Source organism: Streptomyces tyrfis (assembly GCF_037034285.1).
Lineage (GTDB): Bacteria > Actinomycetota > Actinomycetes > Streptomycetales > Streptomycetaceae > Streptomyces.
Map to the genome: position 1 here is coordinate 114,474 of NZ_JBAGJZ010000009.1, position 56,759 is coordinate 171,232.

Below are 56,759 nucleotides of genomic sequence, written 5' to 3' on the forward strand. Positions count from 1 at the left end.
CGTGCCCAGGCGACGAGCGCTCCGGCGAACGCCCCGGCCACACCACCGGGGGCCAGCACCGCGAGCAGCGCTTCCGCCTCCAGTCCCCTGGCGTCGGGCGGCAGCGGTTTCGGGGTGTGGCCCCGGATACGTCCCCGGAGTTCGGGCTCCGCCGAAAGCCAGCGGCGAAGCTCGTGCATGCTCCCCGGATCGCCGCCCTCGACTGTGATGGCTATGCGCATGCGTTCCTCCATCAGATCCCCCACGCCCGACGGCGGGAGCCAACCCTACGATGTCCGTCCGCGCGGGCCTGAGACCCTTTCAGGTCCGGTTGCGCGGCGGGCTCGTGGGCGCGGGAGCCGGGCCGGGGTCCGGTTCGGGCCGGGTCGGAACGTGGGGGCCGAGGCAGGCCGGACCGGAACGCCGATGGTCCCGGGGAGCGCGGTGAGGAGGTTCTCACCGACGTTCAGGTAGCGCAGCAGGGTGAGGTCTCCCAGCTCGTCCGGGAGATGTGACAGGCGATTGTCGTGCAGGTAGAGGCAGCCGCTGAGCGCGGTCAGGCGGCCCAGCTCGCGGGGCACCGCGGTGAGGGCGTTGTGTCCCAGGTCCAGGGTGGTCAGCCGTTCCAGCCGCGCGATCTCCGCCGGGACGGACGTGAGCCCGTTGTCCGCGAGGATCAGCACTCGCAGCTCGGTGCGTTGCCAGACCGACTCGGGTACGTCACCGAGTCCGTGCCGCCAGAGATTCAGGGTGTGCCGCACGGCCGCGTCCTCTCATCGATGCTGTCGCCGGTTGCCGGTGCTGCGGTTGCCGTCGGTGCCATGGGTGCCTTCGGTGCTGCCCGGTCCCACCGGCGCTGTCAGCGCTGCCGGTGTCGATTCTCACGCGCGGTTCCGGCCCACGAGGTCGCCTCGCAGGACGCAGGGTCGGGATGCAGGGCGCGGCGCGCGGAGCTCGGGGCTCGGGGGTCAGGTTCGGGTCGCGGGGCCGCTCCGCGGCTCGGGGGCGGGACCGGCGGCCGAGGGGGTCGCGACCGGCGGCGGGCGCCGTGTCGGCTTCGTCACCATCTGTCACCTCTCCTGATGACCTTCCCGGAGCCGTCGCGCGCTGCCAGACTGGATCCGAGGCCCCGTCATCTCCCTCGGCGGGGCCGTCCCGGAGGTCATGCATGACGTGCGGAAACTGCGGCGCGGCGGCCACTCAGGGGCCGGACGGGTCGTGGACCTGTTCCAACCAGTGCGGCTGGTCCTCGACCACGCCGGCCGTCGTGATAACCCCTGAGATCACCACCACCCGTTGCCGTGGCTGCGACGCGCAGGTCTACGGGCTCGACGGAAGATACGCGTGCGGCCTGTGCTCCTGGTCCAACCACTGGGACGAGGGGCATCGTCCGCTCCCCGCGTCCGACCGGACCGCCGGGGACGTCGACGTCCTGGAGTGAGAACGGGGGCCGCCGGCGGCGTCCGTGACTCCGGTCGCCGTCGGCGGATCCGCCGGGTGGGCCGCCGCGCCCGGCGGCGGCCCGGCGGGGTCACGCACCGGACAGCAGCGCCTCCAGGGCGATCGCCGTGTCCGGGTGACGCCCGGCCAGGACCGCGCCCGACGGGCCGGGTTCCGGCGTCTCCCACGTCCCGTCGCAGCCCAGCAGCCCGGCCACCGCGTCGCAGGTCGCGGGATGGGCGGCGAGCAGCGCGACGCCCCGGGCGGCGTCGTTCGCACCGCGTACCGGATGCACGGCTTCCGGCTCCGGGCGGGCCCGCCACGGCGGCACCCACTCGTCCAGGGCCGCGAGCCGGCCGGGGAACATCCGTCCGGCCTCGCGGATCAGCAGCGGGGCCAGTTCCGTACCGCTCGCCCGCAACGTGCTGATCAGGGTCGGCAGCCAGGGCAGCAGCACCGGGTCCGGCAGCCGTCCGAACGCGTTCGACACCGCCTCCACGACGAAGTCGACGAGACTGGGAACGGGCTCGAGGGCGTGCACGAAGCCGCTGAGGTAGCGCGGGTAGGCGGGCACCACCAGGGGGTTGGCGAGCAGTTCGTCGCACCGCTTCCGCAGGTCCGCGCGGGAGAGCAGGCCGAGGTGGGTGCGGGCCGCCCACAGCAGGGCCGTCTTCGACGGGTCCTCCGGGTGGGACTGGGCGAGCGCCAGTTCCAGCTGGGCCCGGTCGCAGCCCAGGGACAGCGCCAGGCTCTCCATGCTGAACAGGAAGCCCAGCATCGCCGCGACCTGGCGAACGGTGGCGTCCTCGTCGGTGAACGCCATCGGCAGGAGGGTGCAGTAGTGCGCGTAACCGGTCTTGACGAAGGACTCGATCCACGCCGGGAGCACCGGTTCGCTGGTGCGGTAGTACGCCAGCAGCCGGCGTATCCGGCGCAGCACCTCCGGTGCGTCGTCGACGCTGCGTTCGGCGGAGAGCACCTCCAGGGCGTGGGTGCCGAGTTCGTCGGCGAGGCGGCGGCTGCGCAGATACCGGGTCGCGTCCTCGACGGTCTCCAGGACGGTCGCGGCCGTGGCCTGCGGGCCGTACGCCGTGCGGCGCAGGCGCTGTTCCAGGACCTGTTCGACGCTGACGCCCTCGTAGCCGAGCTCGATGAGGGCCCGCTGGTGGGTGCCGAGCGCCAGGTCCCACGATTCCTGGATCGACCGCTCGCCGAGTCTGCGTTCGCCCATGATCGGCCGTGCGGCGCCGCTCGGCATCAGCCGGCGCAGCATCCACAGCACGTCGGAGCACCGTTCCAGCTCGGGCTCGGCGGCGATGTTCAGCAGCGCCCGTTGCACGCCGCGCTGCTGGAGCTTCAGGTTGAGCGGCGCGAGCCGGTCGTGCACGTCGCGGGCCAGGGGCGGCAGCGCGTCGTAGCCGACCTGGCCGACGCGGTCGCCGCCCATCATGATCTCGACGAGGCGGCGGACGTCGCGCCGGCCCGGCACCGTGTCCTTCTCGATGCAGGTGACCGCCGCGTCCTGGAAGTCGTACGGCGTGGGCCTGGCCCGGTCGCGCATCCCGGCGAGCAGGATCGCCGTCTCGAACACCGCGATGGCGTCGGCGGTGGAGGCGAGGTAGCCGTTGCGGCGGGCGGCGCGCACGATCTCCACGGACCAGCCGAGGAGTTCCGCTTCGTCCAGGCGGTCCAGCACGGGTGGTCGCCGCAGGAAGCCGGTCAGCTTGTCGGCGGCCGGGACCGGTACGGAAGCCGTCGGCGCGGGCGCCGGGGCCGCCGCCAGCTTCTTGGACGCCGTCTTCCTGCCGCCGGCCTGTCCCGCCAGGCGGTACGGCTTCACGCCGCTGCGCCTGGTGTTCTTCGCCCAGACCGTCGCGGCGATCGACACCGAGCCTGCGGCGAGGCCGAACTGCGCCTCGATCGCCGCGTGGCTGGAAGGGATCAGCCCGTACTGCCAGGTGGTGGCGGTGCGCGGGCCGATCTCGAAGGTGTCGGCACCGTGGACGCCGAACTCCTCGACGCGGCTGACCGCGTGGAAGGCGCCGCAGACGTAGAGGCAGTCCGCGGGGTCGGCGCCGGTCGCGGCCAGGTGTTCGCGCATCCTGGTCCACATGTGGCGTTCACGGTCCTCGTCCACTTGCACCCGGTGGGGGTCGCCGGGGGCGAGGCGCCGGAAGAGGCTGCCGATCAGGAGCATGACCTGGCGGTAGGTGTCGTGGTCGCCGTCGCCGAGCGGGAGCTCGACGTACTGGTGCCACCACTCGGACCAGTGCCGCACCTTGCCGTGGCGCAGCAGGTGCTCCTCCAGCTCCGCGAAGCGCGGGCGCAGGTCGCCCAGCTCCACGCCGACCGCGTCGCCGTGGAGCGCCGCCTCCTCCTCGGCGGGCGAGGACGTGTCCGGGTCGGCGGAGGCGGCGGCCGAGTCGGACTCGGAATCGGCCGCGCCGCGCGGGTCCCACTGGAAGACGTGGTCCGACGAGCGGTCGACGAGGACCAGTTCGACGCCGGGGGTGTCCAGCGCGTAGGCGATGGCCTGGTACTCGGCCGATGCCTCGGTGATCGGCGCGACCACCGACAGCGGGGTCCATTCGGCGGGGAAGCCGTCGACCTCGGACGCGAACGCCTGGACCGCGACCGGGAGCCGGCAGTTGCGCAGCTCGGTCAGCAGCGGCGCCATGTCCTCGCACAGCTCCAGGTAGACGACCTTGGGCTGCTTCTGGCGCAGGCGGCGGGCCATCGCGGTGGCGGAGGCGGGCGAGTGGTGGCAGACGGGGAAGATCTCCAGCGGCTCGCGCACCGCGCGGTCGACGTCGTCGACGATGCCGAGCAGGATCTCCTCCAGGGCGTCGGGGCCTCCCGCGAACGTCGCGGCGGCTTCCTGGAGCTGCGCGCGCAGGGTCGTGAAGGTCCCCTCGTGGGCGGCGCTCATGACAGGGTCGCGATCGCGTCGCGGCCGCCCTCCAGGAACTCCGGCCAGGATCCGCCTTCCTCCTTGCTGCGGGGTTCGACGACGCCGTGCAGGTACTTGTTGAGGATGGCCAGGTCCTCGGGCTCGCGCCGGGCCAGCGACCCGACGAGCGAGGAGGCCAGGGTGCGGGCGGTCAGGGCGCGCTCGCCGAAGAAGTTGCTGTGCAGGATCGCGTCCTCGAGCACACCGATCTGCTCGGCGGTGGACAGCGCGGACTCCAGCTTCTCGTCGTCGCTGCCGGCCGCGGCCGAGGAGGCGCGCAGGTCGGCGAAGCTCTGCAGCAGCACGTCGAGGAGCGTCGGCGGCACGTCCAGCTCTATCCGGTGACGGCGCAGCAGTTCTTCGGTGCGGAAGCGGACGATCTCCGCCTCGCTCTTCTTGTTCGTCACCACGGGGATGCGTACGAAGTTGAAGCGGCGCTTGAGCGCCGAGGAGAGGTCGTTGACGCCCCGGTCGCGGCTGTTGGCGGTGGCGATGACGGAGAAGCCGGGCTTGGCGAAGACGATGCTGTCGCTGTCCAGTTCGGGGACCGAGATGTACTTCTCGGACAGGATCGAGATCAGGGCGTCCTGGACGTCGCTGGTGGAGCGGGTGAGCTCCTCGAAGCGGCCGATCGAGCCGGTCTCCATCGCGGTCATGATCGGTGAGGGGATCATCGACTCCCGGGACTGGCCCTTGGCGATGACCATGGACACGTTCCAGGAGTACTTGATGTGGTCCTCGGTGGTGCCGGCGGTGCCCTGCACGACCAGGGTGGAGTTGCGGCTGATCGCGGCGGAGAGCAGCTCGGCCAGCCAGCTCTTTCCGGTGCCGGGGTCCCCGATCAGGAGCAGGCCGCGGTCGGAGGCCAGGGTGACGATGGAACGCTCGACGAAGCTGCGGTCGCCGAACCACTTCGGGGCGATCTCCCGGTCCAGGCCGTCGGAACGCTCGGAGCCCAGGATGAACAGGCGGACCATCTTCGGGGACAGCCGCCAGGAGAACGGCTTGGGGTTGTCGTCGACGGACTCCAGCCAGTCCAGCTCCTCGGCGTACTTGATCTCGGCGGGGGCGCGCAGCAGCTCGGACATGTCGGGGCCTTTCTCGATGGGTTCAACAGGTTCGGTGGGTGCAACAGGTTCGGTGGATTCGGCCGGCTCGACGGGCACACACAGCCGGGCCGATGCGCACGGAAGCAGCGGGACAGCCCTTAGGTGAGGAACGTCTTCAGCTCGTGGACGAGCTTGCGTATGTGGCCGGATATCACCGGGGTGCCGAGGTCCTTGAAGCGCTCCCGGAACCACGGGTTGACGCTGGCGCGGCCGGAGCTGGTCACCGATCCGACCGGGATGAACTTGGCACCGGAGCGGTGGATGGCCGTCATGCTCTCGAACAGCGGCTCGGAACGCCATTCGTAGAAGTCCGAGATCCACACCACGACGGTGTTGCGGGGCTCGGCGATCTTCGGCTGGGCCAGCGCCATGGCGACCGTGCCGTCGGTGCCGCCGCCGAGGTTGGTGCGCAGCAGGGTCTCGAAGGGGTCGTGCACCCAGGGCGTGAGGTCGAGCGCCTGGGTGTCGTACGCGATCAGGTGGACGTCCACCTTCGGCAGCCCGGCGAAGATTGACGCCAGGATGGTGCAGTTCACCATGGAGTCGACCATCGAGCCCGACTGGTCCACGACGACGATGAGCCGTTGGGGCGTCGTCTTGCGGACGGTGTGCCGGTAGTAGAGGCGGTCGACGTAGAGCCGCTCCTCCTCCGGGCTCCAGTTGGTGAGGTTCTTCCAGATCGTGCGGTCGAGGTCGAGGTTGCGGAAGACGCGCTTGGGCGGGATGGAGCGGTCCAGGGCCCCCACCGTCGCCTTCTCCACCTGGGTGCGCAGCACCTCGGCGACCTCGTCGACGAAACGGCGGATCAGGGCCTTCGCATTGGCCAGGGCCACGCCGGAGAGGTTGTTCTTGTCCCTCAGTAGTTGCTCGATCAGCGACATGCTCGGGGTGAGCTGTGCGGCGAGCGCGGGGTCGGCCAGCACCTCGCGCAGGTGCATCCGACGGACGAGGTCGGCCTCGATGGCTCCGAGTTCCGGACCGATGGCCGGGATCAGCCGGCTGAGGTCGGGGTCGGTGGCACCGCCGCCGGTGCCGGTGGGGCTGACGCCGTGTCCGGCCGCGCCTCCGCCGGAACGGCCGCCGCCGCGTCCACCGCGCAGCTCGCCGGGCCTGCAGCCGAGCGCGCGCTCCAGCCAGCCCGCGTCGGATTGCCAGCGCGCGAGTTGTCCGGCGGTGACCGTGCCGGAGCCGGTGGCGAAGACGTTGAGCAGCACCTTCGACACCAGTGCCGCGCGCCGCACTTCGGCGGCCCGGTCGCGTACGCCCTCCGCGCCCCCGCCGGGGCCCTCGCCGTCTCCGGCGCGTGCGTCCTTGTCGGCGTCGTCGCCCGCGCCTTCCGGTGCGGGGCCGGGCGCGGGGGCGGGCGTCAGCAGGCCGTCGAACTCGGCGGCCAGACCGGGGTGGCGCTGCACCACCGAGTCGACGGACGCCTGCGGGTCCAGCAGTGCGGCGGGCAGGCCGATGTCCTCGACGACGGCCAGGCTCGCCGATTCCAGCGTGGGCTGCTCCTCGTGGTCGAAGAGACGGGCCAGCAGCCGCCAGTACAGGACCTGACGGCGGTTGTCCTCGGGAACGGCCACCGGAACCTCGGCCGTCCCGGAGGTCTCGTCGGTTCCCGTCTCGGGATTCAGTCCGCTCATTTCCGCAACAGCCTTCCGGCGCGCTCCCGCAGAACGGTGGTGGCGTCGGTGGCGGCCTTCTCCGCCTTGACGCCGGCCTTGTCGGCCGTGCCCCCGGCCCATCCCCCGGCGTGGACCACGACGGCCTTCTTCCGCACGGTCGTCTCGACGGCCAACGGCTGGACGCGGAACGCCCCGGCGTCCCAGCGGAGCAGCCCGATGCACGCGCCGGACGCCGCCACGGCCTCCGGGGTGAGCGGTCCGGCGGCCGGGATGCGGTCGGTGTCGACGGCGAGGGCGTGTCCGGCGACGGTGAACGTCAGCGCGTCGTCATCGTCCGTCTGGGCGGTGTAGCCCTCCAGGAAGACGGGAACGGCGATGCGCGCCGGATGCCGGTCCAGCGGAGCGGTCGCCGCGTCGGCGGCGGTGGGCAGGGCGACGCGCGCGGTGGCGAAGGCGTCGGCGGGCTCGCCCGGGCGGGCGTGCTCGTCGCTCCAGATCAGGTCGCCCTCGGCGGTGACCGGCATGTCGTCCAGGTCCATCGAACGGCCTTCACCGACGGCCGCCAGGAGCGACAGGTGCGGGCGGAGCAACTGCCAGACGCCGACTCCGACGACGGTGTCCGGTTTCGGCGCCGCGACACCGGCCCGCACCAGACGGGGCGCACCGCCGTCGGCCGGCTCGAACACCGCGTGGACCTGGGCCTGGGCGGCCGTCGGGTGTTCCTGAAGGTCGATGCCGAGCGGCAGAAGGCGGCCGGTGGCCGTGCCCGTCACGGGCGCCTGGGCCGCGCCGGGCACGGTCAGCAGCAGCGCGCGGGACCACAGATCGGCCCAGCGGCGTACCGGGATGTGCTCCAGGGTGGCGCCCGGGCAGGACGCGGCGAGTTCGGCGGCGAAGCCGTCGAGGAGCGTCGCCGGGCGGCGCAGGGCCGGGTCCGGGAGCATCGCGGAGACGACCTGGGCCGCGCCGGAGACCAGCTCGTGGTCGATGCCCTGCCACCCGGTGCGCGCCAGGTCGGACAGCCAGGAGCGGGCGGCGGCGAGCAGGTTCGCCGCGTGCTGTCCGTCGGCCGGGGGGACCGTCTCCTCCACGCGGGGCCGGCCGGTCGCCTCTTCGAGACGGGCCGTCAGCGCGTCGTGCACGGAGCCGAGCAGAGCCGTGCGGGCGGCGGCCAGGGCGATGAAGTGGTCCTCGCCCGCGGCTCCGGCCGCCGCCTTCTCGGCCGCCTCGGCGGTCCGGTAGGCGAGCGGGGTGCCCGCGACGGCGTGTGCCAGCCCGGTCAGCCCGGCGGCCTGGGCGGGCTGCGGGCGGAGCAGCCCGCTGACGAGCACCCGGTCGAAGGCGTCGACGGCCGCGAGGGCCTCGTCGAGTTCCGGGATGTCCCCGGCGAGCAGATCGGCGCGCATCACGCCACCGCCCTGGTCGGCGGGAACCACTGCATCTCCGGCAACGGAGCGGTGGTCGGGGCGAGTTCCAGGTACGCCAGGTGGCGCAGGAACCGGCTGAAGACGGGCGCGGCGGCCGAGGTGTCGCCCATCGGGGGGCGCGTCGCGCTCATGTCGGCGGCGAGGGTCTGCGCGCTCGGCTCCCCGTCGGCGGTCTCGACCTTCAGATAGCGGGCGACGCGCTCGGCGCCGTACTGGAGCACCGCCTCGTTGATCAGAGCCCCGATGTGCTTGCAGAACGAGCCGCGCGCGCCGCCGCAGGGCCGGTTGTTGTTGGTGCTGCAGGCGAACGCGAAGGTGCCGACCGCGACCGACGAGACATAGACCCGCGCGATGTCCGAACCGCTGGACACCACACCCTGCAAACGTCCGTCGGCCAGCTCGACGAACGGAACCTTGGCGAGCTTGCGCGGCCGGGCGGGCGGTATGACCCGTGCCGTGCTCGACCTCTCCCGGGCTGACAACGCACCATCTCCTCTGCAACAAAAAGGCAAGAAAGGGGGATTCCGCGCCACGTCGGCGGAACACTGCTGAACCTAACCGCGACCACTGACAACGCCGCCCGCACACGCTCAGCCGCCTCGCGCCGGAGCGGACGGGACGGGCGCGCACGAACCAGCAGGGGGGCCGAAACCAGCACCGGCGAGGCGGATGCGGACGGCGAGGCAGGCGCGGACGGCGGGGTGGACGTGGACGGCGAGGCGGATGCAGACGGCGGCGTGGTCGTCGACCGACCACCGTTCCGCCGGCGACCGTCGTTCCACTCACCGCCGTTCCGCTCACCACCGTTCCGCCGGCCGCCGTTCCGCTCACCGTTTTTCCGCCGAGCACCGTTCCACGCCCGCGCCGACGAGGTCGCGCCCGCGCGGTGTCACACGGCCGGCAGGGCGGTCAGCTTCTTCCCGTGCAGCGCGGCCAGCCGCTTCCCCCGGGACACCAGATACCACTTCTGGATGTCGCCGGTGCCGTCGTTGTACGTCCAGCGCAGCTTTCCGCTCGCGGCGTCGAAGGCGTGGACGCCACCGTGCTCGTCGAACTCCGTCGCCCCGTAGAGGGCGCCGCCTGCCTTGGCGAACCGCCAGGGGTAGGCGACGTGCAGAAGGTCGGTGTTGTGCCAGATCTTCTTCCCCGTCGCGGGGTCGACCGCCCACAGCCCATGGGCGCTGTCGGACACGTAGAGAACGCCGTCCAGCACGGCCGGACCGTTGAACCGGCTGAACTCCTCGGAGGCGAGCGACCACCGTTCCCCGCCGTCGGCCAGGGCGAAGGCGCGCAGCCGGCCTCCGTCGGCGAGGACGACCAGGTCCTGATGGACGACGAAATCGCTGCTGTTGGAGCGCTCGATCTTCTTCGTCCAGGTCTGCCGTCCGGTCGCGGTCTCGCGGACGGTGAGGTTCTTCCGGAAGTCGGTGTAGACGAGGCGGCCGCCCACGGCCCGCGCGGTGATGCCGGTCTCCTCCGTGCCGTGGTCGCGCTGCTCGCGCCAGACGACCTTGCCGGTCGTGGTGTCGATCGCGGCGACCACGTTGTCCGGCGTCCTGAAGTCCTTGTCCAGGATGCCGCCGGTGACATAGACATGGTCGTCGTCCACCGCGATCGGCCGGGGCTGCGCGTACTGGCTGCCCAGGCGGCTGCGCCAGGTCTCCTTGCCGGTGGCGGGATCCAGGCCGACGATGTTCCCGTCATACTCGGCGCTGGCGAGGTAGAGGGTGCCGGAGCCGAGGAGCAGGCCCGCGCCGGGCGTGGTGACGCCCTTCCGGGACCACACCTCCTCACCGGTGGAGAGGTCGCGTGCCACCAGGGGGTCGCCGGACACGATGACCAGGTCGCCCACCACGGCGAGTGCATCATTTCCGGCCAACCCGTCATTGGCTGCGGCGGTCTGCCACAGGGCTTTGGGCGCGGTGCCCGGGGGCGGGGCGCTGAAGGACTCCTCGCCGCCGGCCCCTTCCGGCTTCCGCCCGGGTTTCGGCGCGGTGCCGCCGCTGCGGTTGTCGTTCTCCGGCCCGCAGCCCCACACACCGGCCCCGAGCAGCGCCAGCCCCAGTCCCTTTCCTGCCAGTCTCATCGTGTGGCGGCGTGACATGCCGTCTCCGCTCATGCTCCTGTTCCCCGTTCCTGTGCGATGTCGGTGTCCGGCGCGCCGGGTATGGGCGCCCGGTGAGTCGGATCAGCGTAGGCAGCGATTTTCGGCCAGTTGAGAGGCGGGACGCGACCGGGACAGCCCTGTGACCCGCCTGTCACAGCGCTACGGACGCGGCGGCCTGGCGACCTCGTACGGACGCCGCGCCCGCGCACGGCGTCCGGCACCACGTCGCCCCGCGCTCAGCGTCCAACACCACTTCGCACCACGCCGTCCCCTCACCGTGCCGTCCCCGCAACGCGCCGCCCGATCCGGTACGCACGGGCTCCGTACCGATGTCCGGCCGCGTGGCGTACGAGTCGGATCGGGACGTCGACCCCACCCGGCTTCGGGGGAACGGGAGTTCGTGGTCATGGCCACTGGGATTCACCGGTTCGGGTATTCGGCTGTCGGATTCGGTGCGGGGCGGGCAGGGTCGGTCGCAGAACGAATGCGTTGAGACGCCGAGTGACCAAAGAGAGGGGTTCGTGATGTGGGAGACCGAGGAGTTCGGGGCCGAGCACGAGGGCCGGCCGGGCGTCCTTCTGGCCGACGGCACCGAGCCGAAACCGGTGCTGTTCGATGTCGGGAGCGGGGCGACGATGCACCAGAGCACCGACTGGTGGGTCTACGACGGAACGCTCGGCGCACCGGTCGCCGCCGAGCTGCGCGGCGCGTGCTCCTGCGGCTGGCGCGGCCCCCACCGCTACTCCGTCGACTGGGAATCGGTCGACCGGCGCCGCCCCTACCTGACCGACACCACCGGGCCCGAAAGCGACTGGACCGCCCACATCACCGACGTGCAGGACCAGGCGGTCCCCCTCCCGGCGGAGCTGCTCACCCTTCTCGACCAGGCCGAACAGCATCTGACCGCCCTCGCCGACGAACGCCCCACAGCGGCCCTCCGCGCCGCCGCCGCGCTGGAACGGCTCACCCAACGGGCCGGGAACGCCGCCGCGTTCGCCATCGACACCCCCGAGGGCCCCGCCTGGGAGGCGATCGCCCGCGACCTCGGCATCAGCGAAAGGACAGCCCGCTCGCGCCTCACCCGCTATGTGCTCGGCCGCTGACCTCGCGGGAGGCCGCCGCCCCGCACCAGGTCCGGCGAAGGAGTCGAGGAACCTGCCGCGGACGTCGGGTCGGCGCTGCGCGTGGTTCGGCACTCCGGTGGATCAGAAGGGAGCGGGGATCAGCGGGGAGCGCGGGTCAGCGGGAAGTACGGGTCAGCAGGGAGTGCGGGTCAGGGGGTAAAGGGATCGGAGAAAAGGCGGGCGGCGGCGCCGGCCGGGTGACGGGGACCGAGGAACGCCGCGTGGCCGCTCCCGCCGGGCGCGGGATGGGTGACCTGCGTCCAGCCGAGATGCCGGTAGAAGGCCGAAGCCGCCTCGGCGCGCACCGGGGTCAGCAGCCAGCACCGACCGTCCGGCGCGTCGGCGGTCACCGCGTCCAGGAGCGCGGCGCCGATGCCCCGGCCCCGCGCCGCGCCGATGACGGCGAGTTCGTCGATCTCCCGGCCCCCGCACAGCCAGGCGGCCGTCCGAGCGGCGCCCAGGCAGGCCGCCACCTGCGGATGGCAGCGGTCAGAGGGGAAGGGGAACGGCGTGGTCCAGCCGGTCGCGAAGCCCAGCACCTCGTCCCCGTCCAGCGCCAGGGCCGCCACGAATCCGGGGCGGGTGACATCACCGGCCAGCCGGTCCGGATACCGGGCTGCGTCCCGACACCCGACAACGCCGCCGTCCTCGTCCTGGGGCCGGGGCCCGAAGCCGCTGCGGGTAGGGAGTTCGGAGTCGAAGCCGGAGCCGGAGCGGGAGCCGGATTCGGAGCCGATACCGGAGCCGGAGCCGAACGCGTCGGCGTACGCCCGGCGTACCCCCTCCGCCCGGCGCAGCAGTTCCGCGCCGCGTACCCGACGCACGACGGGAGCGTTCACCTGGCGCCCGGCGGGAGCATTCACGCGACGCACGACGGGAGCGTTCGCCTGGCGCCCGGCGGGAGCATTCACGCGACGCACGACGGGAGCGTTCGCCTGGTGCCCGGCGGGAGCATTCACGGGACGCACGGCGGGGCTGTTCACGCGGCCCTCGCCGGGGTGGGGGCGACGGGGTGGAGGGCGGCGTACTCCAGCGGCGCGGACGGGTCGATGGAGACGTCGAGCGGGGCGGCCTCGGCGCCCGCCCTCACCAGCAGGTCACCGACGGCGGCGATCATCGCCCCGTTGTCGGTGCACAGCCTCGGTGGCGGCACGCGCAGCGCGATCCCGGCGGCCCGGCAGCGTTCCTCGGCCAGTGCCCGCACCCGCGAGTTGGCCGCCACACCGCCCACCACGACCAGGGTGCCCACCCCGTGCTCGCGGCAGGCGGCCACCGCCTTGCGCGTCAGGACGTCGGCCACCGCCTCCTGGAGCGAGGCGGCTCCGTCGGCGAGCGGCGGCTCCTGGCCGGCGAGCCGGTGCCGTTCGGCCCAGCGGGCAGCGGAGGTCTTCAACCCGGAGAAGGAGAAGTCGTAGCGGGAGTCGCGCGGTCCGGTCAGCGGCCGGGGGAACGCCACGGCGCGCGGATCGCCCTCCCGCGCGGCGCGGTCGATGGCGGGCCCGCCCGGGTAGGGCAGCCCGAACACCCTGGCCACCTTGTCGAAGCACTCCCCGGCCGCGTCGTCGACCGTGTCCCCCAGGTGCGCGATCCGGTCGCGGGCCAGGTCCCGTACCAGCAGCAGCGAGGTGTGGCCGCCGGAGACGATGAGCACCATGCACGGATCGGGCAGCGGCCCGTGCTCCAGGGTGTCCGCCGCGACGTGCCCGGCCAGGTGGTGCACGCCGTACAGCGGCACCCCCAGGGAGAAGGCCAGTGCCCTGGCCCCGGCCAGCCCCACCTGGAGCGCGCCCGAGAGGCCGGGGCCGGTGGTGACGGCCACCGCGCCGATGTCCGCCATCCGCAGCCCCGCCCGGTCCAGCGCCTCCCGGACGACGGGCGTGAAGGCGTGGACGTGCGCGCGTGCGGCGATCTCCGGGACGACCCCGCCGAAGCGGGCGTGCTCGTCCATGCTCGACGCCACGGCGTGCCCGAGCAGCCGCCCGTTCCGTACCAGCCCCGCACCGGTCTCGTCGCACGACGACTCGATCCCCAGCACCACCGGAGAGCCCACCGGAACCCCTTCTCGCGATCAATGAGTAATTGCAAACTATCTGCAACAAGATACTCCGTGAGCGCGACGGCGGCAGGGCCCGCGCCCTGGGCCGGCACCGTGCCCGCGGCGTCCGCCGCTGCCGCGTCGGGCGGCGCGTGCGCCGGGGGACCGTCGCGGCCCGGACCTGCCCGCGATCCGAGACCCGCGATCGGCGATCCGCGGGAGCACGTATCGGTGGGATGACCGATGTGCGGAGAGAGGGGGCGCGGCCATAGTCCTCGGGAGATCGTTCACGGGCGCCGTGGTGCGCCCGGTTTCCGAAAGGACCTTCTGTGGCCACGTATGCGGATCTGGTGTTCCTCGACGGTCGGGTGGTGACGGTCGACGCGGAGTTCACCGTCGCCTCGGCCCTGGCCGTGACCGGCGGGATCATCAGCGCCGTCGGCGGGCGGGACGACGTCGAGCCGCTCGTCGGCCCCGACACCCGCGTCGTCGACCTGCGGGGGGCGACGCTGCTTCCCGGTATCAACGACTCCCATCTGCACGGGTGCGCCTTCGGCATGGCGACGCCGCCGCTCTCCCTCGACCTCGGGCATCCCGCCGTGTCCTCGCTCGCGGACGTGGCCGGGGCGGTGCGGGAGGCCGTCGCGCGGGTTCCGGGCGGGCAGTGGATCACGGGGCACGGCTGGGACACCGGTTACCTCGACGAGTGCCTCGCCGATCCGTCGCGTCTGCCCTCGCGGCACGACCTCGACGCCGTGAGCCCGGACCACCCCGTCGTCCTCTACTCCTTCTCCGGGCACGCCACCTGGGTCAACTCCAAGGCACTGGAGCTCATGGGCGTCGACCGGGACACCGTCGCGCCGCCCGGCGGGGCGATCGTCGCGGACGCGTCCGGGGAGCCGACCGGGCTGCTCCAGGAGGGGGCCCAGGACCTCGTGCAGAACGCGCTGCCGCCGCTCAGCCGGCAGGAGCGGACCGACGCGATCAGGTCGACCCTCGCCACGCTCGCCCGGCTCGGCATCACCAGCTACACCGAGCCCGGGCTCGGCCCCGGCGGCGACGGCCTCATGCGGGGCGCACTCGGCGCTCAGACCCTCGACGTCTACCGACGGCTGCTGGCCGACGGCGAACTGACCGCCCGCGTCGGCGTCCTGCTCCTGCCCACCGGAATGACGAGCACCGCCGAGGAGTTCGCCCGTACGCTCGACGCCCTCGACGAGTCCGGCGACGCCGACCCGCGCCGCCTCGCGATCCACGGGGTCAAGGTCTTCGCCGACGGCATCATCCCCAACAAGACGGCCTGGATGCACGAGCCGTACGTCGGCGGCGGCTGCGGCTCCCTGTGCGTCGGCGGCGAGACCGACGCCGAGCGGATATCCGAGATCGGCGCCATGATCCGGCACGCCCACGCCGCCGGGCACCAGCTGGGCGTCCACGTCACCGGCGACCGGGCCATCGACACCGTCGCGGACGCCTTCGCCGCGGCCATGGCCGAGCACCCGCGGCCCGACGCCCGCCACTACGTCATCCACGGCGACTTCCTCACCGCGCGCAGCATGAAGGTGCTGGCCGCGCACGGCTTCGGCGTCAACATGAACCCCACCATCAAGTGGACCGTCGCCGACATGGAGGAGGAGTTCGTCGGCGTCGAACGGGCCGCGTACGCGTGGCCGTACCGCGATGCCCTCGACGCCGGGGTGCGCGTCGCGAGCGGGTCCGACGCCCCCGTCACCTCCCCGGACTGGCGCCAGGGCGTCGCCACCATGGTGCTGCGCGAGTCGAAGGCCGCCGGCCGGGTCAGCGGCCCCGAGCAGCGCATCGCCCTGGCCGAGGCACTCCGCACGTACACGATCGACGCGGCCTGGCAGGACTTCGCCGACGACTGGAAGGGCTCCCTGGAACCGGGCAAGGCCGCCGACCTCTGCGTGCTCGACGGGGACCTGCTCACCGCCGACCCGCACGACATCCCGGAGATGCCCGTCGTCCTCACCGTCGTGGACGGGCAGGTGGTGCACGACGCCCTGCGCGATTGACGTATTCCGGGCACGTGATCATCCTTGGGGGATGGCAGCGGAGCGGAGCACGGCGGACATCCTGGACGCGGCCGTGCACGTCCGCGCGGCCGCCAGGAGCGGCGGCGTCGGCACGGTCCTGGCGGCGCTGTCCGAGGTGATGGAGTACGACCACGCCTCCCTGACCCGGTGGGATCCGCTGCGCCGGCGCCACACCACGCTGACCGGGAGCTACCCGGACGACGCCACGGCCTACATCGAGACCCGCCTCCACCGCGACCCGGTGTTCCCCGTGCTCCGCAGCCCGACCCAAAGCGGTCTCTGGCTCAAGGACGTCCCCCGGCGGCTCCTGGCGGCGTCGCCGGGATTCCAGGAGGTGCTGCGCCCCCTCGGCATCGAAGACGGCGTGGCCCAGTGCCTGTTCGCCGCCGACGGCCGGTACGTCGGCATGCTGAACGTCAGCACGCGCCGGCCACGGCGCACGCCCGATCCGGCGCGCGCCGTGGTCACCCTGCTCACCGAGGCCCTCGCCGCTGCCGTCGACCCCCGCGCGGGCCTGCCGCCCGCGGAGCCCGCCGCGGCCGGGCCCGACGCGGGGAGGCGGCGCCCGGACGTGCGGCGGCCCGGTGGGCTCTCGCCGCGGGAGCTCCAGGTGCTGGCCGAACTGACCGCAGGCCGCACCAACCGGGAGATCGCCGAACGGCTGTACATCACACCGCGGACCGTGGGCACCCACATCGAGCACATCCTCGCCAAGCTCGACCTCCCCAACCGCGCGGCCGCCGCGGCCCGGGCCGCCGCCTGGGGCCTCGCGCCCGCCCGCTGACACGTATCGCGCGTACGCCGCCGACGGCAGGCCGCACGCCGCGACGGCCGCGCTCATCCGAGGGGTGACGGCCGCAGACTCACGCGACGGCCCGCCCTCGGACCGGAGAGGACGAAGGGCGCGCGGCCTCCACGAGCACAGCGCGAACCGAGGTATTTCTCCTCGGCTGTTTGTCACGCACGGTGGATAGGATGCGCCCTTGGCTGTCTACACAGACGAGGGCATTGTGAAGAAAGCGCGCATATGTCTCATGGTGGTGGCATGCGCTCTCCTGACCACCTCATGCGGGGGAAGCAAAACACCTGTCGACACATCCCGCCTGACGGACCGGGAAAAGGAATGGGTCGAGTTCTCCTACCAGCATGAGAAGAACGACGAGATCAAACGGGCATGGGAAGATCTGAACGCCGAAGGCGTCAAATCCTACCTCGCCCGGCAGCGCCCCCGCCTGTGCGGTGACATGGAATCGCTGATGCAGAGCCTGAAGGAAGCGGGATACGAGGCAGGCGAAATACAGGATTACAAGGAAAAGACCGAAGAACTCATCTGCTCGCCCCTGTAGAAAGTTTCCTTGTAGAACGTATTGCCCGGCAAGACACTCCGGAGGCAGAACACACGCGGGGTGCGAGGGCCCCTGTCTCCTGGACGCATTCCAGGGGACCTCGCACCGCAAGCCTGGTCGCGCTACGCCACCGCGCCTCCTAGAATTCTCAGCAAGTACTTGTCAAAAGCCCGGTGCAGGACCATCGTCACCGGCCCCGAGGTGAACACCCCGCTGACGACCCGGGCCATGCCGTCGAACCGGCGTCGCACGGCGGACGGCGGTTTGACGAATCGCCCTAATCGCCCTCCCGATAGCCGAGCAAGTCCCCCGGCTGGCAGCGAAGTTCGCGGCAGAGCGCGGTGAGCGTGCTGAAGCGGATCGCCCTGGCGCGATCGTTCTTCAGTACGGAGAGGTTGACGACCGAGACGCCGACCCTGGCCGCCAGCTGGGTCAGCGTCATCCCGCGTTCGGCCAGCAGCCGGTCCAAGTGGACCTCGATGCCGTGTTCCGACGCCGGTTCCTTCACACCAGGCCCTCCGTGTCGGCGCGCAGGCGGACGCCCCGCCGGAAGACCTCGGCGACGGCGGCGATCAGGAGCGCGAGAAGCAGATAGTGGAAGGAGAAGGTGAAGGAGAACGGGACCTGGTCCTCGGCTCCCGTGCCGCGCAGCAGCGAACTCGTCGTGACGGCCTCCAGCGGCGGCGTGAGAACACCCATGAGAAAGACCGTCACCGCGATGGCGCGGAGCCTGCCGATGTTCCGCGCGGTGAACTCCTCGCCCTCGCGCAGGCTCCGGGCCATCCGGAACAGCAGGCCGAGTACGACGATCAGCAGCACGCCGTCGACGATCTCGGGCAGCGCGAGCAGCAGCCGCTGCCCGAAGGCGGGATGGGAGAAGGCGAGCTCGGCCAGATCGGTGCTCGCGATGGACAGCCCGCCACCCTGCATCGGCCTCGGGGCCGACGCCATTCCCTCGATCCGGACCTCCCGTGTGTCGATCGGGTCGCAGGCGCCGACCACCCCCAGGAGCGGTATGAGCACCCCGAACAGTGCGACCAGCCCCACTGCCAGCCCGGAGACCAGCTCCAGCGCTCGCTGGTCGCCACGGCTCCACCACGACTTCGCGCCCACAGACGAACCTCCTTATCGTTTATCGATACTATCGAATAACGATAAGCCAGTGGAACACCCCGACAGCGTCGAGCCCGGCGAGACCTCGCGATCAACGGCCGTCGCGGGCCCGCGGACCGCACCCGGCCGCCGACCGCCGAGTCCGGAAAGGGCCCGGGCGGGGCACGCGTCAGGGCCGACGGGCAGGGCGCGGCGGCCGGGGAAGGCCGACCGGGAAGAGGCAGCCGGGGAGAGGCAGCCGGGGAGAGAAAGCCGGAGAGGGGCGGCCGGGGCGGCGAAAATACCGGGAACTCGTCACGGGCCGCTGCTAAGCTCGCCCCGACGTTGATCGTGTATCGAGGAGACCAGACATGGCAGGGGACGACGACATCTCGGGGTGAGATCCCGCCCCGACAGGCCACCGGCCGATGCCCAGAGGCATCGCGTCACCGTCGTGGCCCGTTTCGTCGTTCCCTCTGTTCATGTCCCGGGCACCAGTCTGCGCGTGCCCGCATACCCTTCGAGGTCTTCCCATGTCAGACGCCTCCGTCATCTGTTCCCACCTGTCCTTCGCCTGGCCCGACGGCACCCCCGTCTTCCAGGACCTGTCCTTCGTCCTGGGCGGCGGCCGCACGGGCCTGGTCGCGCCCAACGGCTCCGGCAAGAGCACACTGCTCAGGCTGATCGCCGGTGAACTGCGTCCCCTCCGCGGATCGGTCTCCGCGCCGGGCACGATCGGCTACCTGCCCCAGAACCTGCCCCTGACCAGAGACCTCACGGTGGCCGAGGTCCTGGGCGTCGCCGCGGTGATCCGGGCGCTGGACGCCGTGGAGTCGGGGGACGTGAGCGAGGAGCACTTCACGACCATCGGTGACGACTGGGACATCGAGGAGCGCACCCGGTCCCAGCTGGACCGGCTCGGCCTCGACGGACTCGCTCTCGACCGGAGCCTGGGCACGCTCAGCGGCGGGCAGATCGTCTCGCTCGGTCTGGCGGCGCAGCTGCTGAAGCGGCCCGATGTGCTGCTGCTCGACGAGCCCACCAACAACCTCGATCTCGACGCCCGCCACAGGCTCTATGACGCGCTGGAGGACTTCGGCGGCTGCCTGCTACTGGTCAGCCACGACCGGGCGCTGCTCGATCGCATGGAGCGCGTCGCGGAGCTCGAAAGGGGTCAACTGCGGCTCTACGGCGGCAACTTCACCGAGTACGAAGCGGCTGTGCGAGCCGAGCAGGAGGTCGCCGAGAAGAACGTGCGCAACGCGGAGCAGGAGCTGAAGCGCGAGAAGCGGGAGATGCAGCAGGCCCGCGAACGCGCCGAGCGCCGAGCGAGCAACGCCGCCCGCAACCTCAAGAACGCGGGCCTGCCGCGCATCGTCGCCGGGGGCCTGAAGCGGAGCGCCCAGGAGGCGGCGGGCCGGTCGGGCCAGATGCACGCCTCCCGGGTCGACGAGGCCAGGGCCCGGCTGGACGAGGCGGGCCGCGCGGTGCGCGACGAGCAGCGCCTCACCCTGGACCTGCCGGAGACCGACGTGCCCGCCGGACGCACGCTCTTCCTGGGCGAAGGGATGCGGGTCTGTCACGGCGATCGGCCCCTGTTCGGGCGCGGGGGCGTGGATCTGACCATTCGCGGGCCCGAACGCATCGCGCTGACCGGTCCCAACGGCGCCGGCAAAACCACACTGCTGCGCCTGCTCAACGGCGATCTGGCACCGGCCGACGGGTCGGACGGCACTCCGGTCTCCGGGCCGGTCTGCGGACCGGACGGCACTCCGGTCTGCGGACCGGACGGCCGGGGAACGGGCGGGCCTGACGACGGACCGGTCGGCCTGGGGACGAGGGGCCCCGGCGAGGGACCGGACGGCAGGGATTCCGGCGGACCCGGCGACGAGCCGGTCGGCGGGCGGATCAAGCGGGCCGACGGCCGGATCGCGTATCTCTCGCAGCGGCTGGACCTGCTGGACCCCGACCGCAGCGTCGCCGAGAACTTCGCCGCGTACGCCCCCGGCCGGCCGGAGGCCGAGCGGATGAACCTGCTCGCGCGGTTCCTCTTCCGGGGTTCCCGCGCCCATCTCCCCGTGCGCGTGCTGTCCGGCGGCGAGCGGCTGCGCGCCACCCTGGCCTGCGTCCTGTGCGCCGAGCCCGCCCCTCAGCTGCTACTGCTGGACGAGCCGACCAACAACCTCGACCTGGTCAGCACCGATCAGCTGGAGAGCGCGCTGACGTCCTACCGGGGAGCCTTCGTGGTGGTCAGCCACGACGAGCGCTTCCTCGCGCGGATCGGGGTGAACCGGTGGCTGCGGCTGGCCGACGGCGAGCTGAGGGAGACGGGGGCGCCCGAGGTGTGAGCCGCCGGCGTGTCGTACGGGCCCGCGTCCGAGGTGTGTCACCCGGCGGGCCGCACACCGACCACGTCAGGTGGATCACCATGCCTCAACACGCCCTGATCGCCCACGACATCGTCCGTACGCTCGGGACCAGACGGGTGCTCGACGGGGTGTCGCTCACCGCGTCCCCCGGCCGCCGCATCGGTCTGATCGGGGAGAACGGCGTCGGCAAGTCGACGCTGCTGCGTCTGCTCGCCGGGGCCGACGAACCCGACGCCGGGAGCATCACGCGCCCGGCCGACCTGGGCTTCCTGCACCAGGAGATGCCGTTCGACACCGGGACGACGGTCGCCGACGTACTGGACGACGCCCTGCGCGAGGCCCGCGCCGACCTGGCCGAGCTCGAAAGCCTCGCCGACCGGCTCGCCCGCGTCGCGCAGGACTCCCCCGGCTACGGCGAGTTGCTCGACGCGTACGGCCGGCGGCTGGAACAGGCCCGGGAACGGGAATCCTGGGACGCCGACCGGCGTGCCACGATCACGCTCGACGGGCTGGGCCTCGCCGCGCTCGACCACGACCGGGCGCTCGGCACCCTCTCGGGCGGGCAGCGCAGTCGCCTGGCGCTCGCCGCCCTGCTGGTCCGCCGCCCCTCCGCGCTGCTGCTGGACGAGCCGACCAACCATCTCGACGACGACGCCGCCGCGTTCCTGGAGGAACAGGTGCGCGGCCTGCCCGGCGTCGTGGTGGTGGCCAGCCACGACCGGGCTTTCCTCGACGCCGTCTGCACGGATCTGATCGACCTCGATCCGGCGATGGACGGTCCCGTACGGTACGGCGGCGGCTACAGCGCCTACCAGTCGGAGAAGCGGGCCGAGCGTCAGCGCTGGGAGCGGCGGTACGCGGAGGAGCAGGAGGAACTGGCGGCGCTGCGCCGGTCCACGCGGGTGACCGCCCGCCTCGTCGCCCCGAACCGGGAGCGGCGGGACAACGAGAAGATGATGTACGGCCTTCGGGGCGAGCGAGTGCAGAGCCAGATCTCGCGGCGGGTGCGCAACGCCGCCCGCCGACTGGACGAGTTGGAGCGCGGACAGGTCGGTGAGCCGCCGCGACCGCTGCGGTTCCAGGTGTCCGCCCTCGCCCGGAAGCCGGAGGGCGAAGCGCCCGGCGCTCTCGTCGCCCTGCGGGACGTCTGCGTACCGGGCCGGCTGAGGGTCGCGCGGCTGGACGTTTCGGCGACCGAACGTCTCCTCGTCACCGGCGGCAACGGAGCGGGGAAGTCGACGCTCCTGTCCGTGCTCGCCGGGCGGCTCACGGCCGGGACCGGGAGCGGGGACGGGATCGGGAGCGGGGACGGGGGTGGAGACGGGCGCGCTGGCGGGCGCGGGGTCGGGAGCGGCGGCGGGCGCGGGGCAGGGAGCGGCGGCGGAGTGCGACGGCGACCGGGGCTGTCCGTGGGGCTGCTGTCCCAGGACACCGTGTTCGAGCGGCCCGACCGTACGGTCCGCGACACCTACGCGCTCGCGCTCGGCGCCGAGCGGGCGGAGGAGGTCCCGCTGACCTCGTTGGGGCTGATGCACGAGCCGGACCTGGAGAAACCGGTGGGGCGGCTGTCCGTCGGACAGCGACGGCGGCTGGCGCTGGCGCTCCTGGTGGCGCGTCCTCCGGAACTGCTGCTGCTGGACGAGCCCACGAACCACCTGTCCCCGCGCCTGTGCGACGAGTTGGAGGAGGCCCTCGGCACCGGGCCGGGCGCGATCGTCCTGGCCAGCCATGACCGCTGGCTGCGGCGGCGCTGGCAGGGCAGAGAAATCCGGCTGAGCCCGGCCCGGTGACCGCCCGGCGCGCCGACGCGCGGGAACGTGGAGCGGTGTGTGTACGCGGTGACCGCCCGGCGTGCAGGGGGCTGAAAATGGGAGTGGGAGTGGGAAGTGGGGAGCGCGCGGCACAATGAGCGCCTTCCGTGCCCGGCGGCCCCGCACGCCGGGCACTTTCCCCACCGCCTGACCTGCCGCGATGAAGGCTGACCTGTCGCGGTGAGAGCTGACCTGTGGTGGTGAGAGCTGACCTGTGGTGGTGAAGGTCGAGCTTTCTCAGCGAAGGCTGAGTGGTGTCGAGCGGAGTTCGCCAGAGGAGGACCCGTCGGGTCGCACCCGGAGCAGGACCTGGTCGGCCAGCTCCCTCGGTGTCAGTTCGGCGTCCAGGAACATCGTGTCGCTGGGCAGCGTGTCGGTCGCGGCCATGCACGAGCTGATCTGGCCCTTGCACCAGCTCCGGACCCGTTCGTCCTGCTCAGGGCTGTCCGGGGTGAAGCTCCGGCCGTCAATCCGCCGCTCCAGAACCTCTCGGGACGCCTTGAGGAAGAAGTGGTGGACGTCGATGCCCGCGTCCTTCAACGTGCCGAAGATCTCGCTGACGTAGACGGGATCGACCAAGGTCATGGGAACCAGGACCGGGCGGCGGTACTCCTCCACCAGGCCCACCGCCAGATCACAGACCTGACGCCGCCACAGTCGAAGGTCCTGGAAGTTGCCGGTCGGCACCTCCACAATCTTGCGCAGCAGGTATCCGACCATCTCCGGGTCGTAGACCAGGGCCTCGGGCCAGCGCGAACGCAACTCGTCCACCAGTGTGGTCTTCCCGCTGCCGAAGGCACCGTTCACCCAGACGATCAACGCGCTTCCCCTGTCCGTTGCCATGCCCGCAGGTCGGGCCCGTATGCCGAGCCCATATGCCGGGCCCGTATGCCGGGATCGCGCCGCGCGGTCCGTGCGGGGCCGAATCCCATCGTCCGATTATGCCTGGGTCGGCAACGGCTTCCGCTCGAACCACTCCGTCTTCGGTGAGAAAGCTCAACCTTCACTACGACAGGTCACCCCCGCCGTCGGCCAACCGCCGTTCCCCGGCATGTCCCATAAAGGCTCAACCCGCCTCTCCGGCACGGGGAGTCGGCACACCGAGGCGCTCCCAGAGGAGGGCCAGATGCGCGTGCAGGACGTCCTGGGCCTCCTCCGGGCTCAGGTGTCCGATGAGCACATGGCTGGTCAGGCCGTCCGTGAGCGCGAGCAGCGACCGGGCCTCGCGCCGCGGATCGAGCACCGTGGGGACCTGGTCGGCCGCGCCGCCGCTCCCGGAGGCGGGGACACCGCCCCCGGAGGCGGGGGCACCGCCCTCAGCGGCCTCCGCGATCAGGCGGACGAGGACGCCCTGAAGATCCGCGTAACTGGTCCTGAGCTTGCCCGCGAGCGGCTCGCTGACCGCCGCCTGGGCGACGAACGCGAGCCAGACCCGGGCCTCGGCACGGTGTTCGTCCCGCAACAGGGCGATCTCGGTGGCCGTGTGCCCGAGCGCGGTGGCGGCCGACTGGGCCGGACTGCCGGCCAGGCGGGCCCGTACGCGTTCGGTCAAGCGCTCACCGACGTGTTCGACGGCGAACAGGAGCATCTCCTCCTTGGTGCGGAAGCAGCGCTGAACCGCGCCCAGTGACACCTGCGCACGGGCCGCGACGTCGCGCATGCTCACGCCCTCCGGCCCGTGTTCGTCGGCGAGGCGGCAGACGGCGTCGGCGATCCGACGGCGTCTGCTCTCGTAGTCCACCTGCTTGGGCATGGCCGGTCGTGCCTCCCTCTTCTCGATGCGTTCCGTTCGGCGCGCTCCGGTCGGTGCGCTCCGTCCAGTGCGCTCCGGTCGGTGCGTTCCATTTTTCGATACGATCGTATCGCTTCTGGGCTATGGTTCCGACGCAAGCGCTTCGACCCGTCAGGGACGCAAGCGTTCCCACCCGTGAGGGGCTTGGGAAGAAGGCCCGCGAGGGCATGAGGGGAAGGACAGCGATCATGCGGGACGCCCTATGGAGTCTGTCGGCCACGGCGCAGGCGGAAGCCATTCGGAACGGGGACATATCGGCCGTCGAACTGGTCGACAGCCATCTGGAACGCATCGCCGACATCAACCCGCGGGTCAACGCGGTCACGCAGTTGATGGCCGAACGCGCACGTGAAGCCGCGGCGGGGACCGACCGGAGGCGGGCGGCGGGCGAGGATCCGGGCCCGCTGGCCGGCGTGCCGTTCACGGTGAAGGACTGCCTCGCCGTCGAGGGGGTGCCCACCACCTTCGGGACCCCGCGGTTCCGCGACCTGGTGGCGGCGGCCGACGCTCCCCCGGTGGCCCGGCTCCGCGCGGCCGGAGCGATACCGATCGGGCACAGCAACATGCCGACCATGATCCTGGCCGGGATGCACACCCGCAGCGAACTCTTCGGCGACACCGTCAACCCGTGGGACCCGAGCCGGACCCCGGGCGGCACCAGCGGCGGCGACGGGGCGGCCGTCGCCACCGGCATGGCCGCGGTCGGACTCGGCAACGACTCCGGCGGTTCGATACGCATCCCCGCCTCGTTCTGCGGTGTGGCGGGGTTGAAGCCCACCGCCGGGCGGTTCCCCGCCGACCATCGGGTCCTCGGCCCGGAGGACCCCGGTCCGGCTTCGCAGACGCTGGTCACCGACGGCCCGCTGGCCCGCCGGGTCGCCGACCTGCGGCTGGCGTTCGAAGTGCTGGCCGGAACCGATCCGCGCGATCCGCGCGCCGTGCCCGTGCCCGTCCGGGGGGAGCCGCTGCCCGGTCCGGTGAAGGTCGCGGTCGTCGCCGATCCCGGTGGTCGCGGCGTCCACCCCACCGTGCGGGCCGCCGTCCAAACCGCGGCCGACGCGTTGCGGGACGCCGGGTACGACGTGCGGGAGGTGGCGGACGTGCCGAGAATGGACGAGGCGCTCGAAGCCTACGGCCGGATCACCGTGACCGAGTTCGCCCCGACCTGGCCCGTCGTCCGAACGCTGCTCGGAGCGGGCGGAGACCGGTACATCGCGATGGCGATGGAACGGACCCCGCCCGCGAACGCCGCGGAGTTCATGAAGCTGATGGGCACCTGGCTGAACATCCGCCGGTCCTGGGCGGAGTTCCTGGACGCGTACCCGTTGCTGCTGGGGCCGGTGTTCACCGAACCGCCCGTCGAACCGGGGATCGAGTCACGCGACGCGGCGGGACACGAACGGGTCGGCACGGGCATGCGCCTGTGCACGGTGACCAGCTTCGTGGGCGTGCCCGCGGTCGCCGTGCCGACCGGGGTGGCCGACGGGCTGCCGTCCGGTGTGCAGGTCGTCGGGCGCGCGTTCCGGGAGGACCTGTGCCTGGCCGCCGCGCAGGCGATCGAGGACCGGCTCGGCGTGCTCACACCGGTCGATGTGCCGACTCGGCGCGGTCACGCAGCGGGTTGACGTCCCGTCTCGACGCGCTCGTGTGTCGCCCGTACATCGTTCGTGCGTTGCTCGTACGTCGTTCGTATGTCGACTGACGTACCGCTTCGCCCCGACACGCTCTGGTCCGTCACGAGTGGTAGAGCACCCGTACGACCATCGTGTCACCGGGCAGGCCGTCCAGGCGGGCGTGAAACACTCGCATGCGGTCGGGCCCCCTGGTGCGGTGCGGCCCGCGTTCGAGCGCCTTCCAGCCCTCCCGGATGAACGCCGGGTCGCACCCCTCCGTCCCCGTCGCGGCGGTTTCCGTCGCGGCCGATCTCGTCGCGGCCGTTCTCGTCGCGGCCGTTCTCGTCGCGGCCGTTCTCGTCGCGGCTGATTCCTTCGCGGTTATTCCGGTGGAGCGCGCGGTGATGACGGAGCTCGGTGAGCGTGATGTCGTCGTACACGTCGTCCTGGGTCTCGCCGTCGGCCCGGTAGCCGAAGCGTTCGTAGAAGCGCCGGGCCCGTCGGTTGTCCTCGAAGACCCACAGGAACACGGACCGGAATCCCCGGGCCGGATCTCCCATACGCGCATGGGCCTCGACGAGGAGGGCCCGGCCGACTCCGTGGCCGATCAGCTCCGGGCGGATGTAGAGGGCGTAGATCTCACCGGCCGGCTCCTCCCACCGCGCGGCGGACGGCCGCCCCCGGTACGGGCCGAAGCAGATCCACCCCACCGGGGCGTCGGCGGCGTCGACCGCGACGAGGTCCGTCGACCGTCGCCGCGGGTGGGCGAACCAGGCGCGCCGCTGTTCGGCGTCGTCCGACGCCGTCATCGCGTTCAGATGGGCACGGGGAACGATGCCCGCGTACGCGTGCCGCCAGCCCCGTACCCGTATCGCGGAGACGGCGTCGATGTCGGCCTCGTTCATCTCGCGCACCCGGAACATCGCGCCACCGTAGGCGGAGAGCCCCACCGCCGGGAACCGCTTTTACGGACGCCTCCCGGCTGGGCCTGGACGCGCGGGACCGGGCGGACGTGACCCGCCTGCTGGCGCTCCCCGAGCGGCTCATCGGCGCCCGGCGCATCGACGACTTCTTCCAGCCGCACTTCTTCACCACCCACTTCTGGTGCATGTGGCGGACCGCGTTCGCCTTCCAGACCTGGCACTCCGCCATCGAGCTGAAGCGCTACTTCCTGGCCTTCTTCCAGGAGTTCGACCGTATTCACGCGCTGTCCGGGGTGCGGCGGAGCAAGTACAACCAGTACGACTCGGTGATCCGGCCGATCCAGGACTGGCCCACCGCGCAGGGCGTGCGGACCGAGTTCGGGGTGACCGTCGACGACGTCGAGTTCTCCGACGCGGACGCCCGCCGGGTGTCCCGGCTGCATGTGCGACGTACGGGACCCGGCCCCGGCTCCGACGGCTCCGGCCCGAGCGCCTCCGGCCCCGACGGTCTCCTTCCGGCCTCCGGCTCCGTCACGATCGTTCTCGGCCCCGACGACTACGCGTTCCTGACGATCGGTTCGATGACCGCGGACACGACCTACGGCGAACGCGGCACCGTTCCCGAGCTGATCCGCGACAAGCGGGACGGCTCGTGGCGGCCGTGGGAGTCCCTCGCCAAGAAGGCGCCGGACTTCGGCCGCCCGACGGCGTTCTACGGCAACATCGACGAGACCAAGTGGGAGTCGTTCGCCCTCACCATGAACGGCCGCACACTGCTGGACCGCATCCAGGAGCACACCGGGAACGTGCCCGGCGAGGGCGCGCTGATGACGTGGAAGGACTCCCGCTGGCTGCTGTCGATCGTGGTGCCGGCGCAGCCGCACTTCCGCGACCAGGAGGAGAACACCTACACGCTGTGGGGCTGCGCGCTGTTCGGTGACGTCCCCGGTGACCACGTGCCGAAGAAGATGGACGACTGCACGGGCGCGGAGATCCTCGACGAGTTGCTCGGGCACCTGGGCTTCGACGACATCGCGGACGAGGTACGGGCCACCACCAAGGTCGCCACGGTCCAAATGCCCTACATCGACGCGCAGTTCCATCGGCGGGCGGTGTCGGACCGGCCGCTGGTCGTGCCACACGGTGCGCAGAACTTCGCCTTCCTCGGCCAGTTCGTGGAGATCCCGGAGGACGTGGTCTTCACGGTCGAGTACGCGGTGCGGTCGGCCATGACGGCCGTCTATCACCACTTCGGCGTGGACAAGCAGATCCCCTCGATCTACCACGCCCTCGCCGACCCCAGGATCGCCTGGTCCGCCCTCCGGACCGCCTTCGCCTGACACCGCCGCGGCCCCGGTCGCCGGATCGCCGTGCTTCACACGGCGGCGGTGAACCGGCCGCTCGGCTCACCCCGCAGCCGGCCTGCCGGAAGCCTGCGGCCGTACGCGACCAGCAGGAGGTCCTGGGCGGCCCCGTACACGGGCTGGCCGTCGCCGTAGGACCAGTCCAGATCGTCTGCGCACAGCCGCACCCCGTCGATGTCCGCCCCGAAGAACTTGAGGCTTCGGGGGCGGATACCGGCGAAGAGGACGCGCAGCCGCTCCTCGGGGACCCGCCGGTCGATGCCGAGGGGCACGGTGATGTCCAGACCGTGCACCACGTCATGGCCCAGCGCCGCCGCGAGACCGCCGACCGGCGGCGTCCAGGGGTGGTACGCGTTGTCCCGCAGGAACGCGGCGAGGCGGGCGGTGGAGTGGGCGTCGGCGTCCCGGCGGGCGACGCGGTCGGTCATCCGGTGGAGTCCGCCTCGCGCCTTGGCGAGTTCGACGAGGGTCGTCGGCAGCCCGTGACGGAACCCCGTCGACATATGGGCCGCGACCTCGCGCACCCGCCACCCCGCACAGAGACTCGGCTCATCCCACTGCTCGGGGCGCAGACCGTCGAGCAGATCCGCCAACTCCCGGCGCTCCGCCGCGATCAGGCCCCTGATGCCGACCCCTGCCCCGACCCTCGCCCCGACTCCGGCTCCGGCTCCGGTCCCGCTTCTGGCCCCGGCTCCGGTCCCGTCGGTGCCGCTGTCCTCGGTGCCGCTGTCCTCGGTGCCGCGTCTCCTGTGATCGCTCGTCCTCCTCATACGTTCCAGGATGCGTTCGGTTCAGGCATAAGTCGAATAGATGGTGATGCTGGAACCTAGAATCATCAGTTATGGAACTCCGGCAGCTCCACTACTTCGTCACCGTCGTCGAGGAGGGCGGTTTCACGCGTGCCGCCGCCCGACTCCACCTCGCTCAGCCGGGCCTGAGCGCCCAGATCCGCCAGTTGGAACGGGAACTGGGACAGCCGCTGCTCGACCGAACCGGCCGGTCGGTGACGCCGACCGAGGTGGGCCGGGCCGTACTGCCGTACGCACGAGCCGCGTTGGCCGCCGTGGAAGGGGTACGACAGACGGTGGACGAGTTCACCGGGCTGCTGCGCGGCCGGGTGACGATCGGGCTCGTGTCCGGTGCCGTCGGTCACGCCTTCGACATCGCCTCGTTCCTCGCCGACTTCCACGACGAACACCCCGGGGTGGAGGTCGCGCTCACCGAGGACACCTCGGTGGGAATGCGGGCGGCGCTTCTGGCCGGGGAACTCGACATCGCCCTGCTCGGGCAGACGGACGACGAACCCCCACCCGGCCTCTCCTTCCAGACCGTCATCGACGAACCGCTGGTCGCCGCCGTCGCCCCCGGCGACCCGCTCCTCACCCACAAGCAGACCCGGCGGACCGAACGCGCTGACGTCACACTGGACGAGCTCCGCGAGCGGCCGCTGATCTGTCTGCCGCCCGGCACCGGAGTGCGCTCTGTGCTCGAACGCGCCTGCGCACAGGCGGGGTTCCGGCCCCGGATCGTCTTCGAGGCGGCATCGCCGTACGTCCTGGCGCGGCTCGCCGCCCGGGGTCTCGGCGTCGCCGTGCTGCCGGCCGACGAGGAGTCGGTTCCCGACGGCTCTTTGCGCGCGTTGCCCATCGTGCGACCCCGTCTGCGCGGGCGGGTCGCCCTCGCCTGGCGGTCCGCCGGTCCCGCGAGCCCCGCCGCCCGGACGCTCCTCGACCGCCTGCGCGAGGCCCTGCCGACCGTTCCGGATCGGTGACGTGTCGCAGAGAGCGAGGGAGATACGGGGCGCGGGGCCGGCGGCGGTGCTCACGTCGTTCCGCCACGGTTCGCGATGCGCCCCGGCTGCGGGCGGGCGAGGTTGCGGCGGTACGCCGTTTCACGGCCGGCCGGTGCCGTCCTCGTCCTGGGCCTCCGCCTCAGCCTGGCCCTCCGCCTCGTCCTGGTGGTCCGTGCCCTCATGGTCGGGGTACGCCCCTTCGAGGACCCGCCGCGCCAGCAGGTCGCGGAGCGGGTCCGTCACGTCCCAGGAGTGGTCGGCGGGGTGGTGGTCGTACAGCGAGCACTGGCACACGGCGTCGGTGGACAACCTGCGCAGGACCGCGGGGCACGGGCGAAGCCCGACGCATCGGCGCACCCGGCGTGTGCCGGTCCCGGCCCAGAGCAGCCACAGGTCGCGCATGGCGGGCGGATCCGCCGCCCAGAGGCGGGCGGCGTGCTCGGCCTGTTCGTCGTGTTCGCCGAGCTCACACAGCACGTGTCCGTCCAGGCGGGTGTCGCGCGGGTCGTCGGGCCCGCCGGGCATGGTCGTGAGCGCGGCCAGCACGTCCACCTCGGGCACGTCGGTGACGGCGGTGCATTGCAACACTTCGGTTCTCCTCTCCGGGAGGTTCTGGCGGGGCGGGGCAGGGTGGGACGGGCCGGGGCGGGCCGGTGCCGGGGGTGCCTGCGGGCCGTTCCCGCAGACGGCGTGGACGGTTACGTGTCATGGGAGTTCTGGGAGTTGGACGATGGTGACGCCGCGTAGTTCGCGGTGGAGACGGGAGGCGAGCATCCCGGGAAGCCGGGGCTTGCCGTAGGGGGCGAGCACGTCCTCCTCGGAGGTGCGCCATCCGGTGTCGGTCAGCCGGTAGAGGGTGCCCGACACCCCGTAGAGCTGAGGCTTGCGCACCCGCAGCACGGCGTAGTCGGCCCGGCGTCGCAGGAACGGACACTGCCGTACGGACACCCGCGCGTCCTCGACGCACAGCGGCGGCATGGAGGTGATCGACCGCTCCGGCCATGTCGCGGGCGAGTCCGGACGCCGCCAGTCGAGAAACAGCCACCCCTGCCGGTCCCGGTCCGCCGGACCCCCGCAGACCTGGCACAACAACCGCTCCATGCACTCGCGTTGCCGGTCCACGTTCATGCAGTCGTACACGACTCGACCATCCGCGGGCCCGACCAGGCGCACCCACAGATTCCCATGGTGATCCCGGTCCCCCGGACGAGGACTCCGATACGCCAGCCGAGGCCCGCCCGACGCGAACTCGACCTTCAACTCCGCCTGGCGTACGGGCTGTTCATTACTCCGCGAGGCAATGTACGGAGTCATGAGAGGCATGATTCCGGCTCCTTCGTTCCTGATTCCCGGTTCTTGCTTCCTGGTTCCTGGCTTCTTGCTTCTTGGTTCTTGGTTCTTGGTTCCTGATGGCCGATCGAGGGCCTCTCCTCTGCCGAACGGATGCCGGCGGGGGGCTACGAGAACGTCGACGCGTCCGCCCACCGGGGACGGGGAGCGTCACACGTATGGAGGAAATCCCCGGAGCGCCGGACGACGAGGCCGGCCCGTTCCCGCGCAGCGCCGCCCGCCCCGCAACCGGCGGGGAAGGCAGGACGCGGAGACGCGACGAGAGCGCCCCGAGGGGACGACCATCCAGCGTCGCCCGCGGTACGCCTCGGCGAGGAACTACCCCGTCACAGCAGCTCGCCACGGCTGCGCGCGTTGACGCGGGCCAGCTCGGCGCGCAGGCGCTCTATCGGATCGGCCGGCCGTACGTCCTCGGGGGCGACGGTCCATTCGATCCCGCCGCCGATGGGACGCAACGACCACTGGCCGCACCATTCGCCGCGAAATTCGCCGACCCGATCCTGTGATAGGTCCACCATGAGCGTGCCGCAGGTCGGGAGGGGCGGGGGTTCCTGTGCGTTCGAGGCACCGTTCGTCGCGGACACGGGCCACTCCTCTCCGTAGTGACTCCACTACCAAGGCGGCTCAGCGTGGCCCAGTGCCAACTCACCCTTCAACTAGCTGAAACCGAAGAAAGAGAAGGATCCCCACGTGGTCAATCGCAAGGAGTTGAGCCCCGAGGCGAGCCCAGAGGCAGCCTTCGGGGCCCGTATGCGCAGGTTGAGAGAGGATCGCGGTTGGACCCAAGAAGATCTGGCCGAAGAATTGGCATATTCCAGCCAGCATATTTCGGCTGTTGAAACTGCTCGGAAACCGCCAACCCTCCCCTTCTCCCGCAAGGCCGATCTGATCTTCGGCACTGTTGGCTCCACCGAGTCTTTCGAGCGCGAGTGGCGCGAGATGCGGCATGGTGTGCTGCTGGAGGGCTTCCCGGAGTACGTCGGATACGAAGGCCGGGCCGTGGAGATCCGGCTGTTTGAGATTGGGCTCATCCCGGGCCTGCTCCAGACGCCCGAGTACGCACGGATGTTGGCGGACGGTGACGTGTGGCGCGGTTCCATCACCCCCGAACAGGCGGATGAGCGTGTAGCGTTCCTGGCGGGGCGTCAGGCGGCCCTGACAGGGCCCCGGCCACCCATGGTGCTCGTGGTGATGGATGAGAGCTGCCTCCACCATGCCGTAGGCGGTCCGAAGGTCATGGCAGCCCAACTTGAGCGGTTGGTCGAGGTCGCTTCCCTCCCCAACTGGATGCTTCAGGTGTCGCCGTTCGGCATAGGAGCGCGTCGCTCGTTCAACCTTCCGGTCAACCTGCTCACGCTCGCCGACCGGTCCGTCGTCGCGTATGCCGAATCACAGGCACAAGGCCATGTCGAGCGCGAAACCGCCTCCGTAGCACCCCTGCTGACGGCCTACCATCAGTTGCAGGCCGAAGCGCTATCCCAGGCGGAAACCGTGGCCTTGATCAACAAGTTACGAAAGGGCAGCCTGTGACGACCGAATCCCCCCGCTGGTTCAAGTCCTCGTACAGCTCGAACGGCGGCAACTGCGTCGAGGTCGCCGCCAACCTCGCCGTCCCCCACGGCATCGTCCCCGTCCGTGACTCCAAGGACCCGAACGGCCCCGCACTGAACACCTCCGTCAAGGCGTTCGCCTCCTTCGTGGCCGGCGTCAAGGCCGGGGAACTCGGCACCGCCTGACCTCCCGGCCGGCCCACACCGCGACCGAAGAGTGCGCCCCATCGTGCACCGCCCGGTGGGGCCTCTCGGCTGCCTCTTCGTCCGCCGTCGACCCTGCCACCCACTGCGAAGGTCTCGGCAGGGCGGCCCGAGCGTCTCAGGCGTCCGCCGCCAGGCATCGCCTGAGCCGACCACGAATCGCGAGCCCACCAGCGTCGAGCTCTCTCCGCCGGTTGGTCCCGGTCCCGTCGCGTGGGTGGTCAATCCTGTGCGCTCGTCGTCGAAGACCGCCCGGGACGGCCCTCGACACCGCGCACGGTGGCTGCCTAGGATCACGGAGACGGCATCGCGTGTCGGTCACCGGCTGGGTGAGGCATGGAGGTGCCCGTGAGTTTGCCTTGCGGAGGCATTCCACACATGTCAGTCGAGTTGAATCACACCATCATCCATGCCCGGGACAACCGGGAATCTGCCGAGTTCCTGGCGCACATCCTGGGGCTTGAGGTCGGGACCGAGTGGGGCCCGTTCGTTCCGGTGGCCACCAGCAACGGGGTCACCCTGGACTTCGCCACCATCCCGGCGGAGTCGATCGTCATGCAGCACTACGCGTTCCTCGTCTCCGACGAGGAGTTCGACGCGGCCTTCGCGCGTATCAAGCGGGACGAAATCGCGTACTACGCAGACCCGCACCTGAAGAAGCCGGGCGAGATCAATCACCACTACGGGGGCCGGGGCCTGTACTTCATGGATCCGGCCGGACACGGCATGGAGATCATCACGCAGCCCTACGGCAGCGACGAGCAGCAGCCGACGGCGTCGTAACACCTTGGCCGGTCGGGGAGTACGTCCCTGACCGGCCGCTCCGAGACGGGCTTCGACACGGCCGGGTGAAAACCCGTGCGGATAACTGGGTTTGGGGCCTCGGTGGAGCGTGGTGCGGCTGGTTGGCCGCTACTGGCTGTGATACCTGGTGGGGGTGGAAAAACGGTTCCGGCTCGTTGTGCGATCTGCGACCATGTCGGGATGTCGATCACTGTCTCCGTGCCGTGCCCGACGTGTTCGGGGCACGCCCGCCCCGCTTGGTCGCAGAGTCCTGCGCCGCGCTGGGCCGCGCTGGGCGGCACAGCGCGTGTGGAGTGGGCGGACAGCGCTCTTCGCAGTCTGCCGCTGGACTTGCATGAGCCGTTCCTCAGGGCGCGGTCGCTGCCGCTGCCCGGCGAGGAGCGGGTGATCAGGGTGTACGGGCCCTTCCTCGCCGATGGCCGAGCCCCGTTCTGGGCGCTGTTCGAACCCGCTCTCGCCGCTCTGAACGGGCTGGACGATTATCCGGAGTCAATGCGGGACTGCGCGATGGCCGCTTGCACGCCCCTCGCCGTCCTTGCCCGGGGACGCGGGCACGCCACGTTGCGAATCCGAGTGGAGGAGGTGACGAAGCTGGTCGAGGCCGCAGACAGATTCCCGCCCTCGACTGCCGGGTCATTGGAGAACTTGCTCCCTCCGGATGGGGTCGAGCTGACGATCAGCCAGTCCGCTTCAGGCGGCCTGCGCTACTACGACTGGTCGCTTCAGAGCAACGTCGGGCGCTGGGCGGTGTGCACCGACGACGAGCACGGCATGGCGCTCCTGCTCTACGGGGAGTGGACTTTCGATCAGGACGACGTCGCTCTCGGCCATCGCCCGCTCTCCCCGTCCGAGACCGCCCTGCTACGGGCCGCGTGGCCGGACCCGCGCCCCGACCGCAGCGGCTGACCCGCTGCCCGAGGGCCAAGAACGACAGCCACAGCCGGGCGGCGGCACGCCCCTACGCGGTGTTCACGGCCCCCTTACGCCGAACCTCAGGGACAACCGCCGTTCCGGCCGCAGTTCTGTCTTCGTGCATGGTGATCCCTTGGCCGAGCTGGAGGTGTCGCCACTGCGACGGATCGAGAGGTGCGAGTCGCACTGCGGAACGCTCGCCTGGCCCCAGGAATGGCGTGAATTCGCCCAGAGCACGGCGATGTCGAAGGCCGGTTTCCACCGGCCCGGGTTCGATTCCGATGTCCCGCATCGGTCGCAGGACGCCGGCTCCGGAGAAGGGCGTCTACCGACGGCTCTCACCGGCTGGGCGAAGGGTGAGGCCGGCTCGAATGACGCCACTGCGGACTTCACCGCAGCGCCAGTGACACCAGGCCGCACTTGCTTCCAGCAGCCCTGGGCCACTTGCCACTCATCGTGGGTGACGTACTCCCAGACGGCGTCCAGCGTGATGCCGTTCTCGGTGGCGATCTTCCCGGGAACCAGCAGGGAGGCGGCTTCCAGCAGCCTGGCGACGTCCATCGCCTGATCGCGGCGCACGGCGTCCAGCTCACGCGGGGTGACGTCCGTCCCGCCGCCGACGTCCGCCCGGGAGACTATCCCCGCGTGCGCGGGGAGCAGAGTTCCTGACCTGCAGGTTTACTGATCGTTTCAGAATGCCGTTCGGCGGAGACGCTTGCGGCCCATGGAACAATCCCTTCAGTTACGGGCTCAGGGGGGATGACGCCGTATGGAACGGGTTGGGGCTGCACGGGAACTCGTGCTTGGTTACGTCCACGCTCTGAGCGCGGTTGGCGAGGCCATGAGGGCAGCGATCCCCTCGCTTGAGCGGCTCGCAGATGTCCTCGACCTGGTCCGTTCGCGCCGGATCATCAGCCGGAGCGGGCACGTCGGCGCGTACGCTTACAAGGTCCATGGGGCTGGGTGTCGCTTCGTGAGCGACAACGGCACCGAGGTCGATGTGGACTTCGCAGCCGACGGGAACGAGGTCTTCGACCTCTGGCGGCTGCACCAATACGGGCGGAGCCTGCCGGAGCCTCTTGACGTCACGGATGAGGACCTGCAGACCGCGGTGCGGTCCCTGCAACCGCTTCTGACCGAGGTGCGGCCGGGGTGGTTCAGCGTAGCCAAATGATCGCTTCACGATGAGGTGCGCAGGCGGCGCAGGCACATGAGGCCGCAGGCCAGTTCGAGCAGGCCCTGATGGAGATCGGCTCGGCGCCCGTAGCGGGTGCGGAGCCGTCTGAACTGGTGCAGCCAGGCGAAGGTGCGCTCGACCACCCAGCGCACCTTGCCCAGGCCGGAACCGTGGGCAACGCCACGTCGGGCGATCAATGGCTTGATACCCCGCTTCCACAGCAGGCAGCGGTACTTGTCGAAGTCGTAGCCTCGGTCGGCATACAGGCGCCGGGGCTTGCGGCGAGGATGTCCGCGCAGACCCCGGATCGGCGGGACGGCGTCGAGCAGCGGCAGAAGCTGGGTGACGTCGTGCCGGTTACCGCCGGTGAGGGTGACGGCCAGCGGTGTTCCGTGGCGGTCGACGATCAGGGGGTGCTTGGAGCCGGGGCGGGCGCGGTCGACGGGTGAGGGGCCGACGTGATCCCCCTTTGAGGGCCCGGACGGGCGATCCGTCCACGGAGCAGTCATCCAGGTCCAGCAGACCGGCGCGGCGCAGCTCGGTCAGCAGGGCGGCGTGCAGGCGTGGCCAGACGCCGGCCTCGGTCCAGTCCCGCAGCCTGCGCCAGGCCGTCACTCCGGAGCAGCCCACCGTCTCGGCCAGGACGTCCCGCCAGGCGACACCGGTCCGCAGGACGTACAGGACGCCGGCGAGAGCCGCCCGGTCCGGAACACGAAGGCGCCCGGGATGCCGGCGGCGTCGTTCGGGAGCAGGCGGCAGCAACGGGGCCACCCGCTCCCACAGGTCGTCAGGAACAAGATCAGCACGCACCCGGACACACTGCCGACCAAGATCGTCGAGCACAAGACCTGCGGCTCAAACTCATTCTGAAACGATCAGTTAGGCGACGCAGTAGCCGATTTTACTTACTTCCTCGAATCGCGACATTGAGGACAAAAGACCCCTTCTAATGCACTTGCACAGCCTACGGACACCCGACACAGGGGAGGCCGAGCACGACACGAGCCTATCCAGCGATGACGACCCCAGGGCGCTCCCGTGCCACCGGAGATCGATCTTGTCGGCGGAGTTTTAGCCCCTACAAGTTCACACCCCGAAGGCTGATTGAGCGATACCAGGCGCTCAGGTGCGACACCACGAATCCTCAAGCCGAGAGCGCCAGTTCCCGCCAGTCCGGGTCGTGCGCTCACGCGGCTGCCAACTCCTCCAGAGACTTGGGCAGCGCCGCAACGGAAGGCGGGGTCGGGGGCCGACCGGTTTCGATCTTACGCAGGCCCCCCGCCGCAGCCACCATCGCCGCCATGCTGCGGCTGCCGCGCACTCGACGCAGCAGCGCACCGAACCGCATGCCGCATTCCCATTCCCGCGACGCCAGAGGACTCCTCACCACGACCGTGATACTAATACCGGTATAAGTATTGAACCCGATCGAGACGGGGAGTCACAGCACATGGTGGAGATCAAGACCGATGCCGCGATGGACGCAATGCGGGAGGCCGGGCGCGTGGTGGCCCGCGCCCTGGCGGCTGTGCAAGACACAGCCGACGTCGGAGTGTCTTTGCAGGAACTCGATGAGGTAGCCCGCACGGTCCTGACCGAGGCAGGCGCTGGTTCCCCATTCCTCGGGTACCGGCCGTCCTTCGCCCCGGTCCCCTTCCCCGCCGTGATCTGCACCTCTGTCAACGACGCCGTGTCGCACGGCATCCCCACCGGCTACCGACTGCGGGACGGCGACTTGGTGAGCATCGACTGCGGTGCGCAGCTCGACGGCTGGGCCGGTGACGCGGCTATCACCTTCACCGTCGGAACCCCGCGCCCCACGGACCTCGAACTGATCGATGCCACCCAACAAGCCCTCGACGCCGGCACCGCCGCCGCTCAGGTCGGCAGCCGCCTCGGCGACATCTCCCACGCCATCGACACAGTCGCCCGCAAGGCGGGCTGCGGCATGCCCGCCGACTTCGGCGGCCACGGTATCGGCCGCCGCATGCACGAGGACCCTCACGTCCCCAACCGCGGCCGCCCCGGTCGCGGCTTCCCCCTCCGCCACGGCTTGGTCCTCGCCCTCGAGCCCATGTTCATGGCCGGCGGGCGGAACGCCTACCGCACCGACATCGACGGCTGGACCCTGCGCACCACCGACGGCAGTCGGGCCGCCCACATCGAGCACACCGTCGCCATCACCGACCAGGGTCCGCGCATTCTGACCCTGCCCTGACATCCTCCCAAATGCTGCCGGTTCCGGGATCGGACCATTCGATGCCCGACGGCACGCCCCATCCCGCTGCACTCCCGTCACGCGAAGCCCGCATACCGCCGGGGACCACACGAAGTCCAGCAAGCGCCACAAGCCGGGAAAGGGACTACCCCCGCGTGCGCGGGGACCACCCCCGTCTGATGCGCCGTGAGCGCCCCTGGGGCCCCTGTGACGGACCACCCCCGCGTGCGCGGGGACCACGCTCCGATGGCGTCGAGGAGCCAGGAGATGCGGGGACCACCCCCGCGTGCGCGGGGACCACAGTAACTGACCTGGGGTTTCATCTCGGGGGAACCCGGTTTTCCATCACTTTCAGAGATTCCGACGAAATCGACATAACCCTCAAAGCCCTCAGTTGAGGCAGCAGGAGACGGCTTTCGAAGCAATCGTGACGGCGGGCAGGAGTGAGTATCAGGAGCCGAGCGGATCAATCCGTGACGGGCAGACACTCGGCGAGCAGGGCGACGATGTCACGCCAGGCTCGCTGTGCGTGCCGCGGGTGGTAGCCGACTCCGGGAGGCGCGGCGTGGTCGACCGGTGGGTGGTGGAAGGCGTGAAGGGCTCCTCCGTAGACCACGAGTCGCCAGTCGACGCCTGCGGCCTGCATCTCTGCGGTGAACGCCTCCCGTTGTGCGGCCGGCATGATCGGGTCTTCCGACCCCACCCCGGCCCATACCGGGCAGCGAATGCGTGCCGCCTCGCCCGGTCGGCCCGTGGTCAGTGCGTTGACTGTCCCAATCGCGCGCAGGTCGACGCCATCGCGACCGAGTTCCAGTGCGACTGCGCCCCCGGTGCCGTAGCCGACGGCGGCGGTCCGGTCGGGGTCGGCCCGTGGTTCGGCACGCAACACGTCGAGCGCGGCGTGACCGATTCCTCGCATGCGGTCGGGGTCGGCGAGCAGCGGCATGCAACGGGCCAACATTTCCTCTGGGTCTTCCAAATAGCGTCCGCCGTGGAGGTCGAAGGCCAGCGCCACGTACCCCAGCTCGGCCAGGGCCTCGGCCCGCCGGCGCTCGACATCGCTGAGCCCCATCCCCTCGGGTCCGATCAGGACTGCGGGCCGGCGCTCGGCACCGGCCGGGAGCGCGAGGTATCCGATCATCGTCAGGTTGTCGGCCGGATATTCGACCGTACGGGTTGTTACCGTCGTCATGCAACTAGACGGTAATGACCGTTGCGCCCGCTCGGGGTGGTGTTCACCGATGGCAAACAGCAGCCTGTCCCGACTACATCACCCGGACGCGTCGTCCGCCTGGCGTCAAACGATCGTTTTGCGACAGGCAGCCGATGCGTCCAACGAACCCGGGAAGTCCGGGGGTTCGCGGCGTCCCGAATCCAATCGGATCCGATGGTGATTGCTGACAGGGTTTGACGACAGGTAGGGTCCGATCCTCCGTACGGAAGGGGCCCTCGGTGGCGAACCTGCTCTACAGGCGGGCCTCGACCGACCAGCAGTCCACCGCGCGCAGAACCTCGTCCTGGACGAGGCGGGCATCGAGGACCCTGTCGTCTTCGAGGAGGAGCCAGGCACCTCCAGCCGCCTCCACCCCCTCCAGCGCCCGAAGTTCCGCGCACTCCTCGACTACGCGCGGCCGGGCGACACCGTCCGCATCTCCGAGATGTTCCGCCTCGTACGCGGCACCGGGCACATCCTCGACGTACTCGACGCCCTCCGCCGCGACCGCCTCGCCCTGCGCATCCACGACGGCGCGTTCTCCGCCATGGACCTCACCGCCCGCCACCCGCGCACCGGCGAACTGCTGTCCACCGTGAAGTTCATGGTGCAGACCCTCGCCGCCGTCGGCGAACTCCAGCGCGACCTCCGGCGCGAGCTGACCTACGACGGACTGCGCGCCGCCGAGGCCAAGGGCAGCAAGGGCGGACGCCGCCCCGCCGTGGCGGCCGCGGAGACCGGCGACGTGCGCACCGCGTACCTGGAAGGCCGCTCCATCGCCGCCCTCGCCCGCTGCCAGCCGCTCGACGGCGCCAGGGCCTCCCCGCAGTCCCGGCCCAGCGCAAGGCCCGGCGCGCGTACGAGAACCGGGTCAGCACCCTCACGCCCTGACCTGATCGTTCGCACCGATAACCGCTGTACCGATGTTCCCCGGGGCCGGAGACCGGGGCTCAAGTGGCTCAGTGGGCTCAGGGGGCGCGGGCGGTGAGGATGGGCTGGAAGAAGCCGGTGCTGTCGGGGGTGTGCCACTTGGGGGCGTCGAAACCCGCTCCGGTGGCGAGGTCGGTCAGTTGGCGTCGGGTGAGGGCCCAGTACGTGCTGCGCCGCACTCGTACCCGCCAGCCGTCGTGGCCTTCGTGGTCGTCTCCACGCCCGTTCTCGTTTCCGTGTTCGTTCTTGTCTCCGAGTCCGGATGCGGGCTCTCCCCCGCTTCCGCCCCCGATCGGGAGAAGCTGGAAGTGTTCGAGGTCGTAGCGTTCGCCGTCGTCGTGCCAGTTCCACAGCTGGAACGTGACGGTCCGGCCGGTGGGGGCCGAGCTGGTTTGCGGGGCGGTCGAGGTGGGGCGGGCGCGCAGGATCTCGTCGTAGGGGCGGGTGCTGACCACCAGCAGACCGCCCGGACGCAGAACTCTTCGCATCTCCGCGAGGGCCGCGTGCACGTCCGCCTCGGTGAGCAGGTGCGGGAGCGAGTTGTCCGCGCATACGACGGTGTCGAACCGGGCGTCCGCGAAGGGAAGGCGTCGCATGTCGGCGGTCGCGGCCGACAGCCGGACACCGCGTGCGGCCGCCTCCCGCGCCGCGCGGGCGGCGGCCGACCGGCTGATGTCGGTGCCGGTGACCCGGTGGCCGCGGAGTGCGAGTGCGATCGCCTGCGTACCGATCCCGCACGAGCAGTCCAGCACTCGGGCCGGTCCGCCGTGGCCCGGCTTGGCGCGGATCAACTTGTCCAGGGCTTCTCCCTGCCGGGCCATCCCCGCGTCCCAGTCCGCGTAGACGAGGTGGTAGTCGGCGGCGAGTTCGTCGTAGAAGCGCGCCACTGCGGTGGGGTCGGGCTCGGTCATGCGGCTCAGGCTAACGGTCGGTGGCAGTGCCCGTGCGCCGCGTCCCGCCCGGCCCGTCCCGGAGGTCGTCCCGGAGGCCCGGCGGCCGCCTTTACTGGTCGACTCGTCCTGGAGAAAGGAGGGTTGATGAGTACGAACGCTCATGCCGATGCCCCGGCCCGGTGCCCTAGGTTGGGCCGTATGAAGGACGACGCAACGGGCGACGGCATGGCCGGTGGTGCGGCCGCACCCGCGACCACGGTGAAGATACGAGTGCTGGAAGGGCCGCTCCTGGTGGAGTGGCTGTGCGCCGAGACGGCGTTCAGTTGGGTCCTGGTCACCGTCGCGGGTGTCCTGGGCTTCCTCGGGGACCATCCGACGTGGTGGTTCTTCCCGGCCTGCCTGGTGCTGCCGGTCGTCCTGCATTTCGCCCTGCGAGGCCGGTTCACCGTGCGCTTCGACGCGTCCGGGGTGACGGTCGGCCGGCCCTGGTCGCGTCGCCGGGTGACATGGGACGAGGTGAGCGGGGTGCGCTTCGCGCCCCTCCCGCTCCAGGAGGACGACATCGACCGGTGGGCGGTGACGATGACCGTGGGGGCGTCGCGCGCCCTGCCGCTCACCTCGATCGAGGACAACGACAACCCGGTCCCGGACACGCTGCTCCGGCACGGGCGGTTGTTCCGGCCGTTCGCCGATCGGGGCCTGGATGTCGTCGGGGCGCCGGAGGGGTCGCGTGAGCGGGCGTACTTCGAGCAGGCCGTGCGCGCCGCCGGTGGCCGAATCGACGGCCACGCGAGCTCGTAGACCGGGTCGTCGTCGCACCGCCGTCACACTGCCGTCGCACTCCGTTGCGCTGACGCCGCGCTCCGTCGCACAGCCGTCGCACAGCCGTCGCACCGAAGTCGCACTGCCGTCGTTCGGCCGGAGGCCGGACGCGTACGGGACTCGCGCAGGGGCGGACTCCATGCGGCCTCGACGCCGCACAGGTGTGGGCCCGCCCGACTGGTTCCGGGCGGGCCCTGCGCCATGTGCCGTGCGTCAGGCGTCGTACGTCGGACGTCATGTGCCAGGTGTCATGCGTCAGGCGCAACACGTCAGGCGCTCTGCGTCAGGCGTCATGAGCCGTGCTGTCAAGGCGCGGCTCGGTCCAACGGACTAGCCGTTGACACACACGTTGCCGAACGCCGGGTTCAGCAGACCGATGACGCTGACGCTGTTCCCGCAGACGTTGATCGGGACGTGCACCGGGATCTGGACGACGTTGCCGGAGAGAACGCCGGGCGAGCCGATGGCGGCACCCTCGGCGCCGGAGTCGGCAGCGGCGGCACCAGCGCCGGCGAGTACGGCCGCGGCGGCCATGGCAGTGGCAGCCATAGCGGTACGAATACGCATATTTCTCCCATCAGGGGACGAAAGTTCCAAAACTGATCACATCACGATCACCTTCGAATCAGCTCATCAGAAAGGAATGCATCACTCGATCGGGTGGCGGCGCCTCACGCCGCCACCGAAAACCCATGCCGAACGAGTGAATTGGCGAACGAGTGAGCGAGTCGGTGCGTGCGCGAAAACAAAGCCGTCTCGCGCCTCCGCCGTATGCGTCGGGGACACGGAAAGCCGGGAGCGCCGGGCCGCGTCCGGGGCCGGGCCGCGTCCGGGGCCGGGCCGCATCCGGGCCGACTCGGGCCCGGGCCGACTCGGGCCCTGGCGCGGCGGGTGTGTTGAGCCGAAGCTCATGCGTGACCACCGTCGCGCTTCGTCACTCGGGTCCGTCGGTCGGCGCGCGTGCCGACGAGGCGTCAGATGGCGAAGCCGATGTTGGTGCAGTACTCGTACTGGCCCCACTGCGAGCCGAGGTCGACGATCTGGTCCACCCACGCGGTGTCGAGCGCGGCGTCGTCCCCTCGGGCCCACGCGTCGACGATCTGGTCCCAGTGGCGGATGTTGAGGGTGCGGAACTCCAGGACCCGTTGGCGGGGGCGTGACACCTGGGACTGGTTGAGGGGGTGGATCTCGACGCGGGTGCCGCGTCCCTGGGCGTTGAGGCGGCGGAGCAGGTACGGGGCGACGTTCGCCCGGCGCACCGTGCGGTAGGCCGTCTCGATCCTTTCGAGGTTCTTGCGCGAGGGGCTGCGCCTGCCGTCCAGCCATGCCTTGAGGGTGCGGTCGGTGACGGTGAGTCCGGCGTCCCGGGCGGCGGCACGGCTGTGCGGCGTCCTCGTCAGGTAGTGCAGGCGGGCCATGAGGCCGCGCTTGACGGTGATGGGGGTGACGATGCCGCCCGCGAGTTCGTCGAGCCGACGGGCGACGAGTTCATGGCCCTTGACACCCTGGGCTCCGTACTTCCCGAACTCACGTGTGCGCTCCGGCACTTCGCCTTCCCCTCCGCCGTCGTCCGTACCGGGCCCGAGGTGCCGGGCCCGGCGGTGGCCGAGGACCTTCTGCGTATCTGTCGGCGACCACTGGAAGTCCAGCATGCCGGGTGTGCCGGTGTCGATCATGGCCGGCCCCCGGTCGGCGGGTTTCTTGGTCGGTTCGGACCGGTCCGGGGCAGGTCTATCGTTTTCCGGTCAGGGCCATGTCGCGTTCGTCGGAGCCCCCATCGGTGGGACCTGCACCGATGGGCCCTGCGCCGATGGGCCGTGCCTCGGCGGGCCGTGCCTCGGGTTCCGTACGCTCCGCCGTCGGGAGGCCGGCCCTGGAGCGCGAGAGGAGGGCGGCCGGGAGGGACAGCAGCACGGTGGCCATCACCGCCGCGATGAACCAGCCGGACGCTCCGTGCTCGCCCAGGTAGGTCGCCGACGCCGGGGTGACGCCTCCCAGGACCGAGGTGGTCAGCGCGTGCGGCAGACCGATGCCCACGCCGCGTATCTGTGGCGGGAAGATGTCCGAGAGGAGCTTCGGCAGGACCGTGGTGGCGCAGGCGAGGTAGAGGACTCCGGTGCCGTACGCGAAGAGCAGGCCGCCGAACGTGCCGGTCATGCCGAGGTACGCGTACGAGCCGATCACCGCGAACACGACGCTGGCCACGACGAGGAACCGGACCGCGCCGACGCGATCGGCGAGGAGTCCCAGGGGAATCTGCACCGCCATCAGGACGGCGGTGGCGCAGACGACGACCCAGAACATCGTGCCCGGCGCGCCGATGCGCTGGCCGACAGCGGGGACGGCCGAGGTCCAGGTGCCGCCCGCGGTGCCGGTGCCCGCCACGAGCAGGACGGCCAGGAGGGCGTGGCGCCGGTACGTGCTCAGCACCCGGCGGACGGAACCGCGTGCCGGGCGCCCGGTCACCTGGCGCCGGAAGACCTCCGTCTCGGCCAGGCGGTTGCGCATCAGCAGCAGGATCAGCCCGAAGACGCCGCCGACCAGGAAGATCACACGCCAGCCCCAGGCGGTCATGGCCTCGGCGCCGAGTCCGGCCGTGAGCGCGCCGCCGAGCAGGGAGGCGACGAACGCCCCGGCGGCGGTGGTGAGCGAGAACAGGCTGCCGTAGAGGCACTTGCGGTGACGCGGTGCGAGTTCCATCAGGTACGCGGCGGCGGCCGGCCATTCACCGCCCGAGGAGACGCCCTGCGCGATGCGGGCGAGCAGCAGGAGGGCGGGGGCGAGGAAGCCGATGTGTTCGTAGGTGGGGGCGACCCCGATGAGCAGCGAACCGCCCGTCATCAGGGCGATCGCCAGCATCAGCGCGGGCTTGCGTCCGCGCCGGTCGGCAAGTCTGCCGAGCAGGATGCCGCCGAGCGGGCGGACCAGCACGCCGATGCCGAGGACCGCGAAGGCCCCGAGGAGCGAGGTCACCGGGTTGGCCGACGGGAAGAACTGCTTGGCGAAGAGCGGGGCGAAGAGCCCGTACCCGAGCCAGTCGAAGGACTCCACGAAGTTGCCGACGACGGTCGCGGCGACGGATCGGCGGTACGGCGGAGACGGGGCGGCCGGGCGAGGGGCGGTGGGCATGGAGACTCCTGACGGAAGTGCCGTGACGATGCCCGGTACGCGGGGGGAGAGAGCACGCGGGCGGGGAGGAAGCGGAACGACGCGGAAGGACGTGGGGACCGGGCGGCGCGCGCGGAAGGACGCGGAGACCGGGGCGGCGTCCGCGGGTGGAGGGGAGGGGTGAGGCGCGTGCCCCGCCCGAGGTGTGTGCGTGCCCCCGGGTGTACGCGCGTGCTCCGGGGAACGGGAGCGTGGGGCGGCGCGACCCATCGCCCCGGAGGCGCGTGATCCGTAGCGTCCGCGTCCGCAGTGTCGGTGTCGGTGTCGACGTCGACGTCGATGTCGATGTCGGTGTCGGTGTCGACGTCGGTGCCTGCGCCAGTGTCAGGCCGCGCGGCCGTAGCCGTGGGAGACGATGCGCCGGCCGGTCTCGGCGTAGTAGCCGGGGTGGGCCGGGAGCGTGGTGGCCAGACAGTCGACGTAGCGGTTGTACATGCAGAACGCCGCGGCGATGAGGACCGTGTCATGGATCTCGTCGTCGCCCGCGCCCTGCGCCCGTGCGGCGGCGATGGCGAGGTCCGATACGGGCCTGGCCTGTTCCTGGACCTCGGCCGCGATCCGGAGGAGGGCACGCAGCCGGGGCGAGATGTCCGCCCGGTCCGGATCGGCCAGCACGGCCCGTACCAGCTCGGCCCCGCCTTCGAGTTGGACGGCGGCCGCCGCGCCGTGGGTGTCGGAGCAGAAGCGGGTGCGGTTCAGTTCGGAGACGTACGTGGCGATCAGCTCGCGTTCGCCGCGCGGCAGGGAGCGGGGCGAACGCAACAGCGTCTCCGCGAGCCGGTTGAGCGGTTCGGCGGTGTCGGGGTGGTCGGCCATCAGGCCGCGGATGCCGGGAAGATCGTTCCTGATCTCGATGTGCGGCACGGAGAGTGTCCTTCCTGTACCTGGAGGGGCAGCGGGGGACTCATGCTCACCAGGTCGCTCCGGTGCGGCCAACTTCCATATTGCTGTGTGGTGTTCAAGGCGCGGGCCGTGATCGCGGCCGCTCCGACGAGGGGATTCGTCGCGTTCGGGCTGCGCGATGTGCGCATTCTCGGAGTTGGCCGGGCACGGCGGCGCTGGCCACGATGAGGCCGCCGAGCACGTCGTCCCCACACGGTCGCACTGCCGCCCGTACCGCTGCTCGTACCGCCACCCGCACCGTTTGCCCGCACTGCCACCCGCACCGACCGCGTCTCGATCCAGGATCCGAGGGAGGCCCGCATGGCCTGGACCACGACCGACATACCCGATCAGCGGGGCAGGACCGCGCTGATCACCGGGGCCACCGGAGGCATCGGGTTCGAGACCGCCCGAGCCCTGGCCGCGAAGGGCGCCCGGGTGGTGCTCGCCTGCCGGGACACCGGGCGCGGGCGGGCGGCGGCGGCGCGGATCGGCGGGCACGCGGAGGTGCTGCGCATCGATCTGACCTCGCTGGCCTCCGTACGGAAGGCGGCGGCGGAGGTCCATCACCGTTACGACCGTCTGGACCTGCTCATCAACAACGCCGGGGTCATGTTCCCCCCGTACGCGCGCACGGAGGACGGCTTCGAGCCGCACTTCGGTGTCAACCACCTCGGGCACTTCGCGCTCACCGGTCTGCTGCTCGATCTCGTCGAGGAGGCGCCGGGAGCCCGGGTGGTCACGGTGGCGAGCCTCACCCACCGCTTGGTGCGCAAGGGCGGTCGGGACGAACGGCCGGGGTCGGGGTCGGAACGTGAGCGGCCGGGGAGGCCTGGGGCGACAACGGCCTACGCGCGGTCGAAGCTGGCCAATCTGCTGTTCACCCGCGAACTGCAGCGGCGTCTGGCCGGGGCCGGTTCCCGGGCCGTCGCGCTGGCCGCCCATCCCGGGGTCTCGGCCACCGGGCTGTGGGGCGACGTCCCCGGATGGCTGCGGCCGGTGAGCACGGTTCTGCTCAGGGCGATGTCCCATCCGCCCGCCGCCGCGGCGCTGCCCGTACTGCGGGCCGCCACGGATCCCCGCGCCCGGGCCGGCGCGTATCTGGGGCCGGACGGGTTGGCGGGATGCCGGGGCGCGCCGGGGCCGGCCGGGTCCAGCAGGCTGTCGCGGGACACGGTCGAACAGCGTCGGCTCTGGTCGCTCTCGGAGGAACTGACCGGCGTGCGGTACGGGCGTCCGGAGCCGGGACTGGAACCAGGACCGGGACTGGAGTCGGGAACGCGACCGGAGTCAGGGCCGGGACCGGAGTCGGGGCCGGGACCGCGCCCGGTCGCGGGTCGGGCCGGAGCGGCCCGATGAGCACGGGCGGGCACCGGGGCGCGGGACCCTCGAAGGGACTCGCCGGTTGGTTCAGACGGTACCTCCAGGCGGTCGAGCCGCTGCCGGAAGCCGGTGGGGCCTCGGCCTCGTACGCGACGGGTCGGAACCAAATGGCGGCCCCTCTCCCCGAAACCGTCCCTCTTCCCGAAACCGTCCCTCTTCCCGAGACCGTCCCTCTCGCCGGGACCGTCCCTCGCACCACGGCGGCCTCTCCCACCGAGACGGCCTCTCCCGCCCACACGGCTGCTCCCGTCGGGGCGGCTGCTTCCCACGAGACGGCTGCTCATCCCGAGGGCGCTGCTCATCCCGAGGGCGCTGCGGCTCGTGTGCCCGAAGCCGCTGTGTCCCCCTCCCCCGGGACCGTTCCGCCGCCGCCCGGGAACGGCCGGGCCCCGACCTGAACGCCCAACGCCCCCTTGGGACGGCGCCCCGTCAGGAAGGCTTTCCATGAAGACCAGCCAGGCAAGGCGACTGCTCGTCGAGGAGAACGAACCGCGCGCGCCGCGTGACGCGGAGGCCGCCGACCTCGTGCGGCGCCTCTTCGACCCGGCCGTCCGCGCGGACCCGTATCCCCTGTTCGCGCGCATCCGTGACCTCGGTCCGATGTGGACCGACGACGGCGTGGTGGTGTTCTCCTCGTACGAGCACTGCGCGGCGGTGCTGCGGTCCGCTACGGCGGTGCCCGCGGCGACGGCGGGCGGCGCGCCCGGTTGCCCGTGGGGTCACGGCTCGTTGCTCGCACGGGTCGGATCGGGTGCGATCGACGGGCTCGGGTCCTGCGTCCGGGAACTGGTCGACGATCTGCTGGACTCGGTCGCGGTGCGCGGACGCCGTCTGGAGGTCGTGACGGATCTGGCCTATCCCCTGCCGGTGGCCGTGTGCTGCCGCCTGTTCGGCATCAGCGACGTCGATCAGGTGTGGCTGCGCCGCCGGCTCATGCCCCTGTCCCGCATGTGGGAACCGCATCGCGCGCTGCTCGGCGCGGAACCGCCGGGCCGCGCGGATCAGCTCCGGGCGGAAGCCGAGCTGGACCGCTTCTTCGGCGAACTGGCTGCGCGCCGGGGCACGGACCTGGGCGACGGGCTGCTGGCGCCCCTCCTCTCGGGGCTGCCGGCCGGTGCGCGACCCGGCGCCGACGAGACGTGGGCGCTGTGCCGGAGCCTGCTGGTCACCGGGCAGGAGAGTACCGCCGACCTGATCTCGAACGGCGTTCTGGTGCTGCTGCGCGCTCCGCACGAACGGGAGGGCATCCGGCGGTCCCCGGACGCCGCCGGGGCCGTGGTCGAAGAGGTGCTCCGCACGGATCCGCCCTGTCAGGTGCTCCAGCGGACGGCCCTGGACGACCTGGACGTCTGCGGCGTCCGCGTTCCGAAGGGGACGACGGTGGTGCTGCTGGTGGCCGCCGCGCACCGGGACCCGCGGTGGCGTCACGGCCCGGACGTGTTCGATCCCGGTTCCCCGTCGGACCACCTCGGGTTCGGGCTCGGTCCGCACGCGTGCGCCGGTGCTCCGCTGGCGCGGCTGTTGGCGTGTCACGCGCTCGTACGGTTCGCACAGCGCGTGGCGCGTCCGCGGTTCGCGACCGGGAGCCCGACCTATCGTCCGAACGTCGCGTTGCGCGGGCTGCGCGCCCTGTGGGTCGACGCCGACGGCTTCGGCGGTCGCGCGCTGCCGTGGACGCCGGGGCCCGCGCATGCCGGTACGCCTGCCGATCCGTACGGCGGTGCGTCCGGCGGTTCGTACGCGGGCGCGTCCGCCGATCCGTACGACGGCACGTCCGGCTCCGGCGGGCCGCCGGACGCGTCGCCGGATGTACCGGTGGAGGGGCCGCCGGGCGGAGAGTTCGGCCACGCCGGTCGGCGGGCCGAGTCGTACCGCCCGCCCCAGCACGACGCGCCCCTCTGACGCGACTTCCGGATTGCTCGACCTGGGCCTTCACTTCTTCGGCCTTGCTCTGCCTCTTCCCGCACGTCCCGCACGTCCCGCACATTCATTGCGCGTCCTGCATATCCCGCATGTCCCGCACCGCTCTCGTGGTCCTCGCGTCCCTTGCGCCCCTCGCGGTCCTCGCGTTCCTCGCGCGCTTCGCGGTCCTCGCTGCTCGGCCTCGCACGCTCTCGTCCGCCACGCAACTCCGAGATTGCTCCGTCGCGACCACCGCTTCTTCCGGATTGCGGTGTTCGTGTTCGCCTCTTCCTCTTCCTGGCCCTCTCCCTCTCGTGATCTCCTCTTCGGAAGGAATCCCTCATGCGCTCGGTCCTGGAAAGAACGCAGCCGACGGCCGACCCGGTGCTCTCCGACCGCGGCGGCTCGATGTTCGTCAACGGCGTCTTCCCGAAGCGCCGCGCCCTGGTCATCGGGCTCGCCGCGTTGTTCGGGTTCGCGCTGACCGTGGTGTGGTCCTACGAGTTCGTCGACCAGACCATCGGCGCGAACGTCGCCGGAACCCTGCTGGGACATGACGCGGCCACCGCTTCGCTGGCCGGTTCCTTTCTCGGTGTCGCCTTCGCGCTGGCGACCGGTGTCGGCGGCACGTTCACCGCATGCAACGTGGCGGTGTTCAGCGCCATGGCCCCGCTCGCGGGCCGGATCGACTCCCGGCGGACCCGTCTGAGGCGGCTCGTCAAGCCGCTCGGCCTTCTCGCGGCGGGCTCCGTCGCCGTCTCCGCCGCGTACGGCGTCGTCGTGGCCCTGGTCGGTACGAGCATGCCGCAGTTCCAGCTCGGGTCGTCGCGCGGGCACGGCGGCTTCTCGCCCAGCATCGTTCAGGCCATGATCACCTTCGGGGTCATCGGCGCGGTGATGGTCTACCTCGGGCTGGCCTCGCTCGGCCTGGTCCGGGATCCGCTGGCCCGGCTGGCCGCCCGTTTCCCGAACGCGCCGCTCGTCGTCATGGGCGTCCTCCTCGGCGGCTTCCTCGTCGGACGGCCCTACCCGCTCTTCCGACGGCTCTTCCACGACGCTGCGGAGAGCGGCAACGTCCTGTACGGGGCGTCGGCCTTCGCCCTGCAGGCGGTCGGCAATCTGGTGATCATGAGCGTGCTGTTCGTCCTGCTGACGCTGCTGGCCGGGCGCCGGCTGGGCGCCTGGCTCACGGCTCGCCCGAGCCGTGCCTCCGCCGCCGTCGCCGCAGCGTTCATCGGGGCGGGCGTCTTCATGGTCCTGTACTGGGACGTGCGCATGCTGGCGACCCGGGACCTCATCTGGTACCCGCTCGCTCCTTGGGCGTAGCACACCTCAGGCGTAGCACACCTCGGGCAGAACACGCTTCGGGCAGCACACGCCGAACCCCCGTGCGCGCGGGGGTTCGGCGAGGTGAGTAATGGGCGATCCGCCGGCTGGTCGCCCCGCCCGTCGGGCCGTCGCCCGCCTCCGTCCGCCGCCCGGGCGCGGTCTCCCGCGCGGAGACGCTCTTCTTCTCCGGCCCCGGCGCGGTCCCCCGCCCCGGCACGCCTTCAATCTCCCGCCCCGGCACACCCCGGAGCCTATCCGGCCGCGCGCCGGTCGAAGGCCTTGCCGCCCGGGTACGAGACGAGCTCGAACTGCATGCCCCAGGGGGCGAGGAAATAGACCCAGCGCTGGCCCTCGCTGGGGCCCCTGCTGGTCGTCGGCTCGCCGAGGACGCGAACCCCGTGGCTCCGGAGATGGGCGACGGCTGCGTCGAGATCGTCGACGTACAGGGCGACGTGGTGGCCGCCGATGTCGCTGTTCCTCGGCGGGGCCGTCTTCTGGTCGGGGGCGGCGTACTCGAAGACCTCGAAAACGGCCTGCCCGCCGCACCGGAAGAAGTGCAGCTGCCGCATGACCGCACGCGGATGGACACCGAGGTGGTCCGCCATCCACTCCCCTTCGTCATCGCGGTACGGGCCGAGCGAGTACAGGTACTCGCAGCCGAGCACATCGACCAGGAACACCTTGGCCTCGTCGAGGTCGGGGACCGTGAACCCGATGTGGTCGACGCCTCTCACGCCCGGCAGTCCGCCGCTCATCGCGCCCCTCCTCAAGAAGACATGGAAAACGTGGGAAAAACCGAATCATGGATCCCAAAACCATAGGCATGTCCGTGGAGTCCCGTCCAGTGCCGATTTGAACCTGGATTTTGGATCCATCTCTGTGCCGGGGTGATCCGACTACAAACGATTGCAGGAGTGGCCATGCCTCAGATGAACCGGCTTGAACCCGATGCACCGTGGGTCGAAGTGGTCGCCACCGGCGCCGACTGGGACAAGGCCGATCCGGCCCTGCTCAGGGCGATGCTGAGTCAGCTCGTCCTCATCCGGGCCTTCGAGGAGTACGTCCTCGACCTCTCGAAGGCTGGGCTGATCCACGGCCCGGCGCACTCCAGCATCGGACAGGAGGCCGCCGCGCTCACCGAGATCACGGGGACCGACCGACATAGCACACCTCATGAACATGCCCGAAGGTAGTGGAGGGCGGGACCTTCACCGTGACCAACCTCGGGATGTTCGGCGCCGAGGAGTTCGCGGCGATCGTCAACCCTCCTCAGTCCGCGATCCTCGCCGTCGGCGCGGCACGCCCGGAACCGGTCGTCGACGACGGGGTGCCGGTGGTCGGCACGGTGATGCGGGTGGTGCTCTCCGTGGACCACCGGCCGGTCGACGGGGTGGTCGCGGCCGAGTCGATGAGAGAGCTCACCGCACTGGTCGAGAACCCCCTGCGGATCCTGGCCTGACCGCCTCCCGCCGCGACCGACCGCCGGAAGCCGCCCCGGTGGCGGGCGGTGCTCGGGCCGGTCGGCGCGTGGCCCCGGCCGGTCAGTACGAGTGCGGCACCGTCCCGAGGCCGCTCTCCGTGAGACCGCCCTGGACCGGCCGTACGGAGGGGAAGGCGTTCGCGGAAGGGATGGCCGGGTCCTGGGCGATCGCCGTGCACAGATCCACCGCCTCGTCCAGGACGTCCAGCACGTCAGCGCCGAGGGAATCGCCCCCGTGGCCGCTGCCTCCGGTGCCTCCACAGTCGCCACTGCCACCACCACTGCCGGCGCCGTCTGCGTCGCCTCCGCTCCGGATACTGTCACCGCCGCCGAGGAACGGCAGCAGCGCGGCGAGTGCGCGGGCGAAGTGACCGCCGTTCTCCTGGGTCATGGCGACGGACCCTTCCCACAGGGCGTTGCGCACGCTGATGGCAGTCAGGGTGCCATGCGCCACGGCGGAGATGGTGAGGATGCCCGCGACCCGGCGTTCGAGGCCGGTGGGCGTCCACTGGCCCGAGCACAGGTCGTAGGAGAGCGCGGTGACGTGCGCCCGCGCGAGGCGCAGGTCCGAGCGTGACGTGACGGACGTGGACACGGACGGAGACAGGAACGAGGTCATGATCGGTCGGTCCTCCGTGACGGGGCGGACAAGGCGGCTGTACGGACGAGGTGACTGCGCGGGTGAGACGTCTGTGCGGACGCGAGACGGCGGGGCGGACGCCAGGCGGCGGGGCGGACGGGAGACGGCGCGGCGGACGGGACAGTGGCGTTGCGGACGGGCGCTGCTCCGGTGCGGGGCGGGCGCGTCGTGCTCGTATCGAAGCGGCACGAGCCCATACAAGAGCGGGCCAATCGGCGCCGCAAGCCGAGTTGGCTAAGTATGGGCAGGTGGGCGGCGTCGATGCGGTTCGCTCAACTCGGCGTGGACCGTGCCCCGTTCCGCCCGGCAGGGTCGTATGAGCCCGTCCTCGTCCGGGGCCGCGCCCTGGTGCGGGGCCCATCCACGCTCAAGGAGCCGGACGTTGACCGTTCCCGAGACCGCGCCACCGCCCGTCGTCGTGGACGGGGAGAGCCTGACCGTCGAGGCAGTTCAGCGGGTCGCGGTGGGTGGCACGCAGGTGCATGTGCCGCCTCGCTGCCTGATCGTGGCCCGGCTGGGGCGCACCCCGCAGGCCGCGGGAGACCTTGTGTCCGGTGGTCCGGCCGGGCCGGAGACCGCGCTGGCGCAGGAGAACCTCGTACGCAGCCACAGCGCGGGCGTCGGCCGGCTGTTCGCCGAGGACGAGGTGCGGGCCATGATGGTGGCCCGGCTCAACCTGCTGGCCAAGGGGCACGACCCGGTGCGCACCGAGGTGCTGGGGCGTCTGGTGCACTATCTGAACCTGAAGGTGACTCCGGCCGTCCCGCAGACCGGTTCGTCCGGGACGCTCGGTGATCTGACCCCGTTGGCGCACATCGCGGAGACGTTGATCGGCGAGGGGTCGGTCCTGCACGACGGGCGTCCCAGCGACACCCGTACGGTGCTGGGGCGGCGGGGCCTGGGCCCGTTCGGGCTGCGGGGGCGGGAGGCGCTCACCCTGATGAGCGGGAACGCGGCTACCGTCGGACTCGGCTGCCTGGTGGTGCACCGGGCGCTGGACCAGGTGCGGCACGCCGAGGTGGTCTCGGCCCTGCTGCTGGAGGCGTTCGGCGGGCTCGACGACGCGCCGGTGCGCGGCGAGGACGCGGGCGGCGCGCACCGGGGCACGGCGGACTGCGCGTCGAACCTCCGCGATCTGCTGCGCGGGCGCACCCCGCTGCTGGGCGAGCGCCCGGACCGCTCCCCCGCGGTCCGTTCGGTGGCCCAGGTGCTCGGCCCCGTGCGGAACACACTGCGGTACGTCGCGGGTGCGCTGGAGGCCGAGTTGAACGCGGGCGACGGGGACGTACTGCTGCGCGGCGAGGACGGGACCGTGCACGGTGACGGGCTGCCCGGCCACTCTGCGGCCTTCGTACTGGACTTCGCCACCATCGCGCTCACCCAGCTCGGAATCCTGGCCGAGCGGCAGTTGGCGCGGCTGCTGTCGGGGGTGCCGCGCTACGGTCTGCCGCCGTCCCTGGTGGCCGCCGATCCGGCGCTGAACAGCGGTTTCGCGGGACTGCGGCACACGGCCGCCGCGCTGGTCGGGGAGAACCGGGCGCTCGCCCCGGTCAGCACCCGCTCCGCCGCCGCCGACCATCCGGAGGGCCCGGCCGCGGCCGGGCTGCCGGCGGCGCGCGCCACCCGCAAGGCGTTGGACAACAACGACCGAATCCTCGCGATGGTGTTCCTCGCCGCGGCGCAGGCCGTCGACCTCGGACGTCGTTACGACGGCATGGCCCCGGCCACGCGGGCGGCGTACGACGCGCTGCGGTCGCTGGTGCCCGCGCTCGGCGTCGACCGGCACATGGCCGGGGACACGGAGCTGGTGGCGGCCGCCCTGTCGTCGGAACACCTGCTCGGCGCGCTCGCCCGTTACGCACGGATCACACTGCGCTGACGGGCGGGCGCGCGGGCACGGAGCCCTCGGCATGGATCGGCCCTCGACGTGCCAGGCCGACGGGCGGGCGCGCGGGCATGGGCCCGCCTGCCCGTCCGCTCGTCCGCCCGCTCGGGCACATGGGCGTGTGGGCGGGCAGCACTCCGCCGCCCCCTCCCCGAGCGGCTGAGAGGGGGTGGGAGCGGCGGTTGAGGGGGCGGGGAGGCGGGGGCAGGGTTGAGGGCGGCCTCAGTCGTCCGTCGCCGTGTGCCGGGCCACGTCTCCGGCGAACAGCCCGGTCGGGTCGAGCCGGGAGCGTACGCGCGCCACCGCCGCCGCGGTCGCACGGTCGAGGTGCGACTGGGGGCGGCGGCCGCTCTCCACCAGCGACGGGATCGTACGGCCCGTGTCCCACGGGGCGAGCGCCTCGCGCACCACGGTGCAGTGGTGTTCCAGCGCTTCGACGGTGACGGGGCCGAACGGCGGCCCCGAGCCCATGTACGCGTAGTCCGCCTCGACCTGGCCGAGGGCCCCGCCGCGCGGGTGCGCCTCGGCGAACGCGCCGCCGAGCTGGCGCAGGGTGGCGACGGCGAACGGGGAGCCGGAGCCCGGCCCGACGGCCCGCAGGAAGGCGTCCGTACCGTCGTCACCGAGTTCGCGCAGCAGATGGTGATCGCCGATGAACGGGACGGGCTCCTCCGGATCCATGTGCGCGGACAGCACGCCCACGGGGTCGGTGAGCGCCCAGGTGTCCATGAGAACGGGGGCGATCTCCCTCAGCGGGCCGAGGAGTTGGTCCGCCTGTTCGACCGCCGCGGGCACGTCCTCCTCGGTGGCGGCGAGCACGGCGCCGTCGACGCACAGCACCGGGCCGGCCGCCAGTTCCGGGGGCACGCCGGGCACCGGGGGCAGGTTCATGATGCGCAGGGTGGTGGTCGCCTCGCGCGGGGCCCGGTGGGCCCAGGCCCGCCACGCGTCGAGCAGCGGACGGGCCTGCGCGGCCGACCAGTAGGCGCCCCCGGTGACGACCTTCGCCACCGGGAAGAGGTCGATCTCCACGGCGGTGACGATGCCGAAGCCGCCCCCGCCGCCGCGCAGCGCCCACAGCAGTTCGGCGTCGCCGGACGCGTCGGCGCGGGTCACATCGCCGTCGGCGGTGACGAGTTCGACCGCCCGCACGCTGTTGGCGGCCAGGCCGGTGCACCGCCCGTAGAAGCTGACGCCGCCGCCCAGCAGATAGCCGACGACGCCGACGCCGGGAGTGGAGCCGTGTGGCGCCGCCAGTCCGTGCGGCGCCGCCGCCCTGGCGACCTCGCCCCAGGTGGTGCCCGCCGGGATCCGTGCCGTCCGGCGCACGGGGTCGACCTCGACCTCGCCGGTCAGCCGGGTGCGTATCAGCAGGGCGCCGTCCATCGGGCGGGTGGCGCTGGAGGTGTGGCCCGTGGTGTGGACCCGTACGCCCGTGCCGTCCGCGCGGGCCCGGGCCAGGGCCAGCCGGACGTCCTCGACGCTGCGGGCGGTGACGGCTGCCGCGGGACACGCCGGGGCGGCGAGGTTGAAGACGCGCGTGGCCTCGACGTACGCGGGGCTGCCGGGGAGTCCGACGGCGAGGTCCTGGGCCGGTGGTGGTGTCATGTCTGGGTGGGTCCTCTCCGAAGTCCGGGAGCGGGCGGATGCGAGTGCGGGCCGGCGGGGGGGGCGGGTTCCCGATCGGGCGCTATGCCGCCCGTACCGCGTTGAGGAAGACGAAGGTGCCGGGTCCGCTGTCCTCCACCACGGTCAGTCCGGCGTCCGCCAGCCACTTCCTGAGCTCGTCGGCGTCGAAGAGTTGCAGCCCGCCCTGGTGCTGCGGGAAGCGGTGGGCGCTCTGGAAGTAGCCGTAGACCGGGTCGTCGGAGCGGCGGAAGGTCATGAGGGTGAAGGTACCGCCGGGCCGCAGGCAGCGGGCGACTTCCGCGATGGCCGCCGCGGCGTCGTGGTAGAAGGCCTGCAGGGCGTTCCAGCACACGACGGCCCCCAGCGAGGCGTCGGCGAAGGGAAGTCCGGCGGCGCCCGCGAGCACGGAGGGAACCCCCGGCAGCCGGCCGCGCAGCAC

At 71.6% G+C, this 56,759-nt stretch carries 53 protein-coding genes and 1 pseudogene (2 of these 54 cut by a window edge); 24 read left to right on the plus strand and 30 right to left on the minus strand.

The annotated features are described in order from the left end of the window. Together WA762_RS09620 and WA762_RS09625 are read right to left on the minus strand one after the other, a co-directional pair. On the minus strand, positions 1-221 hold the 5' end (the start) of the coding sequence (locus tag WA762_RS09620) for an effector-associated constant component EACC1 (RefSeq protein WP_335934798.1). 271 nt of this gene lie to the left of the window's left edge; 221 of the gene's 492 nt are visible here — the first part of the coding sequence; the start codon lies at positions 219-221; its stop codon lies beyond the left edge, outside the window. 45 nt (positions 222-266) lie between these two features. Next, the gene (locus tag WA762_RS09625; RefSeq protein WP_443080551.1) at positions 267-740 is read right to left on the minus strand and encodes a leucine-rich repeat domain-containing protein; all 474 of its coding nucleotides are present in this window, start codon (positions 738-740) and stop codon (positions 267-269) included. Between the two features lie 506 nt (positions 741-1,246). On the opposite strand from WA762_RS09625, the gene WA762_RS09630 reads away from it, so the two are divergent. Next, positions 1,247-1,420, plus strand: a complete 174-nt coding sequence (locus WA762_RS09630; RefSeq protein WP_335934799.1) for a hypothetical protein — start codon at positions 1,247-1,249, stop codon at positions 1,418-1,420. Positions 1,421-1,510: 90 nt separating this feature from the next. Here the strand turns inward: WA762_RS09630 and WA762_RS09635 are convergent, their stop codons facing one another. From WA762_RS09635 to WA762_RS09660, 6 genes are all read right to left on the minus strand, one after another. Beyond that, complete coding sequence (locus WA762_RS09635) at positions 1,511-4,348, minus strand: DUF5682 family protein (protein ID WP_335934800.1); 2,838 nt, start codon at positions 4,346-4,348, stop codon at positions 1,511-1,513. Then, on the minus strand, positions 4,345-5,457 hold the full coding sequence (locus WA762_RS09640) for an ATP-binding protein (RefSeq protein ID WP_335934801.1): 1,113 nt from the start codon (positions 5,455-5,457) through the stop codon (positions 4,345-4,347). Before WA762_RS09640 ends, WA762_RS09635 begins: the two co-directional genes overlap by 4 nt. 119 nt (positions 5,458-5,576) lie before the next feature. Then, positions 5,577-7,118 carry a vWA domain-containing protein gene (locus WA762_RS09645; RefSeq protein WP_335934803.1) on the minus strand — a complete coding sequence of 514 codons (1,542 nt, stop codon included), beginning with the start codon at positions 7,116-7,118 and terminating at the stop codon, positions 5,577-5,579. Continuing rightward, positions 7,115-8,536, minus strand: a complete 1,422-nt coding sequence (locus WA762_RS09650; protein WP_335934805.1) for a hypothetical protein — start codon at positions 8,534-8,536, stop codon at positions 7,115-7,117. Before WA762_RS09650 ends, WA762_RS09645 begins: the two co-directional genes overlap by 4 nt. Then, positions 8,506-9,009, minus strand: a complete 504-nt coding sequence (locus WA762_RS09655) for a hypothetical protein (RefSeq protein ID WP_335934807.1) — start codon at positions 9,007-9,009, stop codon at positions 8,506-8,508. The genes WA762_RS09650 and WA762_RS09655 overlap by 31 nt, the downstream gene beginning before the upstream one ends. A 407-nt stretch (positions 9,010-9,416) precedes the next feature. Continuing rightward, positions 9,417-10,631 carry an outer membrane protein assembly factor BamB family protein gene (locus WA762_RS09660; protein WP_335934809.1) on the minus strand — a complete coding sequence of 405 codons (1,215 nt, stop codon included), beginning with the start codon at positions 10,629-10,631 and terminating at the stop codon, positions 9,417-9,419. A 527-nt stretch (positions 10,632-11,158) separates the two neighbouring features. Here WA762_RS09660 and WA762_RS09665 point away from each other — a divergent pair. Continuing rightward, positions 11,159-11,737 (plus strand): hypothetical protein, encoded by a 579-nt coding sequence (locus WA762_RS09665; RefSeq protein ID WP_335934901.1) that lies wholly within the window; start codon positions 11,159-11,161, stop codon positions 11,735-11,737. Between the two features lie 170 nt (positions 11,738-11,907). On the opposite strand, the gene WA762_RS09670 is transcribed toward WA762_RS09665, so the two are convergent. Together WA762_RS09670 and tsaD are read right to left on the minus strand one after the other, a co-directional pair. Further along, on the minus strand, positions 11,908-12,582 hold the full coding sequence (locus tag WA762_RS09670) for a GNAT family N-acetyltransferase (RefSeq protein ID WP_335934811.1): 675 nt from the start codon (positions 12,580-12,582) through the stop codon (positions 11,908-11,910). A gap of 155 nt (positions 12,583-12,737) precedes the next feature. Continuing rightward, positions 12,738-13,808 (minus strand): tRNA (adenosine(37)-N6)-threonylcarbamoyltransferase complex transferase subunit TsaD, encoded by a 1,071-nt coding sequence (gene tsaD / locus WA762_RS09675; protein WP_335934812.1) that lies wholly within the window; start codon positions 13,806-13,808, stop codon positions 12,738-12,740. Positions 13,809-14,122: 314 nt separating this feature from the next. Between tsaD and WA762_RS09680 the strand changes: the two genes are divergently transcribed. The 3 genes from WA762_RS09680 (at position 14,123) to WA762_RS09690 (ending at position 17,193) form a co-directional block, all read left to right on the plus strand. Then, complete coding sequence (locus WA762_RS09680; RefSeq protein WP_335934814.1) at positions 14,123-15,826, plus strand: amidohydrolase; 1,704 nt, start codon at positions 14,123-14,125, stop codon at positions 15,824-15,826. A gap of 31 nt (positions 15,827-15,857) precedes the next feature. Then, positions 15,858-16,631 (plus strand): helix-turn-helix transcriptional regulator, encoded by a 774-nt coding sequence (locus WA762_RS09685; RefSeq protein ID WP_335934816.1) that lies wholly within the window; start codon positions 15,858-15,860, stop codon positions 16,629-16,631. A gap of 199 nt (positions 16,632-16,830) precedes the next feature. After that, entirely contained in the window at positions 16,831-17,193 is a 363-nt protein-coding gene (locus tag WA762_RS09690; RefSeq protein WP_335934819.1) for a hypothetical protein, read from the plus strand. A 277-nt stretch (positions 17,194-17,470) separates the two neighbouring features. On the opposite strand, the gene WA762_RS09695 is transcribed toward WA762_RS09690, so the two are convergent. Continuing rightward, the gene (locus WA762_RS09695) at positions 17,471-17,701 is read right to left on the minus strand and encodes a helix-turn-helix domain-containing protein (protein ID WP_335934821.1); all 231 of its coding nucleotides are present in this window, start codon (positions 17,699-17,701) and stop codon (positions 17,471-17,473) included. Continuing rightward, complete coding sequence (locus WA762_RS09700) at positions 17,698-18,306, minus strand: DUF2975 domain-containing protein (RefSeq protein ID WP_335934823.1); 609 nt, start codon at positions 18,304-18,306, stop codon at positions 17,698-17,700. The genes WA762_RS09695 and WA762_RS09700 overlap by 4 nt, the downstream gene beginning before the upstream one ends. A gap of 512 nt (positions 18,307-18,818) precedes the next feature. On the opposite strand from WA762_RS09700, the gene WA762_RS09705 reads away from it, so the two are divergent. Both WA762_RS09705 and WA762_RS09710 read left to right on the plus strand, forming a co-directional pair. Further along, positions 18,819-20,633, plus strand: a complete 1,815-nt coding sequence (locus WA762_RS09705; RefSeq protein WP_335934824.1) for an ABC-F family ATP-binding cassette domain-containing protein — start codon at positions 18,819-18,821, stop codon at positions 20,631-20,633. 80 nt (positions 20,634-20,713) lie between these two features. Beyond that, complete coding sequence (locus WA762_RS09710) at positions 20,714-22,444, plus strand: ABC-F family ATP-binding cassette domain-containing protein (protein ID WP_335934826.1); 1,731 nt, start codon at positions 20,714-20,716, stop codon at positions 22,442-22,444. A gap of 258 nt (positions 22,445-22,702) precedes the next feature. On the opposite strand, the gene WA762_RS09715 is transcribed toward WA762_RS09710, so the two are convergent. Both WA762_RS09715 and WA762_RS09720 read right to left on the minus strand, forming a co-directional pair. Next, positions 22,703-23,284 carry an AAA family ATPase gene (locus WA762_RS09715; RefSeq protein ID WP_335934903.1) on the minus strand — a complete coding sequence of 194 codons (582 nt, stop codon included), beginning with the start codon at positions 23,282-23,284 and terminating at the stop codon, positions 22,703-22,705. 247 nt (positions 23,285-23,531) lie between these two features. Further along, positions 23,532-24,218 carry a TetR/AcrR family transcriptional regulator gene (locus WA762_RS09720; RefSeq protein ID WP_335934827.1) on the minus strand — a complete coding sequence of 229 codons (687 nt, stop codon included), beginning with the start codon at positions 24,216-24,218 and terminating at the stop codon, positions 23,532-23,534. Positions 24,219-24,445: 227 nt separating this feature from the next. Here WA762_RS09720 and WA762_RS09725 point away from each other — a divergent pair, with 227 nt between their 5' ends. Further along, positions 24,446-25,882: an amidase gene (locus WA762_RS09725; protein WP_335934828.1), complete on the plus strand. Its 1,437-nt coding sequence runs from the start codon at positions 24,446-24,448 to the stop codon at positions 25,880-25,882. A gap of 143 nt (positions 25,883-26,025) precedes the next feature. Here WA762_RS09725 and WA762_RS09730 read toward each other — a convergent pair whose 3' ends face one another. Beyond that, positions 26,026-26,793 (minus strand): GNAT family N-acetyltransferase, encoded by a 768-nt coding sequence (locus WA762_RS09730; protein WP_335934829.1) that lies wholly within the window; start codon positions 26,791-26,793, stop codon positions 26,026-26,028. A 44-nt stretch (positions 26,794-26,837) separates the two neighbouring features. Here WA762_RS09730 and WA762_RS09735 point away from each other — a divergent pair. Beyond that, positions 26,838-28,133 (plus strand): annotated as a pseudogene (locus tag WA762_RS09735) (oleate hydratase); the annotation flags it as partial. A 35-nt stretch (positions 28,134-28,168) separates the two neighbouring features. On the opposite strand, the gene WA762_RS09740 reads toward WA762_RS09735, so the two are convergent. After that, positions 28,169-28,927 (minus strand): maleylpyruvate isomerase family mycothiol-dependent enzyme, encoded by a 759-nt coding sequence (locus tag WA762_RS09740; RefSeq protein WP_335934830.1) that lies wholly within the window; start codon positions 28,925-28,927, stop codon positions 28,169-28,171. A gap of 71 nt (positions 28,928-28,998) precedes the next feature. Here WA762_RS09740 and WA762_RS09745 point away from each other — a divergent pair, with 71 nt between their 5' ends. Continuing rightward, on the plus strand, positions 28,999-29,928 hold the full coding sequence (locus WA762_RS09745) for a LysR family transcriptional regulator (RefSeq protein ID WP_335934831.1): 930 nt from the start codon (positions 28,999-29,001) through the stop codon (positions 29,926-29,928). A gap of 120 nt (positions 29,929-30,048) precedes the next feature. Here the strand turns inward: WA762_RS09745 and WA762_RS09750 are convergent, their stop codons facing one another. From WA762_RS09750 to WA762_RS09760, 3 genes are all read right to left on the minus strand, one after another. Then, positions 30,049-30,537 (minus strand): hypothetical protein, encoded by a 489-nt coding sequence (locus WA762_RS09750; protein WP_335934832.1) that lies wholly within the window; start codon positions 30,535-30,537, stop codon positions 30,049-30,051. A 117-nt stretch (positions 30,538-30,654) separates the two neighbouring features. Next, positions 30,655-31,089 carry a hypothetical protein gene (locus WA762_RS09755; protein ID WP_335934833.1) on the minus strand — a complete coding sequence of 145 codons (435 nt, stop codon included), beginning with the start codon at positions 31,087-31,089 and terminating at the stop codon, positions 30,655-30,657. A gap of 536 nt (positions 31,090-31,625) precedes the next feature. Then, the gene (locus tag WA762_RS09760; protein ID WP_335934905.1) at positions 31,626-31,817 is read right to left on the minus strand and encodes a hypothetical protein; all 192 of its coding nucleotides are present in this window, start codon (positions 31,815-31,817) and stop codon (positions 31,626-31,628) included. 172 nt (positions 31,818-31,989) lie between these two features. On the opposite strand from WA762_RS09760, the gene WA762_RS09765 reads away from it, so the two are divergent. The 5 genes from WA762_RS09765 (at position 31,990) to WA762_RS09785 (ending at position 35,943) form a co-directional block, all read left to right on the plus strand. Continuing rightward, a complete protein-coding gene (locus WA762_RS09765; RefSeq protein WP_335934835.1) occupies positions 31,990-32,829 on the plus strand; it encodes a helix-turn-helix domain-containing protein in 840 nt (279 codons plus the stop codon). Next, complete coding sequence (locus WA762_RS09770; protein ID WP_335934837.1) at positions 32,826-33,035, plus strand: DUF397 domain-containing protein; 210 nt, start codon at positions 32,826-32,828, stop codon at positions 33,033-33,035. The genes WA762_RS09765 and WA762_RS09770 overlap by 4 nt, the downstream gene beginning before the upstream one ends. 396 nt (positions 33,036-33,431) lie before the next feature. Continuing rightward, entirely contained in the window at positions 33,432-33,836 is a 405-nt protein-coding gene (locus WA762_RS09775) for a VOC family protein (protein WP_335934839.1), read from the plus strand. Between the two features lie 351 nt (positions 33,837-34,187). Continuing rightward, on the plus strand, positions 34,188-34,763 hold the full coding sequence (locus WA762_RS09780; protein WP_335934842.1) for a hypothetical protein: 576 nt from the start codon (positions 34,188-34,190) through the stop codon (positions 34,761-34,763). A gap of 775 nt (positions 34,764-35,538) precedes the next feature. Next, entirely contained in the window at positions 35,539-35,943 is a 405-nt protein-coding gene (locus tag WA762_RS09785) for a DUF6896 domain-containing protein (RefSeq protein WP_443080552.1), read from the plus strand. Positions 35,944-35,948: 5 nt separating this feature from the next. Here WA762_RS09785 and WA762_RS09790 read toward each other — a convergent pair. Then, positions 35,949-36,756 (minus strand): IS5 family transposase gene (locus WA762_RS09790; RefSeq protein ID WP_443080553.1). Its coding sequence is split into 2 segments (ribosomal slippage): positions 35,949-36,402 and positions 36,401-36,756, totalling 810 coding nucleotides; the frame shifts between segments, so codons are not numbered across the junction. A gap of 640 nt (positions 36,757-37,396) precedes the next feature. On the opposite strand from WA762_RS09790, the gene map reads away from it, so the two are divergent. Beyond that, positions 37,397-38,164, plus strand: a complete 768-nt coding sequence (gene map, locus WA762_RS09800) for a type I methionyl aminopeptidase (protein ID WP_335934850.1) — start codon at positions 37,397-37,399, stop codon at positions 38,162-38,164. A gap of 466 nt (positions 38,165-38,630) precedes the next feature. Here map and WA762_RS09805 read toward each other — a convergent pair whose 3' ends face one another. Next, positions 38,631-39,356: a dienelactone hydrolase family protein gene (locus tag WA762_RS09805; protein ID WP_335934852.1), complete on the minus strand. Its 726-nt coding sequence runs from the start codon at positions 39,354-39,356 to the stop codon at positions 38,631-38,633. Positions 39,357-39,696: 340 nt separating this feature from the next. On the opposite strand from WA762_RS09805, the gene WA762_RS09810 reads away from it, so the two are divergent. Further along, complete coding sequence (locus WA762_RS09810; protein WP_335934906.1) at positions 39,697-40,365, plus strand: recombinase family protein; 669 nt, start codon at positions 39,697-39,699, stop codon at positions 40,363-40,365. Here WA762_RS09810 and WA762_RS09815 read toward each other — a convergent pair. After that, the gene (locus tag WA762_RS09815) at positions 40,346-41,218 is read right to left on the minus strand and encodes a class I SAM-dependent methyltransferase (protein ID WP_335934854.1); all 873 of its coding nucleotides are present in this window, start codon (positions 41,216-41,218) and stop codon (positions 40,346-40,348) included. The two genes, WA762_RS09810 and WA762_RS09815, sit on opposite strands and share 20 nt — an antisense overlap. A 180-nt stretch (positions 41,219-41,398) precedes the next feature. On the opposite strand from WA762_RS09815, the gene WA762_RS09820 reads away from it, so the two are divergent. Continuing rightward, positions 41,399-42,001: a hypothetical protein gene (locus WA762_RS09820; RefSeq protein WP_335934855.1), complete on the plus strand. Its 603-nt coding sequence runs from the start codon at positions 41,399-41,401 to the stop codon at positions 41,999-42,001. Between the two features lie 351 nt (positions 42,002-42,352). Here WA762_RS09820 and WA762_RS09825 read toward each other — a convergent pair whose 3' ends face one another. The 4 genes from WA762_RS09825 to WA762_RS09840 all read right to left on the minus strand — a co-directional run bounded on the left by WA762_RS09825 (position 42,353) and on the right by WA762_RS09840 (position 46,054). Further along, positions 42,353-42,571 carry a chaplin gene (locus WA762_RS09825; protein ID WP_335934856.1) on the minus strand — a complete coding sequence of 73 codons (219 nt, stop codon included), beginning with the start codon at positions 42,569-42,571 and terminating at the stop codon, positions 42,353-42,355. A gap of 425 nt (positions 42,572-42,996) precedes the next feature. Continuing rightward, positions 42,997-43,569: a transcriptional regulator gene (locus WA762_RS09830; RefSeq protein ID WP_335934907.1), complete on the minus strand. Its 573-nt coding sequence runs from the start codon at positions 43,567-43,569 to the stop codon at positions 42,997-42,999. 184 nt (positions 43,570-43,753) lie between these two features. Continuing rightward, positions 43,754-45,151, minus strand: a complete 1,398-nt coding sequence (locus WA762_RS09835) for an MFS transporter (protein ID WP_335934857.1) — start codon at positions 45,149-45,151, stop codon at positions 43,754-43,756. A 363-nt stretch (positions 45,152-45,514) separates the two neighbouring features. Continuing rightward, complete coding sequence (locus tag WA762_RS09840; RefSeq protein ID WP_335934858.1) at positions 45,515-46,054, minus strand: carboxymuconolactone decarboxylase family protein; 540 nt, start codon at positions 46,052-46,054, stop codon at positions 45,515-45,517. 339 nt (positions 46,055-46,393) lie between these two features. Between WA762_RS09840 and WA762_RS09845 the strand changes: the two genes are divergently transcribed. The 3 genes from WA762_RS09845 to WA762_RS09855 all read left to right on the plus strand — a co-directional run bounded on the left by WA762_RS09845 (position 46,394) and on the right by WA762_RS09855 (position 50,683). Next, positions 46,394-47,431, plus strand: a complete 1,038-nt coding sequence (locus WA762_RS09845) for an oxidoreductase (RefSeq protein WP_335934860.1) — start codon at positions 46,394-46,396, stop codon at positions 47,429-47,431. Between the two features lie 468 nt (positions 47,432-47,899). Next, entirely contained in the window at positions 47,900-49,357 is a 1,458-nt protein-coding gene (locus WA762_RS09850) for a cytochrome P450 (protein ID WP_335934861.1), read from the plus strand. A 342-nt stretch (positions 49,358-49,699) separates the two neighbouring features. Further along, a complete protein-coding gene (locus WA762_RS09855; protein ID WP_335934863.1) occupies positions 49,700-50,683 on the plus strand; it encodes a hypothetical protein in 984 nt (327 codons plus the stop codon). A gap of 254 nt (positions 50,684-50,937) precedes the next feature. On the opposite strand, the gene WA762_RS09860 is transcribed toward WA762_RS09855, so the two are convergent. After that, positions 50,938-51,441, minus strand: a complete 504-nt coding sequence (locus WA762_RS09860) for a VOC family protein (RefSeq protein WP_335934865.1) — start codon at positions 51,439-51,441, stop codon at positions 50,938-50,940. 165 nt (positions 51,442-51,606) lie between these two features. On the opposite strand from WA762_RS09860, the gene WA762_RS09865 reads away from it, so the two are divergent. After that, complete coding sequence (locus WA762_RS09865) at positions 51,607-51,879, plus strand: hypothetical protein (protein WP_335934868.1); 273 nt, start codon at positions 51,607-51,609, stop codon at positions 51,877-51,879. Continuing rightward, positions 51,879-52,145, plus strand: coding sequence for a 2-oxo acid dehydrogenase subunit E2 (locus WA762_RS09870; protein WP_443080554.1), 267 nt, complete (start codon positions 51,879-51,881; stop codon positions 52,143-52,145). Before WA762_RS09865 ends, WA762_RS09870 begins: the two co-directional genes overlap by 1 nt. Positions 52,146-52,227: 82 nt before the next feature. Here the strand turns inward: WA762_RS09870 and WA762_RS09875 are convergent, their stop codons facing one another. Next, positions 52,228-52,785: a hypothetical protein gene (locus tag WA762_RS09875; RefSeq protein ID WP_335934872.1), complete on the minus strand. Its 558-nt coding sequence runs from the start codon at positions 52,783-52,785 to the stop codon at positions 52,228-52,230. A gap of 403 nt (positions 52,786-53,188) precedes the next feature. Between WA762_RS09875 and WA762_RS09880 the strand changes: the two genes are divergently transcribed. Continuing rightward, positions 53,189-54,685: an aromatic amino acid ammonia-lyase gene (locus tag WA762_RS09880; RefSeq protein ID WP_335934874.1), complete on the plus strand. Its 1,497-nt coding sequence runs from the start codon at positions 53,189-53,191 to the stop codon at positions 54,683-54,685. A 228-nt stretch (positions 54,686-54,913) separates the two neighbouring features. On the opposite strand, the gene WA762_RS09885 is transcribed toward WA762_RS09880, so the two are convergent. Continuing rightward, positions 54,914-56,299: an FAD-binding oxidoreductase gene (locus WA762_RS09885; RefSeq protein WP_335934875.1), complete on the minus strand. Its 1,386-nt coding sequence runs from the start codon at positions 56,297-56,299 to the stop codon at positions 54,914-54,916. 82 nt (positions 56,300-56,381) lie between these two features. Then, a protein-coding gene (locus WA762_RS09890) for a class I SAM-dependent methyltransferase (RefSeq protein ID WP_335934877.1) crosses the window boundary here: on the minus strand, positions 56,382-56,759 show its end. The gene runs 1,278 nt beyond the window's last position; the window shows 378 of its 1,656 coding nt (coding positions 1,279-1,656); its start codon lies off the right edge, out of view; its stop codon occupies positions 56,382-56,384.

Bases quoted from the DNA above. Each gene is read 5' to 3' on its own strand.
- WA762_RS09775 (WP_335934839.1), top strand. From the start codon at position 33,432: ATGTCAGTCGAGTTGAATCACACCATCATCCATGCCCGGGACAACCGG.
- WA762_RS09835 (WP_335934857.1), bottom strand. From the start codon at position 45,151: ATGCCCACCGCCCCTCGCCCGGCCGCCCCGTCTCCGCCGTACCGCCGA.
- WA762_RS09820 (WP_335934855.1), top strand. From the start codon at position 41,399: ATGAAGGACGACGCAACGGGCGACGGCATGGCCGGTGGTGCGGCCGCA.
- WA762_RS09740 (WP_335934830.1), bottom strand. From the start codon at position 28,927: ATGAGGAGGACGAGCGATCACAGGAGACGCGGCACCGAGGACAGCGGC.
- WA762_RS09665 (WP_335934901.1), top strand. From the start codon at position 11,159: ATGTGGGAGACCGAGGAGTTCGGGGCCGAGCACGAGGGCCGGCCGGGC.
- WA762_RS09705 (WP_335934824.1), top strand. From the start codon at position 18,819: ATGTCAGACGCCTCCGTCATCTGTTCCCACCTGTCCTTCGCCTGGCCC.
- WA762_RS09645 (WP_335934803.1), bottom strand. From the start codon at position 7,118: ATGAGCGGACTGAATCCCGAGACGGGAACCGACGAGACCTCCGGGACG.
- WA762_RS09685 (WP_335934816.1), top strand. From the start codon at position 15,858: ATGGCAGCGGAGCGGAGCACGGCGGACATCCTGGACGCGGCCGTGCAC.
- WA762_RS09745 (WP_335934831.1), top strand. From the start codon at position 28,999: ATGGAACTCCGGCAGCTCCACTACTTCGTCACCGTCGTCGAGGAGGGC.
- WA762_RS09710 (WP_335934826.1), top strand. From the start codon at position 20,714: ATGCCTCAACACGCCCTGATCGCCCACGACATCGTCCGTACGCTCGGG.
- WA762_RS09855 (WP_335934863.1), top strand. From the start codon at position 49,700: ATGCGCTCGGTCCTGGAAAGAACGCAGCCGACGGCCGACCCGGTGCTC.
- WA762_RS09635 (WP_335934800.1), bottom strand. From the start codon at position 4,348: ATGAGCGCCGCCCACGAGGGGACCTTCACGACCCTGCGCGCGCAGCTC.
- WA762_RS09825 (WP_335934856.1), bottom strand. From the start codon at position 42,571: ATGGCTGCCACTGCCATGGCCGCCGCGGCCGTACTCGCCGGCGCTGGT.
- WA762_RS09860 (WP_335934865.1), bottom strand. From the start codon at position 51,441: ATGAGCGGCGGACTGCCGGGCGTGAGAGGCGTCGACCACATCGGGTTC.
- WA762_RS09730 (WP_335934829.1), bottom strand. From the start codon at position 26,793: ATGTTCCGGGTGCGCGAGATGAACGAGGCCGACATCGACGCCGTCTCC.
- WA762_RS09865 (WP_335934868.1), top strand. From the start codon at position 51,607: ATGCCTCAGATGAACCGGCTTGAACCCGATGCACCGTGGGTCGAAGTG.
- WA762_RS09850 (WP_335934861.1), top strand. From the start codon at position 47,900: ATGAAGACCAGCCAGGCAAGGCGACTGCTCGTCGAGGAGAACGAACCG.
- WA762_RS09760 (WP_335934905.1), bottom strand. From the start codon at position 31,817: ATGGTGGACCTATCACAGGATCGGGTCGGCGAATTTCGCGGCGAATGG.
- WA762_RS09815 (WP_335934854.1), bottom strand. From the start codon at position 41,218: ATGACCGAGCCCGACCCCACCGCAGTGGCGCGCTTCTACGACGAACTC.
- WA762_RS09875 (WP_335934872.1), bottom strand. From the start codon at position 52,785: ATGACCTCGTTCCTGTCTCCGTCCGTGTCCACGTCCGTCACGTCACGC.
- WA762_RS09885 (WP_335934875.1), bottom strand. From the start codon at position 56,299: ATGACACCACCACCGGCCCAGGACCTCGCCGTCGGACTCCCCGGCAGC.
- WA762_RS09660 (WP_335934809.1), bottom strand. From the start codon at position 10,631: ATGTCACGCCGCCACACGATGAGACTGGCAGGAAAGGGACTGGGGCTG.
- WA762_RS09785 (WP_443080552.1), top strand. From the start codon at position 35,539: ATGGAACGGGTTGGGGCTGCACGGGAACTCGTGCTTGGTTACGTCCAC.
- WA762_RS09845 (WP_335934860.1), top strand. From the start codon at position 46,394: ATGGCCTGGACCACGACCGACATACCCGATCAGCGGGGCAGGACCGCG.
- map (WP_335934850.1), top strand. From the start codon at position 37,397: ATGGTGGAGATCAAGACCGATGCCGCGATGGACGCAATGCGGGAGGCC.
- WA762_RS09725 (WP_335934828.1), top strand. From the start codon at position 24,446: ATGCGGGACGCCCTATGGAGTCTGTCGGCCACGGCGCAGGCGGAAGCC.
- WA762_RS09720 (WP_335934827.1), bottom strand. From the start codon at position 24,218: ATGCCCAAGCAGGTGGACTACGAGAGCAGACGCCGTCGGATCGCCGAC.
- WA762_RS09640 (WP_335934801.1), bottom strand. From the start codon at position 5,457: ATGTCCGAGCTGCTGCGCGCCCCCGCCGAGATCAAGTACGCCGAGGAG.
- WA762_RS09805 (WP_335934852.1), bottom strand. From the start codon at position 39,356: ATGACGACGGTAACAACCCGTACGGTCGAATATCCGGCCGACAACCTG.